This window comes from Qipengyuania aquimaris (assembly GCF_009827445.1).
Lineage (GTDB): Bacteria > Pseudomonadota > Alphaproteobacteria > Sphingomonadales > Sphingomonadaceae > Qipengyuania > Qipengyuania aquimaris.
On record NZ_WTYI01000001.1, the window covers coordinates 1 to 57,671 of the forward strand.

48 protein-coding genes and 2 riboswitches (1 of these 50 running past the window's edge) are annotated in these 57,671 nt (G+C 59.2%); of the genes, 31 read left to right on the plus strand and 17 right to left on the minus strand.

Annotated features, from left to right (window positions below; all coding sequences use genetic code 11):
• Positions 1-270: 270 nt before the first annotated feature.
• Positions 271-1,110: a hypothetical protein gene (locus GRI34_RS00005; RefSeq protein ID WP_160594179.1), complete on the plus strand. Its 840-nt coding sequence runs from the start codon at positions 271-273 to the stop codon at positions 1,108-1,110.
• Between the two features lie 42 nt (positions 1,111-1,152).
• Here GRI34_RS00005 and GRI34_RS00010 read toward each other — a convergent pair whose 3' ends face one another.
• Positions 1,153-1,584: a hypothetical protein gene (locus GRI34_RS00010; protein WP_160594180.1), complete on the minus strand. Its 432-nt coding sequence runs from the start codon at positions 1,582-1,584 to the stop codon at positions 1,153-1,155.
• 432 nt (positions 1,585-2,016) lie between these two features.
• Here GRI34_RS00010 and GRI34_RS00015 point away from each other — a divergent pair, with 432 nt between their 5' ends.
• Positions 2,017-2,730 (plus strand): hypothetical protein, encoded by a 714-nt coding sequence (locus GRI34_RS00015; protein ID WP_160594181.1) that lies wholly within the window; start codon positions 2,017-2,019, stop codon positions 2,728-2,730.
• A gap of 3 nt (positions 2,731-2,733) precedes the next feature.
• Positions 2,734-3,453: a hypothetical protein gene (locus GRI34_RS00020; RefSeq protein ID WP_160594182.1), complete on the plus strand. Its 720-nt coding sequence runs from the start codon at positions 2,734-2,736 to the stop codon at positions 3,451-3,453.
• A gap of 125 nt (positions 3,454-3,578) precedes the next feature.
• Here GRI34_RS00020 and GRI34_RS00025 read toward each other — a convergent pair whose 3' ends face one another.
• The 3 genes from GRI34_RS00025 to GRI34_RS00035 all read right to left on the minus strand — a co-directional run bounded on the left by GRI34_RS00025 (position 3,579) and on the right by GRI34_RS00035 (position 6,928).
• Positions 3,579-5,564 carry a putative bifunctional diguanylate cyclase/phosphodiesterase gene (locus tag GRI34_RS00025; RefSeq protein ID WP_160594183.1) on the minus strand — a complete coding sequence of 662 codons (1,986 nt, stop codon included), beginning with the start codon at positions 5,562-5,564 and terminating at the stop codon, positions 3,579-3,581.
• A 286-nt stretch (positions 5,565-5,850) separates the two neighbouring features.
• Positions 5,851-6,285, minus strand: coding sequence for a DUF4402 domain-containing protein (locus tag GRI34_RS00030; RefSeq protein WP_160594184.1), 435 nt, complete (start codon positions 6,283-6,285; stop codon positions 5,851-5,853).
• Between the two features lie 76 nt (positions 6,286-6,361).
• A complete protein-coding gene (locus tag GRI34_RS00035; RefSeq protein ID WP_160594185.1) occupies positions 6,362-6,928 on the minus strand; it encodes a PilZ domain-containing protein in 567 nt (188 codons plus the stop codon).
• Between the two features lie 228 nt (positions 6,929-7,156).
• On the opposite strand from GRI34_RS00035, the gene GRI34_RS00040 reads away from it, so the two are divergent.
• The 3 genes from GRI34_RS00040 (at position 7,157) to GRI34_RS00050 (ending at position 13,277) form a co-directional block, all read left to right on the plus strand.
• Complete coding sequence (locus GRI34_RS00040; protein WP_160594186.1) at positions 7,157-8,893, plus strand: hypothetical protein; 1,737 nt, start codon at positions 7,157-7,159, stop codon at positions 8,891-8,893.
• 1,271 nt (positions 8,894-10,164) lie between these two features.
• A complete protein-coding gene (locus GRI34_RS00045) occupies positions 10,165-12,591 on the plus strand; it encodes a CS1-pili formation C-terminal domain-containing protein (RefSeq protein WP_234028099.1) in 2,427 nt (808 codons plus the stop codon).
• Positions 12,591-13,277 (plus strand): fimbrial biogenesis chaperone, encoded by a 687-nt coding sequence (locus GRI34_RS00050; protein WP_160594188.1) that lies wholly within the window; start codon positions 12,591-12,593, stop codon positions 13,275-13,277. Before GRI34_RS00045 ends, GRI34_RS00050 begins: the two co-directional genes overlap by 1 nt.
• A gap of 573 nt (positions 13,278-13,850) precedes the next feature.
• On the opposite strand, the gene GRI34_RS00055 is transcribed toward GRI34_RS00050, so the two are convergent.
• On the minus strand, positions 13,851-14,138 hold the full coding sequence (locus GRI34_RS00055) for a hypothetical protein (RefSeq protein WP_160594189.1): 288 nt from the start codon (positions 14,136-14,138) through the stop codon (positions 13,851-13,853).
• Positions 14,139-14,225: 87 nt separating this feature from the next.
• Between GRI34_RS00055 and GRI34_RS00060 the strand changes: the two genes are divergently transcribed.
• From GRI34_RS00060 to GRI34_RS00115, 12 genes are all read left to right on the plus strand, one after another.
• Complete coding sequence (locus tag GRI34_RS00060) at positions 14,226-14,702, plus strand: HNH endonuclease (protein WP_160594190.1); 477 nt, start codon at positions 14,226-14,228, stop codon at positions 14,700-14,702.
• Between the two features lie 86 nt (positions 14,703-14,788).
• The gene (locus GRI34_RS00065; protein WP_160594191.1) at positions 14,789-15,481 is read left to right on the plus strand and encodes an IS6 family transposase; all 693 of its coding nucleotides are present in this window, start codon (positions 14,789-14,791) and stop codon (positions 15,479-15,481) included.
• Between the two features lie 161 nt (positions 15,482-15,642).
• Positions 15,643-16,656 carry an AraC family transcriptional regulator gene (locus tag GRI34_RS00070; protein WP_160594192.1) on the plus strand — a complete coding sequence of 338 codons (1,014 nt, stop codon included), beginning with the start codon at positions 15,643-15,645 and terminating at the stop codon, positions 16,654-16,656.
• Positions 16,657-16,748: 92 nt separating this feature from the next.
• Positions 16,749-17,594 carry an NmrA family NAD(P)-binding protein gene (locus GRI34_RS00075; RefSeq protein ID WP_160594193.1) on the plus strand — a complete coding sequence of 282 codons (846 nt, stop codon included), beginning with the start codon at positions 16,749-16,751 and terminating at the stop codon, positions 17,592-17,594.
• Positions 17,591-18,094, plus strand: a complete 504-nt coding sequence (locus GRI34_RS00080) for an anthrone oxygenase family protein (RefSeq protein ID WP_160594194.1) — start codon at positions 17,591-17,593, stop codon at positions 18,092-18,094. Before GRI34_RS00075 ends, GRI34_RS00080 begins: the two co-directional genes overlap by 4 nt.
• A 197-nt stretch (positions 18,095-18,291) precedes the next feature.
• On the plus strand, positions 18,292-18,996 hold the full coding sequence (locus tag GRI34_RS00085; protein ID WP_160594195.1) for a CPBP family intramembrane glutamic endopeptidase: 705 nt from the start codon (positions 18,292-18,294) through the stop codon (positions 18,994-18,996).
• 132 nt (positions 18,997-19,128) lie between these two features.
• Positions 19,129-20,325: an acyl-CoA dehydrogenase family protein gene (locus GRI34_RS00090; RefSeq protein WP_160594196.1), complete on the plus strand. Its 1,197-nt coding sequence runs from the start codon at positions 19,129-19,131 to the stop codon at positions 20,323-20,325.
• A gap of 28 nt (positions 20,326-20,353) precedes the next feature.
• Positions 20,354-21,484 carry an acyl-CoA dehydrogenase family protein gene (locus tag GRI34_RS00095; protein WP_160594197.1) on the plus strand — a complete coding sequence of 377 codons (1,131 nt, stop codon included), beginning with the start codon at positions 20,354-20,356 and terminating at the stop codon, positions 21,482-21,484.
• Between the two features lie 207 nt (positions 21,485-21,691).
• The gene (locus GRI34_RS00100; protein ID WP_160594198.1) at positions 21,692-23,377 is read left to right on the plus strand and encodes a BCCT family transporter; all 1,686 of its coding nucleotides are present in this window, start codon (positions 21,692-21,694) and stop codon (positions 23,375-23,377) included.
• A 359-nt stretch (positions 23,378-23,736) separates the two neighbouring features.
• The gene (locus GRI34_RS00105; protein ID WP_160594199.1) at positions 23,737-26,385 is read left to right on the plus strand and encodes a TonB-dependent receptor; all 2,649 of its coding nucleotides are present in this window, start codon (positions 23,737-23,739) and stop codon (positions 26,383-26,385) included.
• Positions 26,386-26,465: 80 nt separating this feature from the next.
• On the plus strand, positions 26,466-28,433 hold the full coding sequence (locus GRI34_RS00110) for a tetratricopeptide repeat-containing sulfotransferase family protein (RefSeq protein WP_160594200.1): 1,968 nt from the start codon (positions 26,466-26,468) through the stop codon (positions 28,431-28,433).
• A 9-nt stretch (positions 28,434-28,442) separates the two neighbouring features.
• Positions 28,443-29,309: an aldose 1-epimerase gene (locus tag GRI34_RS00115; protein WP_160594201.1), complete on the plus strand. Its 867-nt coding sequence runs from the start codon at positions 28,443-28,445 to the stop codon at positions 29,307-29,309.
• On the opposite strand, the gene galK is transcribed toward GRI34_RS00115, so the two are convergent.
• The 4 genes from galK to GRI34_RS00135 are packed head-to-tail and all read right to left on the minus strand — an operon-like array spanning position 29,306 to position 34,978.
• Complete coding sequence (gene galK, locus GRI34_RS00120) at positions 29,306-30,388, minus strand: galactokinase (protein WP_160594202.1); 1,083 nt, start codon at positions 30,386-30,388, stop codon at positions 29,306-29,308. The two genes, GRI34_RS00115 and galK, sit on opposite strands and share 4 nt — an antisense overlap.
• Positions 30,388-31,392 carry a UDP-glucose--hexose-1-phosphate uridylyltransferase gene (locus GRI34_RS00125; RefSeq protein WP_160594203.1) on the minus strand — a complete coding sequence of 335 codons (1,005 nt, stop codon included), beginning with the start codon at positions 31,390-31,392 and terminating at the stop codon, positions 30,388-30,390. Before GRI34_RS00125 ends, galK begins: the two co-directional genes overlap by 1 nt.
• Positions 31,389-33,491, minus strand: coding sequence for an alpha-galactosidase (locus GRI34_RS00130; RefSeq protein ID WP_160594204.1), 2,103 nt, complete (start codon positions 33,489-33,491; stop codon positions 31,389-31,391). The genes GRI34_RS00125 and GRI34_RS00130 overlap by 4 nt, the downstream gene beginning before the upstream one ends.
• On the minus strand, positions 33,488-34,978 hold the full coding sequence (locus tag GRI34_RS00135; RefSeq protein WP_325065161.1) for an SLC5 family protein: 1,491 nt from the start codon (positions 34,976-34,978) through the stop codon (positions 33,488-33,490). The genes GRI34_RS00130 and GRI34_RS00135 overlap by 4 nt, the downstream gene beginning before the upstream one ends.
• Positions 34,979-35,048: 70 nt before the next feature.
• Here GRI34_RS00135 and GRI34_RS00140 point away from each other — a divergent pair, with 70 nt between their 5' ends.
• Both GRI34_RS00140 and GRI34_RS00145 read left to right on the plus strand, forming a co-directional pair.
• Positions 35,049-36,905 carry a beta-galactosidase gene (locus GRI34_RS00140; protein WP_160594206.1) on the plus strand — a complete coding sequence of 619 codons (1,857 nt, stop codon included), beginning with the start codon at positions 35,049-35,051 and terminating at the stop codon, positions 36,903-36,905.
• A 75-nt stretch (positions 36,906-36,980) separates the two neighbouring features.
• The gene (locus tag GRI34_RS00145) at positions 36,981-38,405 is read left to right on the plus strand and encodes an aldehyde dehydrogenase family protein (protein WP_160594207.1); all 1,425 of its coding nucleotides are present in this window, start codon (positions 36,981-36,983) and stop codon (positions 38,403-38,405) included.
• Positions 38,406-38,447: 42 nt separating this feature from the next.
• Here GRI34_RS00145 and GRI34_RS00150 read toward each other — a convergent pair whose 3' ends face one another.
• Positions 38,448-40,478: a glycoside hydrolase family 3 C-terminal domain-containing protein gene (locus GRI34_RS00150; protein WP_160594208.1), complete on the minus strand. Its 2,031-nt coding sequence runs from the start codon at positions 40,476-40,478 to the stop codon at positions 38,448-38,450.
• A gap of 66 nt (positions 40,479-40,544) precedes the next feature.
• On the opposite strand from GRI34_RS00150, the gene GRI34_RS00155 reads away from it, so the two are divergent.
• From GRI34_RS00155 to GRI34_RS00205, 11 genes are all read left to right on the plus strand, one after another.
• Positions 40,545-40,712 (plus strand): hypothetical protein, encoded by a 168-nt coding sequence (locus GRI34_RS00155; protein WP_160594209.1) that lies wholly within the window; start codon positions 40,545-40,547, stop codon positions 40,710-40,712.
• A 23-nt stretch (positions 40,713-40,735) separates the two neighbouring features.
• Positions 40,736-41,695, plus strand: a complete 960-nt coding sequence (locus tag GRI34_RS00160; protein WP_160594210.1) for an ArsR/SmtB family transcription factor — start codon at positions 40,736-40,738, stop codon at positions 41,693-41,695.
• 17 nt (positions 41,696-41,712) lie between these two features.
• Positions 41,713-42,612, plus strand: a complete 900-nt coding sequence (gene metF / locus GRI34_RS00165) for a methylenetetrahydrofolate reductase [NAD(P)H] (RefSeq protein WP_160596324.1) — start codon at positions 41,713-41,715, stop codon at positions 42,610-42,612.
• A 2-nt stretch (positions 42,613-42,614) separates the two neighbouring features.
• On the plus strand, positions 42,615-43,655 hold the full coding sequence (locus GRI34_RS00170) for a homocysteine S-methyltransferase family protein (RefSeq protein ID WP_160594211.1): 1,041 nt from the start codon (positions 42,615-42,617) through the stop codon (positions 43,653-43,655).
• Positions 43,655-46,267, plus strand: coding sequence for a methionine synthase (metH, locus tag GRI34_RS00175; protein ID WP_160594212.1), 2,613 nt, complete (start codon positions 43,655-43,657; stop codon positions 46,265-46,267). The genes GRI34_RS00170 and metH overlap by 1 nt, the downstream gene beginning before the upstream one ends.
• Before the next feature lie 56 nt (positions 46,268-46,323).
• Positions 46,324-46,420: riboswitch (glycine riboswitch) on the plus strand.
• Positions 46,421-46,524: riboswitch (glycine riboswitch) on the plus strand.
• Positions 46,525-46,578: 54 nt separating this feature from the next.
• Positions 46,579-47,766, plus strand: a complete 1,188-nt coding sequence (gene gcvT / locus GRI34_RS00180; protein WP_234028100.1) for a glycine cleavage system aminomethyltransferase GcvT — start codon at positions 46,579-46,581, stop codon at positions 47,764-47,766.
• Positions 47,767-47,771: 5 nt separating this feature from the next.
• Positions 47,772-48,143: a glycine cleavage system protein GcvH gene (gene gcvH / locus GRI34_RS00185; RefSeq protein ID WP_090477853.1), complete on the plus strand. Its 372-nt coding sequence runs from the start codon at positions 47,772-47,774 to the stop codon at positions 48,141-48,143.
• A complete protein-coding gene (locus GRI34_RS00190) occupies positions 48,143-48,598 on the plus strand; it encodes a hypothetical protein (protein WP_160594213.1) in 456 nt (151 codons plus the stop codon). The genes gcvH and GRI34_RS00190 overlap by 1 nt, the downstream gene beginning before the upstream one ends.
• 11 nt (positions 48,599-48,609) lie before the next feature.
• Positions 48,610-49,977, plus strand: coding sequence for an aminomethyl-transferring glycine dehydrogenase subunit GcvPA (gene gcvPA / locus GRI34_RS00195; RefSeq protein WP_160594214.1), 1,368 nt, complete (start codon positions 48,610-48,612; stop codon positions 49,975-49,977).
• Positions 49,974-51,581 carry an aminomethyl-transferring glycine dehydrogenase subunit GcvPB gene (gcvPB, locus tag GRI34_RS00200; protein WP_160594215.1) on the plus strand — a complete coding sequence of 536 codons (1,608 nt, stop codon included), beginning with the start codon at positions 49,974-49,976 and terminating at the stop codon, positions 51,579-51,581. Before gcvPA ends, gcvPB begins: the two co-directional genes overlap by 4 nt.
• A gap of 16 nt (positions 51,582-51,597) precedes the next feature.
• Positions 51,598-52,332, plus strand: a complete 735-nt coding sequence (locus GRI34_RS00205; RefSeq protein ID WP_160594216.1) for an Nmad3 family putative nucleotide modification protein — start codon at positions 51,598-51,600, stop codon at positions 52,330-52,332.
• On the opposite strand, the gene mmsB is transcribed toward GRI34_RS00205, so the two are convergent.
• The 7 genes from mmsB to GRI34_RS00240 form a co-directional block, all read right to left on the minus strand.
• On the minus strand, positions 52,319-53,185 hold the full coding sequence (gene mmsB, locus GRI34_RS00210; RefSeq protein ID WP_160594217.1) for a 3-hydroxyisobutyrate dehydrogenase: 867 nt from the start codon (positions 53,183-53,185) through the stop codon (positions 52,319-52,321). The genes GRI34_RS00205 and mmsB overlap by 14 nt on opposite strands.
• Positions 53,186-53,398: 213 nt before the next feature.
• A complete protein-coding gene (locus GRI34_RS00215) occupies positions 53,399-54,181 on the minus strand; it encodes an enoyl-CoA hydratase-related protein (protein ID WP_160594218.1) in 783 nt (260 codons plus the stop codon).
• Positions 54,178-55,233 (minus strand): enoyl-CoA hydratase/isomerase family protein, encoded by a 1,056-nt coding sequence (locus GRI34_RS00220; protein WP_160594219.1) that lies wholly within the window; start codon positions 55,231-55,233, stop codon positions 54,178-54,180. Before GRI34_RS00220 ends, GRI34_RS00215 begins: the two co-directional genes overlap by 4 nt.
• A gap of 8 nt (positions 55,234-55,241) precedes the next feature.
• The gene (locus tag GRI34_RS00225) at positions 55,242-56,387 is read right to left on the minus strand and encodes an acyl-CoA dehydrogenase family protein (RefSeq protein WP_160594220.1); all 1,146 of its coding nucleotides are present in this window, start codon (positions 56,385-56,387) and stop codon (positions 55,242-55,244) included.
• Positions 56,388-56,435: 48 nt separating this feature from the next.
• The gene (locus GRI34_RS00230) at positions 56,436-56,825 is read right to left on the minus strand and encodes a RidA family protein (protein ID WP_160594221.1); all 390 of its coding nucleotides are present in this window, start codon (positions 56,823-56,825) and stop codon (positions 56,436-56,438) included.
• On the minus strand, positions 56,822-57,118 hold the full coding sequence (locus GRI34_RS00235) for an I78 family peptidase inhibitor (protein WP_267903942.1): 297 nt from the start codon (positions 57,116-57,118) through the stop codon (positions 56,822-56,824). The genes GRI34_RS00230 and GRI34_RS00235 overlap by 4 nt, the downstream gene beginning before the upstream one ends.
• Before the next feature lie 5 nt (positions 57,119-57,123).
• Positions 57,124-57,671, minus strand: the 3' end of a protein-coding gene (locus tag GRI34_RS00240) for a CoA-acylating methylmalonate-semialdehyde dehydrogenase (protein WP_160594223.1). It continues 949 nt past the right edge of the window; only the last 548 of its 1,497 coding nucleotides appear in the window; its start codon lies off the right edge, out of view — the gene reads right to left on this strand; it ends in the stop codon at positions 57,124-57,126.

Below are 57,671 nucleotides of genomic sequence, written 5' to 3' on the forward strand. Positions count from 1 at the left end.
CGGGTCGTTACCTGCCGGTCCGCTTTTGGCCCACGCCTAACTCGGCAAATCAGTCACGAACTGGGTGGGAAGCGGACCGTCCGATATCGCGGTTTCAAGCATGCTAAGAAACCGTAGAATTGCCACAACGCTGATGGTGGCCCCCCGACCCAATTACTTCCAGTCCCTGTGTGCTCAAAGCTGCCGCCCTTCGAGAGTAACTCGCTGACGAAAGCGATATCTTAACGGCAACACCTTACATCGATTGTCATGGATAATCGGAGATATGGGGTGGGACGTGCCGACGACGATCAATCGCGTCACGTGGTCAACTTTCTCTGCATCGGGGCGATACTAATTGTCATCGCCATCCTTTCTTATCCGGATGCAGATGATTTCTACTACAGATCTGCCTATCGCGCCGTGGTCCTCGGGGGCTTGGCGTTCATCTGTTTCGGTTTAGCCGCCTGGTATCAATTCAAAGGCCCGGAGCGATCAGATCGAAGCTTCGGCAAGAGACGGCGTGCAGCAGCACGCAGGTCGAACCATGATCCCCTAAATGCTGGTTCATCGAGCGCGGCTGCGATGCCGATGTCCCCGTCCATTCCCGAAGCGAAAGGTCGGCGCGGAGCAGGTCGGATAACCTATATCGAAAGGGGATCGATTACACCGAGTAGACCCACTGATCTTGGCTTCGAAATAGTGGCCCGATCTACTCTTTTCTCCAGTAAGCTGGGTGCGGTGCTTTCGCTCGGTGGGCAGGTACTTGAAAGCGACGTCGCCTACTCGCTGGATTGCCGCTTTCATCCCGCTTGGATTGGCCTGGCGAATTGCCCAAGCATATCGTCACCAGAATTCCCGGGCATCGTGAAATTCTTCATGGGAAAATTCAGCCCCGTCAGCCGCTCCACGGATAGTATCACCTATTTGCTGCATCCGATGGAAGCCCCGGCTCATATGTTTCGGGTGGATCATGATGGAGTGGTGCGGTTCTCGAACGATGAAAAATATGCCAACCTCGACATATTGACCGACACCCTACCGCTGTTGATGGCGCTTGACACGTGGCATGAATTGGCGCCTGACCCGGGGCGCCTCATATTTTTTGCCGTTCCAGGTCACCTGGCCTGAGAAACTAGCATAGCCGTCGGTTAGGATGACATGGTCTAAATATCATCCGGAAGAAAGATTCACTTCGACCGGAAGTCCGTGGCCGTACTCCTTCCAGTAGGGGTGCGAAGGTATAGCGCATAGGGCCTCTTCCAAATATCCTGGCGGCAGCTCGAGATCTTGAGTGTGGCGAGCCCAAAGTTTCCTTCGATTGTGATCGACGGAAATCAAATAGCCCGCTTCTTGTTTCGCAAAGATAGTGATCAGGGTTCTCCTACCACCCGACGAGATGATAGAATATGGCGCGGGTCCGCTGTTATGGGCTTCCCAGATTTCTCTGAGGTCATCGGGCAAGGCTTCGCGATAATTTTCGCGCGAGATATCCGGTTCAAAATCTATCCTGAAAGAAACCGGATCGTCTAGGCGTCCGTGATCGGCCGAGATTACGATCTTGTGATCGAAATCAATCAAGACGCGCGATTTGGCTTCAAACATCTTTACCTCGTAAGCATTCAGCCCCAATTCGGGTGAAGAGCGTAAGTCCCTATACTTAAACCCGTTAAGATAATTTTGGCAGCCCGGCGATAGGGCCGATGACGAATCTTCTGCGATAGTTTGGAGTGAGCGCTCGCTTCCCTCCCCGCGCGCCACATATTCAGGACACGTGGGGCAAGCGCAATCTGCGTCCGCTTTTGGGCAACAAAGTGCTTTGCGTTGATGGCTGAGAACGGGTCGCTAGCCGACAGTCCGAATTCGTCACTTCGTTAGCGCGGCGAAGGCGTCGTCAGATGGGTGGAAAGCGGTCATTGAACTGGCGTGTTATCGCAGAGGCGCGAAGCGGAGCAGTAAATAGCTGTTTGGCAAACAGAAACCTTTGTCCGTTACACAGCTGGTTTCTTGAAGATGGGTCTAGCACAGGAGCGACGCTTGGCAGGGCGGGCGAGTACGATCGGATTGTTGCTGTGCATCGCTGCGCTCACGGGATGCGGCGACCGCTTTCCCGATTACAATTACAAGATGACGGTCCACGCGGGCGGGCAACAGTTTTCGAGTGTCCGCCACGTCGAAGTGACCGAGGGCATGTCCATCATCAGCCGTAAGGTCGAAGGCGAGGCGGTAGTCATAGACCGTAACGGCCGCACATATTACGCCTTGTTGTCGCGACCAGAGAACGCCGATTACGCCGCCTTCGTGGCAGGTATGGCCCTGGGCGATCACGTCCCGCGCGACGATCCGCAACGCAGCGAAGTCCAGCAAGCGATCGATGAATGGTATGAAGAGCGCTCAACGCAGGACAGCTTTGGCGAGGCGGCAGAATTTCTGCAGGCAATGGTGAAGGTGGAAGGTGCACAAGACCTTCCGCGAACACTACCGCCGCGTCGCAATCGCGAGCCCACGCAGGCCTGGCCGATGTTTGTTACGTTCAGTAACCCTTCCGACCCTCGCACCGTGAGTGAAGTGTCGCCCGAAGCCATCGGCGTCGATCGCATCACGATCGAAATCACCGATGAAGATGTGACGACCGGGATCGAAAAGAGGCTCCCCAATTTCGGACCCGAAAGCGGCTTTCAGGCTTGGGCACGTGATCTTGAATTTGATGATCCGATACGGAGTGTGTTGGGCGGATTCCGGCAGGAATAATCAATGAGCAGAAGCATCTTTCTAGTATTGCTGTGCATCGCTGCGCTCACTGGATGCGGTGACCGCTTTCCCGATTACAGTTACAAGATGACGGTCCACGCGGGCGGGCAACAGTTTTCGAGTGTCCGTCATGTCGAAGTGACCGAGGGCATGTCCATCATCAGTCGCAAGGTCGAAGGCGAAGCCGTCGTCATCGATCGCAATGGCCGCACATATTACGCCTTGTTGTCACGTCCGGACAATGCCGATTACGCCGCCTTCGTGGCAGGCATGGCACTGCGAGACCACGTCCCACGCGACGGTGCGCAACGCAGCGAAGTCCAGCAGGCGATCGACGAATGGTACGAAGAACGCTCGACGCAGGACAGTTTCGGCGATGCTGCAGAATTTCTGCAGGCGATGGTGAAGGTCGAAGGCGCACACGACCTGCCGCGAACACTCCCCCCGCGTCGCAATCGCGAGCCGACGCAGGCCTGGCCGATGTTTGTCACGTTCAGTAACCCTTCCGACCCGCGCACCGTGCGTGAAGTGTCGCCCGAAGCCATCGGCATCGATCGCATCACCATCGAAATCACCGATGAGGACGTGACGACCGGAATCGAGGAAAGGTTGCCAGCCCCGAGATTGGGTGCATTCGGTAGGCAGGCGACAAACTATCAAGGTAAGAGTGTTGTTGTGCCACTAGGGCGTGAGATGTTTACTACTGTCGGATACTACAAATAGGCATTATACCGTGACGAACCTATAAACGGCATGTCAGCAATCGGGTCCTTAGCCGCCCGTCCACTTCTGAGAAGCTATTAACTCAGTGTCAGAGCGTAGGGCAGAATCTATTGGTTCAACTTATGCTAGCCAAGAGTATTGCCCCGCTTTGCCCCTTTGCGGACTGGCTCGGGAGAGCCTTTAGTTCTCAATCCCGAATTATTTACGTACTCAAGCGCATCAGTTAGCGATAGTGGCTCGGAGAAGAGATAGCCTTGCATACGTCTCAAGCCGATTTGTCGAGCACGCAGTGCCTGGTCCGATGTTTCAATGCCTTCGATTGTGCAACTTATTCCAAGCTGCTGGCTCAAGGCCCAGATGGAGGAAACAACCGCCTTGCTTTTTCCGCTCTCCAAGAGCGAGTTGGCAAACTCTCGATCAATCTTGATTTGATCAAGGGGTAAGCGGTTGATGTATGCTAAGCTCGAGTAACCTGTCCCAAAATCGTCAAGCGCCACATGAAAGCCGCGATGCCGAAGGTTCGCAATCACCTCGACCGCCTTGCTAAAATCTCCGATCAACGCGGTTTCAGTAAGTTCGAAAGTGATCCGTCGCCTCGGGGTTCGATGCTTGCGGGCTAGAGTCTCTATTCTGTCGAGCAGCTTGTCGTTTTGTAGGTCCCACGCCGATAGATTTATCTGGATAGAGACTGCGTCAGGGAAGTGCGGTATCGCTGCAAAGGCCTTTTGCATCACGATGTCTGAAAGCTCGCTAATGCGCCCACTCGACTCGACTAGCTCGATAAATCTGGCTGTATCGATTCTATGCGCCGGGGCCTCGCCCCATCTCGCGAGCGCCTCGAGAGCAAGCGGCTGTTTGGTATCGAAGTCTATAATCGGTTGAAACAAGACCTGCAACGTTTCCGAAAAGTTTGAATTTCGAACGTTTTCGGTAGCAATTTTCTCGGCCAAGAACTGTTCTTCACTGCGTTGAGAGAATATGACTAATCGACCGGGTTCTTTTTTCGCTTGATACAGTGCGGCATCGGCACGCTCTAGGCACTCGCCCATTGAAAGTCGTTGGGTTTTCCTCAGGCCAATCGAAGCTGTTACTTTGTAAGATCTAAGCTCAGTTCTAATCGGTTGGGAAATTGACGTTAGCAAATCTGTAAGAATTGCCACCACATACGGCTCATCGAAAGAGCCATCGAGCAGGATCACGAATTCATCCCCGCCTAGGCGACCAAAAGAAAGGTCACGCTGCCGCTCGCCTAAGCGTCGACACACTTCGACCAAAACAAGGTCGCCTTCGGTGTGCCCATAAAGGTCATTGATCCTCTTAAAGCCATCAAGATCTAGAATGGCGAGCCATGGAGATTCAGCTGTATCATCTTGCAGTAAGCTGGCCAAATCCGACAAGATGGCGCGACGGTTGGGAACGCCAGTCAGTAAGTCTACAAAAGCGTACTCCTTAAGTTCTTCTGTTAACTCGTCGAGGTTTACTGCGCGTCGCTCTAGATCAACCATAGAGTTGAAAAGTGAATGAAATTCAGCCCTCTGTATCAAGGATATCCTCAAAACTAAGATGCAAAGAACCGTGAGAGTTATCACCACCTCGATCGAGTTTGGGTGTCCTTCCGTTAGGAAAACGACTGAGGACGGAACCACACTCGATATCGCGGCGGATATTGCAGCTTTGGGAATCAAGCCAAGGGCCAGAATGGTTACCAATGTCGTCACGGCGACCGTAAAATGACTGAGGCTCTGTTGGTTGTGATCCCCAGAGGAATATGTAGTCAAACCCCAAAAGGCTGTCATCAGACCAATCACCAATCCTAGCAGCGGCATTTGTTCAAGATCAGAAGCTAACCTTCTTTCGGAGCGCGTTCGGGTCTTAGCGTCTGACCAATACGCGGCTCTCCATAGGCAAACGCTCACGACCACGGCCGGCATAATGGAATTGAAAAAGAACGGGCCAGTGCCCTGATAATGGATGGCTGAGATTGTCGTGGTTGTAATGATCACTGCATAAAGTAGCTGCAGCCTAAACCTGACTCGTTTTGTGAGCTCTCGCGCATAGAGTGGATCGCGCAGATCCGGCCCACCACCGAATTGTTGCGATACCCATTGCAAGCAAGCCAAAAAGGCTCTTCGCAAGGATGACAAGGACAAAGGCATCAATCTGCGCATCTGCCAAGTTTATGAGAAAACGGTCGATTTTCGGTTAACGGTACGAAATTACTTAGACGAATTGAAAGGATGGAAGGCGGGCGGCAAATTATTAAATCTGGACGTCTGTAAGTCAGTACCAGGCGGCGAAGACATTGCTGCATCGCAGTTTGAACCTGTCTTTGGCTGAATCTTTCCAGTTTTTTGTGTGAAAGGGGGGCTTGGGACTTTGGTGGGCGCCCGACGATATTTAATTGTATGTGACGTGAAGAGTGATTTCGGCGCGATATCGATCCGCTGGGGTATGCTCACTAGTTTGAATGGTGCCCCCAACAAAAACAGAATCTTCGCCGATTGCATCAAGGTTCCCGGTCCAGTCTGTTGCGCCGGAATTCAGGCTTTTAACGGTGATGTTATTGACCTGAAGGGCGGTGCCGCTTTGATCGCCGCGGGCCGTGACCTGTGCCTGCAGTGCGATAGAATATTTCCGATCGTTTGCTCCCCTTATGGCGAAGCGTGCTGATCGTTTGCCGGAATCTTGTACTAAATCATTCGGCAAAACGGTCACGGATCGATTGGATCCGGCTTCAAATTGACCGAAATCCAGCTGACGCTGTGCGACCACGTTGATAGGATCTACCACGGTCGTAATAGCTTGTCCGCCCGCTGTCGCTGCGTCACTCACTTGGGCGTAAGCTGGCGTACTTCCGGAAGCGAAAGTTATAGCGAGCACATACATAAGATGCCTAAAAGTCATCATATCAACGACCCGTAAGCAGTCGTGACATCTCGTGGATCGGCATGCCATTAGAGAAGGCAAATCCAATACGATCGTTTTCGCCCCATTTCGCGGTAGCGCCCTCAAAATAGCGCTTACCGATCTTGAGCGTTGCCAGTGCACCATTTCGAATTTGATCCGAGACCAGGGCGCAGACGCCCTTCTGGGAGAAATTGACCGTTTCAGCCTCGACTCTGTTTCCATCTACGAAGATTGAGGTCGGTGCAGATATGGGAACGCGTACCGAACGGTAGCGCTTGGAGAAGAGATCTTTCGGCGCCAGTACCTCATGATTGGCAACACCAAACCGACCACCGTCGACCCAGATCACCTCTGCTTTCCTGAAAGGCTCGTCCCCCCAGCGATAACGCAGTTCCTGCCCAACTTTCAGACCGGTCTCAGTCTCAAAGCCGGCGCCGGTGGTTGAGATATCGCGCATGAGGGCAACTAGCGTTTGTCCCTCGGCCTCTATGCAAACAGGCTTGAAGGTTCTTACTGCTCTGACCTTTGAGCGGCGTTCTGAACCGAGATATTGTTCCATGATCAGCATCGAATTCTCCATCTGAACCAATCCGGGCCCACGCCCGGAATAAGTGCACTGAAGTTCGCTGAACCCGGATCAAAAATTCAGTTTTTCGCGGAGAAGGTAACGTTACAACCCCAGTTTCCCCGCATTTTTCAACGAAAAGAGCTGTGGGTTACAAGCGTTACATGATTTCCTAACCAGCTATTAATATATTACTGGAACAATGTTCAGGCATATTCATAGGGGCAGACTATGGACCGAAATACGAGCTTGATGCGCGAGGTGCGGGCAGTCCTGCGATCGCCCTCCTTTCAGCGCTCGCCAAGCCTTTCCAAAATGCTCGAATACCTACTGTCGCGAGAAATTTCTGCGGACGGGAAATGCACGCAATACGACATTGCGGTTGAAGCTCTCGGTAAAGATGAGAGTTTCAACGAGCTGACGGACAGTGCCGTAAGGGTGCAGATGTCGCGCCTAAGGAAGGCGTTACGCGATTACTACCTTACCAGACAGCCAGAAGATGGATTGTATCTTCATATTAGGACTGGCGATTACCGTTTGCGTACGGCAAACTTGGAAACGGCTTATCCCAAACTCGCAACTGCGAAGTCGACACGTCAAAATAATGAGCCGACTAGCAGCAAATCACCAGATTTCGAGCGCGCCCAATCACAGCTGCACGGAGCGGACGAGATTAAAGCGATAAACAACGTGAATTTTGCCAGTCAGCCCATAAACTCTGACATCAAAAAGCGTTTTGCGAGCTCAAATTGGCTCCAGGCTCCAAAAAAGTGGCAGGCTGCACTTATCGTCGCAGCTGTGGTCGGGGCGGCTGCCCTAGGTCCTCTACGTCCCAATAACGAGGCGGCTGCCACGACAAATCTTCAGCATGGATTGGAGGTGCCGTTGGTGGCTTTAATGGTCGAGAAAGACAATTTTGGAGGCGATCCTGCCCAAAGTGGGCGCTTGCTTGCAAAAGTTCGAAATGATCTCAACAGCTTGTTGAGAAAATCCATGGTGAGTCGTGCATCCGATGATGCCGAGGGTGGCTCGGCGGATTTTACGATAAAGGTGCAAATCGAAGGTGATAGTAGCGGCCAACTGGGCGCGCATCTGGTTTTGTCCGACCGTGAAAACAGGGTAATTACTGAGCGAACCGTGCGACCCACCTCAAAATCTGCGGAGCTTGTAGAGAGTCTTTTCGACGAGGTTACAAGTATCGTCTCTCCAGCGGGCCATATAACCAGAGCTCTGGCTCGTGGAGTCGTTGACGCACCAAAGAATGATTTTGAATGCTTCATTTCGGTCGAAGGTGCACGAGCATCTGGATCGGTGACGCCCGTTATTCTCGATAAGTGTGTTACTAAGTTCCCTGATGGAGAATTTACGCCGTACCTTAAAATACGGCAGGCTTTCTCCTTGGCTCAGCAGACATCAATTGCCGGAAAAGATTTTTCCTCATCTAGCGCGGCATGGAGAATGACCTCTGATGTTCTAGCATCGCATCCCGAAAATCCTTATGCGAACACGCTTGCTGCAAAGCTTCTGGTAGCACGTAAGAATTGTGAAGATGCGATTCTTTTCGGGCGTGAAGGTTTCTCTCGAGGTCGGACGTATCCAGCGTTGGAGTTGGCGGTAATCCTCGATGCTTTCGAGTGCCCTGCGACATTGAAGTATCGGCAATTATGGACCGATAGAATAGCGCGTATTACCCAAGCTAACCCGGAGCCTCACACTCTTTTAGAAAGCTATATATTGATCGGTTTGCTCATAAGTGGGCAAGAAGAGCTTATTGATTATCAGAGGACCCCGGCATTCGAACTTGATATTGACCATTCGCTTGCCGAACTCAACAGGGCTTTGAGATCTGCAGTCCATGGTGAGGCCACTGAGGATGACGTTCAATTGATACGATCCATGCTGCCGGCGCTGCTTTTTTCGGACTCGGCTCAGAGGGTGGTTCTCAAGAGGATTAACCTTCGAAATTAGGTATTCGGTCTAGCCATTCCGTAATGTGCAACCACTAGGGATGGGGCAGAAACTTCCCACTGTGCTAACGGTTTTTTAGGCAAAATAACTTAGTGCTCCTGAGGCAACTTTTGGAGCAAATTATGTCCTCGCAACGTTTTATCTCGCTGCGCAGCCTCGGTGCTGCAATATGCGCGGCTTCCGCAGCCTGCATTCCGACCTCAGCATTTGCAGCTACGCAAGGGTCGCTAGGTACTACCTCAACAGGTTCGGTCTCGATCAATGCCTCTGTCCCAAACAGGGTGCGCATTTCGGGTCTAAATGATGTCAACCTTTTGAACCTTGACCCGACGGTAGATGCTTTCGATGCCCAAGATGTTTGCGTTTGGTCGAATACCGCAACTAGCGGATATTCGATCACGGCTAGCGGCAGTGGCGCAGGTAGCGCATTCACGTTGGCCTCAGGAGCAAGCACGGTACCCTATTCAGTGGAGTGGGCTGGGAGTGCCGGACAAACCTCGGGAACTGCACTCGCGCCAGCAACTCAGGAAACTGGATTTATTTCTGCCGCGACGAATCAACTTTGCAACAGCGGGCCCAGCGCTAGCGCCAGTCTAATCGTAAAGCTTTCGAGCGCAGATCTTTCAACGATGCAGGCAGGCCAAACCTACAACGGGACATTGACGCTTCTCGTCCAACCGGAATGAGGTCCGGCCCGCAGCTCATAAATAGAGTTGCGGGCCTTACTTTTTGTTAACCATAATCTTGCATATTGGTGCAATGGTTAGGGTGACGAACAGACTACTTATCTGCCTCATTCTGGGATCATTGTCACCGCCGGTGACAACCGCAGCGCTCGCGCAAGGCAATGGGTCGGGGAAAGTAAGGATATCCGGGCTAGCCGATGTGCAGCTGGGATCCTTGTCACTGAGTGGTGATTCCGCGCTGAGCCAGTCCATATGTGTCTTTAGCTCTACTTCATCTTCAACGTATTCGATAACCGCTTTCGGGGATGGCAATGGCGGGAGTTTCAGCCTCACGTCGCAACGCGATGACGTTCCTATTGAAGTTTGGTGGTCGGACGATCCAACGCAATCGGGAGGAGTGCTGTTAGCTCCCGCACGAGAAGCCGGCCCGTTCTTCTCTTCCGCTCGCCAGCAACGCTGCAATAGTGGCTCTAGCAATTCAGCCTCGCTTACGATCATGGTGAGAGAGGCGGCGAAGTCTGACGCCTCGGCCGGGGCTTATACCGGCCAGCTCACGTTGATCGTGGCCCCGAATTGAGGTGGTAGATGTCGGGCCTCAATCATCTTTGTCGCTGTCTTGTGACGGTTTCAGCTGCCCTAATGCTGATGATGGGCGAGGACATTTGCGCAAAATCACTTACTCTATCCGCTGATGCGCCGCCTGGTTTTGAAGATTTGGGCGCGCCCACCAAGCAAGTAGTCGACGTGATTTTCGAGGGTGATGAAGTTGGAGTTTTTACCGTCATCTCTTCCCCTGAAAGCATCACCTTCGAGGAGGTTGAAAAGCTTCTACAGAACCTTCCAGTAGATTTGCGAACGGATGAGGTACGGGAGGCCCTTTCTCAGCCGCTTTCGCGAAATCAGAGCAAGGTTTGTCCACGCAATACGGTGGCAAAGGATTGTGGTGTTCTCTATCCAGAAACCATCGGGATCATTCACGATGCTGACCGATTTCAGGTTTCAATTTTCGTCAATCCTTTGCTCAGGGCAGCCAAACCTGACATTGAGTATCTACCGAAACCGGAGCTGCATCTAGATCTTGCGTCCCAGCTTTCATTCTTGGCAAGCGGCGGTAATCTCGACAATGACGATAGCTACTCGATCGATCTGGATAACCTAGTTTCGCTTGGAACAGCGAGATTCAGTGCTGATCTGTCGGTTTCGGACAGCGCTGGTCTATTCGTTCGCGAGGCGGCTGCCGAGATAGATCTACAGGATTCCCGGGCGTACGCTGGACTATTTTGGTCTAAAGCACAGAACGGAAGTGGTCGAAGGCGGATTTTGGGTCTCGGATTCGGTACGCAACTCGATACTAGATTGAATCGGGACCAGATCACCGGAACGCCCGTCCTTGTTTATCTCCAGTCTAGGGGAAGGGTCGAGATATTTCTGGATGAGCGCCTTCTCCTCGCTGAAGCGGTACCTCCAGGCAGCACCCTGCTGGATACCTCAGCATTCCCGCAAGGCAGCTACGAAATTACGGTTCGAATTTCCGAACGCGGGCGGCCATCCCGTATCGAGAAAGTCTTTTTCAGCAAGAATGCCAGCATCCCTCCTCTTGGCATACCCTTTTACTATGCGGAGATAGGCTTCGACCAAAGTGCTTACAGGTCACTAAACAACGGTGGGCAAAGGCCTCTCATCGCGAGAGCGGGAAGGGCAGTCAGGATCGCGCCGAACTGGGCTTCAGGAATTGCTGCGGAAGTTGAAGGGGCTGAGTTGAAAGGTCGGATATCGCTCGATTTTTTCGACGACAATGTAGCAGCGAAAGCAGGGCTGGAACTGAATAGCAGCGGAGGGAAGGAAGCATCCCTTCGTTTGTTTTCGACCGGTTTTGGCAGATTAAATTACAATTTCGACTTGAGATATGTCGACCAATCAAGAGAGAGCGGTGAAAACCTCTTTGGAATTCGCTACCGAAATTTCACTCAAGCGACTGGCGCGATGTCGTGGAGTTCAAATTGGCTCCGCCTAGGAGTTCAAGGCAATCTGCGGGATCAAGATGGAGACATTGACCATTCGCTTACTGCGAGTGCGATGTGGGACTTCGTGCGCCATGGTGACGCTATGTTGAGCTTTGTAGGGGAGGTCACCGATTCTACCTTCGGGGACTCAGTCTTTGTCGGCCTAAATTTGCGGCTTTTGCGAGGCAACATCGCCATCGCGAACTCTGTAGGGCACCGCGATTTCGACCGATCGCGAGAACCTAGCGGGATTTACAGCACGCACTCGCTTGATGTTACGAAAGATTTCGCACGGAATTCTAGCGCTTCAATTTCCACCAATCTCGAAACAGGCCCAAGTATCGAAAATATCTCCACGAGTTTGGAGCTTGCGACATCAAACTTTGTGGCCAACGCAGATTTCTTGAAACTGCAATTCGGCAACCAACTACAAACGCAATACTCGATAGGCGCGGCGACGACGCTTCTCCTTTCAGATGAGCGAGTGGATGCCACGCGGCGTGGCGCAGCAGAAGCGTCCGTAGTTCTCCAGCTTACCGGCGCCAGGCCTTTGGATGAGTTCGAGGTTCTGGTCGATGGCCAGCTAAGAATGTTGTTGCGCGGCAATGGTCGAGAGGTGCTTTCGTTGCCCAGCTATCGCGCATACCGAATCCGTCTGCGCCCGAAATCGAGTGATCCGCTTCGCATACATCAGCCTGAACGAGAGCTAGTTCTCTATCCCGGAAATGTTCGGGAGTTGGATTGGTCAATTTCGCAGATGACAGCGATTATTGCGAGACTAGTCGACGAAGATGGCGAGCCGCTTGCTGGAGCAAGTGTCCGCTCGAGCGGAGAGGCAGCTTTGACGGACGATCGGGGATATTTTCAGATTGAGACCACACCTCGTGCTGTATTCGAAATTCTAACGAGAAGTGGTGAAGAGTTGGCGTCAGAGGGGATCGAATTTGATGACGCCGCAGCTTTTACGCGAATTGGCGATCTGGTCGCGAGAAGTAAGGAGCCTTACTAATGAGTTGGTTGCGAAAGATGATTCTGTTCATGGTGATGATCGGGACATGGGCTACCCCATTGTCCGCTAACTTAGTGCTAGATAAAGTCATTATTGACTTTCGCTCGGGCGATACCACGCGGGGTGATATCGAGCTCCTGAACGACGGCGGTGAGAGACTGTACGTTGCGATAGAACCGTTTGAAATACTGCATTCAGGCACCGACCGAGAGGAGAGAGTTGCCCTAGACCTTTCCGAAGACGCAGATCTTTTCGTTTCTCCGCGACGCCTCATACTTGAGCCCGGTGAGCGGCGGCAGTTGCGAATAGCTTTGTTGGGACAAAGACCTGCAGTAGAGCGCGTTTTCCGCGTGAGGGTGCGACCGGTGGTTGGGCAGGTTACATCCGAAGAAGATGGGCTCAAGCTTCTTGTCGGTTACGATACGCTTGTGCTGGTCAGGCCAGAGCGCACATCGGGGAGCGTAGAGATAGTTAAGGACGAAAGTTCAATCACTCTGGTGAATCGGTCGAACAGTTCTTTCGAATACTTCAAGGGCAGGGCTTGCCAAATCAACACCGAGAATTGTGATGATCTTCCGCCTAACCGTCTGCATCCTGGAGAAAGATGGACCATCAACAACGTTGATGGAAAATCGATTGAATACACGAGGTCTGCAAGCGGCCGCCTCGAAACGCTTACATTCTGAGGTCCTCAACCTTAATTTTTATTAACAATTTCTCGCACGAAAGGCCGCGAGTGATCCAAAAACTTTGAGATATATAGGTTTTTTCGGGTAAGTAACGTTACATAAGCTGCGTCATACTACTTTTTTCTCGTTTGAGAATGCAATTTCAATCCTATCGACATTTGATTGGAATTGTTCATGATAGTCCGCCTGATCGTAAAGGCCGCAGCGCTGATTGTGTTTTGTTTTTCGACCTCGCTAGAGGTGTCGGCAGCGGGGCCTCTCGTGTCCGATAGATCCGCGGCAGGCAAGATCTTAATAAGCGTGTCCGTGCGTCCGAAAGTCGCCAATGATGCTCAGCGGGCAGCTTACAAATTATCGGAAGTTTCCCAAAAAGCTTGGCAAATGTGCGCTTCGACGCCGGTAGAGGGCCACAGAGCCCACCCGCAAGGCTTGGATGTGGCGAAGGGCATTGAGTGTGCGCTTGGTTTCGATAGTCACTCTATTAGCGTAGAGAGCGGGGAGGGGGACCGGGAAGTTTTTATCAAGCCTATCTAAACAAGCTGACTAACGCATATGTTTGGTGGGCACACATTAGCGGCGTACGGCTAGGAGTTCAGATAGTAGACGAAAAAGGGAAAAAGGTTTCGCGCCTTTCATATCTTGCCACGTTTTTCGGCCGTCTGACGCTGTCAAAATCGATGGCCTCCATTCCGGCTTTGAAGCGGAATCCAATACCACATATTCATCTCCAATTCGCCGCTGTATTGCGCGCTGCGCTTCTTCGACTTCGGCGTCGGTCGCACACTCACTCATCTTCCATTTTGCGATAATGGTGGATGTCTCGGGCTCTACCGCAAAAAGAAAACGTTCGGACTGCATGGTAGGGTATCTAGATCAAAGGTACCCTAGCGTCGATAGACGACCATGCCTATCACCCGACATCCTCTTTATCGCGAGTGAATACCTATGGAAGGCGAAGAGTGGCACGTAATCGGTCGGTTCTGGGAGTATGAAGTCAGCAACTTAGGCCGCGTAAGACGGATCGATAGTGGCCATGTGAAAGACCCTACCATTCGCAAGGACGGAAGATTAACCGTCCACCTCACCTCTGGAAAAAAATCTTCTGTATGTCAGGTTCACTCACTCGTAGCTGAAGCCTTCATTGGACCGCGTCCGCGTAATCAGATTGTCCGGTTCAAGGACGGCGATACGCAAAATTGTCGGGCAGCAAACCTATACTACGTCCGTCGTTCTGAAGTGACGCCGCTCTTTCCTCCACCGACACAAAAACTTTCCTCTGTTGATGTCTCCCGGATAAGACACCTTCTTGGCGAGGGTGTGAAGGCGAATGTCATAGCAGCGGCATTCGGTATCAGTGAGAGCCATCTCAGTAATATTCGGAACTCAAAAAAGTGGGTTGCGCAACCCGGAGAAAAGGACTGACGAAACCAGTCGGGAAGGATGCATTGGGTCCTGTCAGAACAAATGCACCGATTAGCGAACTGCGAGTGATCGGGTAGGGCAGAGCGATGCCCAGACCTAAGAAGTCAGCCAGTTCGTTTCGGTATTTCAACTTGTCGCCGGAAGTGATCCGCCTGGTCGTGATGATGTACGTCAGGTTCCCACTGAGTTTGCGCAATGTCGAGGATTTGCTGGCAGAGCGCGGGATCGACATCTGCCACGAGACGGTACGCCACTGGTGGAACAGGTTCGGCCCGCTGTTCGCAGCCGATGTGCGGCGACAAGGGGGCAGCCGGATGCGGGCCTTCAGGCAATGGAAGTGGCATCTCGATGAGGTCTGCGTGAAGATCAATGGCGAGATGCATTACCTGTGGCGCGCGGTCGATCAGGAGGGCGAGGTCCTTGAGAGCTATGTGACCAAGGTCCGCGACAAGAAAGCGCTGCGCCGCCACGGCTCACATGAGATGATTACCACCGACGGCCTGCGCTCTCACAGGGCCGCGATGCAGGACCTCGGAAACACAGAGAAGCAGGAGGTGGGGCGCTGGGCCAACAACCTGGTGGAGAACAGCCACCTGCCGCTTCGACGACGAGAACGAGCCATGCTGCGGTTCCGACAGATGAAGAGCCTACAAAAGTTCGCTTCGGTCCACGCCAACGTCCACAACCACTTCAATCAAGAACGCCACCTGATCGACAGAGATACCTACAAAACCCGCCGCTCGGCCGCACTGGCCGAGTGGCAAAACCTTATGGCCTGAGCTGCACTTGGTAAGGGGATAGCTGTGCCCATCGGAGACAAGTTGCGATTAGACTGACAGCACCGCCAGTCACCCCCAGATATTTCGGTTCCGGAACCTTCTGCGCTCGCAGGGGAATAGGGCTGAGTGTCAAAAACGCCGCCAAGTGCTAGGGTGGCTGTATGCCGCAATCCTCCTCCATCTATTCTTTGAAGGCTATTGCGCAGGCTCCCGACCATCTCGACCGGGAAGAACTCTACGCCCTTTGCAAACTTGACCCGGATTCGCCGCCCGACCTCGCCACAATGGTAAGCGAGGAGGATTACCTCGCCCTGTTGGCGCGGATCGCCGAGGCCGAAAACGGACTTCCCAAGGCGCACATCAAGCTGGGCACTTCCCTGCGCTGCGAGGATCTTGGCGCGGTTGGTCTCGCCTGGAAGAGTTCCCCGACCTTGGGCCACGGGTGGGACCGTGCACTGCGCTATGTGAGCGTTGTCGCGGGAGTGCGGGCGCTGGAGATTACACGAGGGAAGGAAACGACCGAGATACGCTTCCTGCGACTTACCGACGAGAGCCCCAAGGGGGCCAGGCTTTCGAACGAAGCCACCTTCGCTTCTTTCACTGCTATCAGCAGGGAAGCATCGGGAAGGGCATTCACCCCGGTGCAGGCAATCTGCGGCCACGAGTTCATCGGCGACAAGGCGTTTCTCGAGGACTATCTTGGTTGCCCGGTGGAAGATCGTGCTGGCGTCAACGCGATGATCGTTTCGAACGCCGAAATGGCGCTACCCAATGCAGTCGGGGATGACGCGATATCGCGCTTCTTCGATCAGCGGGTCGAGGAAATGATGGCCGAGGCCCGGTCCGAATTGCCGCTGTCGCTCAAGGTGAAATCCGAAATCGGCAAGAAGCTCAGCGGAGGCGTTCCGAAGTTGTCGGACATCGCTCTCACTCTGGGCATGAGCGGTCGCACACTCCATCGCAAGCTGGGAGAGCAGGACGCCGTGTTCCAGGATCTGGTCGACCAGGCGCGGCGCGAACTGTCCGAACGCCTGCTGCGCACGACCGATTACCCGCTCGTGGAAATCGCGTTCCTGACAGGCTTCGCAGAGCAGAGCGGCTTTACGCGTGCCTTCAAGCGCTGGGCAGGCGAGACCCCGCGGTCCTATCGGCTGGGAGCGGTGGAGGGCCGGTGACGCCATCTGCATAAAGGCTGTCGCGCTGAGGCAAGAAGCCGCTGCCCGGATTACCTAACCCATGCTCGTCTCCAACAAGAGGGAACGAGCATATGACATATCAATCCAACGCTGAGCAATTGACGCTGGTGATCGGCGGAACCGGGAAGACCGGCGCCCGCGTTGCCGAGCGCCTAACCGCCATGGGACGCAAGGTGAGGATCGGCTCCCGGTCCTCGGCATCTGCTTTCGACTGGGATCGCGAGGCCACCTGGGAAGCGGCGCTAGAAGGCGCTTCGAGCATCTACATAACCTATTCGCCGGACCTCGCGATGCCCGGGGCCACCGACGCGATCAAGGCGCTGGTGTGGCGCGCAAGGCTTCAGGGCGTGACCCGACTTGTCTTGTTGTCGGGGCGCGGCGAAAGGGAGGCGCAGGCCTGCGAGGAAGTGGTTCAGGAAAGTGGCCTCGAATGGACCATCGTGCGTGCCAGCTGGTTCAACCAGAACTTTTCCGAAGGGGCATTCATCGAAATGGTCCGCAACGGCACAATCACCCTGCCGGCGGGCGATACTCCCGAACCTTTCATCGACACGGATGACATAGCGGATGTGGCGGTGGCGGCGCTGACCGAGGATCGCCATATCGGTGAGGTTTACGAGGTGACGGGCCCCCGGCTCATGACCCTTGCCGAGGTGGCGGCCGATCTTTCGGCGGCGACGGGGCGTAACATCGACTTCGTGGACGTACCCCACAAGGCCTTCGTCGACAGCTTGGCCGGTTCCGGCGCTCCGGACGATGTGGTGTGGATGCTCGACTACCTCTTCTCGACCGTCCTCGATGGCCGCAACGCCTATCTCACGGACGGGGTCGAACGGGCGCTCGGACGCAAGCCCCGGGACTTTGCCGACTACGCCCGCCAAGTAGCGGCGACCGGCGCATGGAGGGCAGCGGCATGACCTATGATTGGACTCTCTACGCCTGCCTCTTCCTGGCGCTTTGGAGCGCGATGGTCGCAGGTGTCTTCTCCGCTTTTTCCGAATTCATCATGTCGGCTTTGAGCAAAGCTGAACCGGCGAGCGGGATCGAAGCGATGCAGCACATAAATCGCGACGTGATCCGGACCAGCTTTGTCGCCGGTATCCTGGCGATACCGTTTCTCTCAGTCGCTTTGGCGATCTATGCCGTCACGGCTTACGAGGGAATTGGACGGGCGATCTTTGTTCTGGCAGCCGCAACATATGTGGTTTCGGTTTTGGGCACGACCATTTTTGGCAATGTTCCGATGAATAACCGGCTCGATGCACTCGACGGCAAAAGGGTCGAGGCACGCGACTATTGGTCTGAATACGGCCGCAAGTGGACGCGCTTCAACCATGTCCGTGCGCTTGGCAGCGTGCTGACTGCCGGTCTCTATCTGGCCGCCGCGATCACGCTCGTCTCGAGTAGGCAAGTGTAGCGGTAGCGAAGGTAGAATGCCTTTCGTCCGGTGCGCGATCGAGAACCAAACCGTGGCGCCCGCGCGTACCGGCTCTTGGTTCTCAGCAGCGATATTGCAGGCGCGGATCGAGCCAATGCGGCCATTCGTCGGTCCACGCTTCAGCACTTGAGCCGGCTCCGCCAAGGACCAAGGAACTGGTTAGGAGTAACAGGGCAATGACTGCCGAAGAAGAGAAAGCGCCTTCATCGCCAAAGACAAGATGGTCCGCACTTCGGGATCTCCTGCTGGTGGTCGCAACACTTGTAATCGTGAAGCAGTCGCTGCTGCCAATGACGCAGCTCTATGCCGGTCCCGCCTCGACTTTCAGCGCGATGATCGTTGCCACCGTCCTGCTGAGGCGCAGGTCAATGGGGTGGCGAGATCTGGGGCTGCACTGGCCGGACGACTGGCCCAAGACATTTGGCCTGACCGTGTTGACGATGGTCTTCTTTCTCGTCTGCACTCAACTGATGGTGCCAGTGGCGGACCATTTCTTCGAGGACATCGGCACAAGCGACCGGTTCTCTCATGTCGAAGGAAATTGGGCCGCTTATCTGGTGATGCTGCTGCTCGTCTGGACCCATGCATCCTTCTTCGAGGAACTCTTGTTCCGGGCCTTTATCATCCATCACACGAGCCGCGCGTTCGGAGGCGGGATGAAAGCCGATATTCTCGCCTTGCTGCTGTCATCCGCATTCTTCGGTTACCGCCATGCCTATTATCAGGGCGGGCACGGCGCTCTCGTCACCGGGGCAGGCGGTTTTGCGTTCGGCGTATTTTACCTGTGGTTCGGAAGGCGAAACATCATGCCGCTGATCCTGGCGCATGGTGCTTTGAATACTTTGGGCCAGACGTTCCGCTTCCTCGGGATCAAGGACTAGGCGGCCGTTCGCGGTCATCTGCAAGCTCAGCTTTGCCATGCCCGCGCGGATTTTTGCGCTGGGGGCTTTCGGCCAGGCGCTGCGCGTGGCAGGTAGCCATGCCTGTAATGACCCCGCGTGGAGACTGGTCCGATGAATCTTGAGTTCACCGCCGAAGAACTGGCGTTTCGTGATGAGGTGCGATCCTTCATCGAGGAAAACTATCCGAAGCATCTGGGCGATGCCGGGATGCGCGAGGACATGTCGCCTGAAGACATGGTCGCGTGGCACAAGATCTTGGGCGAGAAGGGCTGGTCGGTTCCGTCCTGGCCCGAACAGTATGGCGGCACCGGCTGGACGCCGACGCAGCGTTACATCTGGCTCGAAGAAAACGCGCGCGTGAATGCTTTCATGCCTCTTCCCTTCGGTGTCTCCATGGTCGGTCCGGTCATCTACACTTTCGGCAGCGAGGAACAGAAGGAACGCCACCTGCCCGGCATTCGCAGCGGGGATGTGTGGTGGTGCCAGGGTTACAGCGAACCGGGCGCGGGTTCCGACCTCGCCTCGCTCAAGACCACGGCCGTGCGTGACGGCGATCACTACGTCATCAACGGGCAGAAGACCTGGACCACGCTGGCGCAATATGCGGACTGGGGCTTCTTCCTCTGCCGCACCGATCCCGACGCCGCAAAGCCGCAGGAAGGCATCAGCTTCATCCTGATCGACATGAAGACGCCCGGCGTCGAAGTCCGTCCGATCAAGCTCATCGACGGCGGATACGAGGTCAACGAAACCTGGCTGACGGATGTCCGCGTCCCGGTCGAAAACCTGGTCGGCGAAGAGAACAAGGGCTGGACCTATGCCAAGTTCCTGCTCGCCCACGAACGCAGCGGCATTGCTGGCGTGGCGCGCTCCAAGCGGGCTGTAGAAAAGCTTCGCGAAATCGCCGGCAAGGAACTGCTGGACGGCGAGCCGCTGATCGAAGACCTGGATTTCGCGCGCAAGGTCAGCCAGCTCGAAATCGACCTTGCCGCTCTCGAAATCACCGAATTACGCACCCTTGCGGGCGAGCAGGCGGGCAAGGGTCCGGGACCGGAAAGCTCGATCCTCAAGATCAAGGGGACCGAGATCCAGCAGCGCCTGACCGAACTGACGCTGGAAGCGGTCGGCAATTACGGCGCCCCGATGTACGGCCAGATCGAGGATGCAGGTTCTAACCAGTACCCCATCGGCCCGGACTACGCGCAGCATTCTGCCGCGACCTATTTCAACATGCGCAAGACCTCGATCTATGGCGGATCGAACGAAATCCAGCGCAACATCATCACGAAAATGATCCTCGGCCTGTAGGGCTGGCGGCGTCACGCGGAGAGACACAGTGGACTTCAATTTCACCGAAGAACAAGAAATGGTGCGCGACGGCCTGTCGAGGCTGGTGCGCGAGCAATACGATTGGGAAACACGGCGCGGCGCGGTCGAAAGCGACGCTGGCTGGCGTCCCGAGATTTGGGCTCAGCTGGCCGAGCTGGGCATTCTGGGAATGCCATTTTCCGAAGAAGACGGCGGCTTTGGTGGCGGGGCCGTCGATGCGATGATCGTGATGGAAGAATTCGGCAAAGGCCTGGTGGTCGAGCCGTTCCTGCCGACGGTCGTGTGTGCAGGCGGTTTCCTCAAGCATGCAGGCACCGATGCACAGAAGGAAGAGCATATCGGCGGCATCGTCGACGGCAGCCGCGTCTACGCATTCGCCTATGCCGAACCTCGTGGCCGCTATGATCTTGCCGATCTGCAAACCACCGCGAAGAAGGACGGAGACGGCTACGTCCTGAACGGTCACAAGGCAGTCGTGGTCGGGGCCCCCTGGGCTTCCCATCTGGTGGTCACAGCACGCACATCCGGCGGACAGCGTGACCGCGACGGTGTTTCGGTGTTCGTCGTAGCCAATGATGCGAAAGGCGTGGTCAGGCGCGATTATCCCACGGTCGATGGCCGCCGCGCATCGGAAGTCTATTTCGAAAACGTATCGGTCCCTACGGACGCACTCATCGGGGAAGAGGGAGGCGCGCTGCCGCTTGTCGAACAGGTCGCCGACGAAGCTGTTGCAGCCCTTTGCGCGGAAGCTTGCGGCGCGATGAAAGTCGCCCATGCCATGACCGTCGATTATTCGCGTCAGCGCAAGCAGTTCGGCGTTCCGATCGGCAAGTTCCAGGTGCTGCAGCACCGCATGGTCGACATGTTCACCGAGTATGAGCAGTCGGTATCCATGACCTATCTGGCGACGCTCAAGCTCGACGCGCCGGAGAAAGAGCGTAAGCGCACGGCCTCTGCAGCGAAAGTTCGCATCGGCCAGGCAGCGCGCTTCGTCGGGCAGGAAGCGATCCAGATCCACGGCGGCATGGGCATGACCGACGAACTGGCTATCGGCAGCTATTTCAAGCGGTTGACGATCCTGAATTCCGAATTCGGCGACGTCGATCACCACATGAAGCGGCACATCAAGCTCGCCTGACAAAGGCCAGAGTGATTTCGATGCGGCGGCGGCACTTACCTGTGTCGCCGCCGCTTATCGTTTGAGCCACTCGCGGCGCTGGGTCTTGCGGAAATTTGCATTGTGGCGCTGGCTTCCTATGCTGCCGCCGGAATTGAGACGGCCCCGTTCGGGGTGAACAGACAGCAAAAGCGCCCAGCGCCAGTCAAGCGAGCCACTCCCAGGATCATGGATCAAACAAGCGACGCACCTATCGCGCCCCCTATTGTCGAACTGCCTATCAGGACTGCCGAAAGAGGATTTTACGACGGTTTCAGCCGTGCTGTGACCATTCCCTCCAAGATCATCGTGTCACTGCTGATCATGTGGGCGATCTTCTTTCCGGTCAGCGCCAGTGAGACGCTGACGGCGGCGAATTCCACGATTATTGCGTCCTTTGCAGGATGGTATGTCTATCTGGTCGCGGCCCTGATCGCGGTGTGTTTCGTGGTGGCGATTATACCGCAATCGGGCCGGTTGCGTATCGGGGCCGCGGACGAGCAGCCGGAGTTTGGCAGGTTCTCCTGGTTCGCCATGCTCTTCGGCGCTGGGATCGGGATCGGCATGCTCACCTATTCCACCGGCGAGCCGATGGCGCATTTCTCTAACAATCCGGAAATCATCCGCGGAGCCGTGGTGGGAGAGACGGCCGAAGCGGTGCGTTCGGCTTACCTTTATACCTTCCTCCATTGGGGCTTTGCCGCGTGGGGCTGCTATGCACTCGTTGGGCTTGCCATCGCCTATGTCTCCTATCGCCGGGGTCTGCCGCTGACGATACGCTCTGCACTGGTCCCGCTTTTCGGGCGCGTCCTGTCCGGGCCGGCGGGACACCTGGTGGATATCGTGGCCGTGGTCGCGACCATCCTCGGCGTCGCCGTCACAATGGGGCTGGGCGTGGAGCAATTCGTCGCCGGCCTGGCGCGGCTGGGGCTGGGCGACTGGTTGCTAGATGCGGATGGCTCCTCGTCCGCGTCAGCCGTCATCGTGGCTTTGCTGGTGCTTGTCGGTGCGTCGACGATCAGTGCCCTTTCCGGCGTTGGCAGGGGCATCAAATGGCTGTCGAACCTCAACATGGCGCTCTCGTTCATGCTGCTGGCGCTCTTCGTCATCGTGGGATCGGGCCTGTTCGGCCTGGAGCTGCTCGGTGTCGGGATTTACGATTACCTGCGCACACTCATTCCTGCATCGCTCACTCTTTATCCGGGTGGCGAGACCGAAGTTGGTCAAGCCCTGGTGCAGTGGCAACTCGACTGGTCCGTTTTCTATTGGGCGTGGTGGATAGCCTTCGCGCCCTTCGTCGGCATGTTTATCGCCCGCATCTCAAGAGGGCGAACGGTTCGGGAATATGTATTCGGCGTGGTGCTGGTGCCTTCCCTCATGTGCTTTGTCTGGATGACACTTGTCGGCGGCACGGCGATCGACCTCGAATTGAGCGGGGAAGCAGGCGGCCGCATCTTGGAGACCGGCATGTCCGACCAGCTGTACGCAACGCTGGCAGTGCTGCTTGGACCGGCTGTCGCTGCCATCGTCTCGGGCCTCGTGGTCATCCTCCTGATGACCTATCTGGTGACTTCCGCAGATAGCGCGATCCTCATCGTCAATACGATCAACGGCGCGGGCGAAACCGAGGGTGAGCGACGTCACCACATCATTTTCTGGGGCGCGGCACTGGCTTTCGTCGTGGGCAGCATGCTGATCCTTGGCGGCATCGATGCCATTCGAATAACCATGATTATCGGTGCGCTACCGTTTTCATTCGTTGTCGCCTTGATGGCGATCGCCATTCTCAAGGCGATCCTCTTCGATCTGATCCGCAAGCGACACGGAGTGCCGACAACAAGTGAAGGCTGTGCCGCTCTTTCGTCAGATGAATAGATGGAAGTAGTGGGCGAGAGATTTGGAGTCGGTTCCCAGTCGAAAAATGAGTATATTTACTCGTTCTTGTCGAATACCAATATCAGGCAAGTGTAGAATAGAAGTCTATTTGCGGTGAAGATATCTACTTGCCGTAGATTTATTGAGTATTTGAAGCCGCTTGGTGTGTGTGGGTTAATTGCAACACCTGCCTTTTCAATAGGGTAGGACTCCCCGTTGCCGGTGGCCGCACTCATTTTCGGTTGCTAACCGCAATCCATTGCGCGGTTGATTTTTTGACTGCGCGAGAATTTCAGGGCGATCAGAATTTTCAATTGATCGTACTCCGGTTCGCATTGAAACTAAGGGGCAATTCCGACATGAAGAAACTTGCTAGCGGCGTATCTGCCGGTGCGATGGCGATTGCCATGGCCACGCCGGCGGTGGCGCAGGACGCGCAGCCGGCCGCCCAGGAGCGTACGGGCGGTGTCGATGTAATCATCGTGACGGCCCAGAAGCGCAGTGAAGATTTGCAGGACGTGCCTGTATCCGTTTCGGCCATTGGCGCCGAAGCGCTCGATGAACTGAACATCGACACGTTCGAAGACTATCTGGAACAGCTTCCGACTGTCACGGCAGGTGGCAGCGGCCCTGGCCAGAACACGATCTATATCCGCGGTCTCGCGTCGACCACGCCGAACCTGACAACGGCCGGCGTCGCTGGTCTCGCTCCCAACGTGGCGCTGTACCTCGACGAGCAACCGCTGGCCCAGCCCGGTCGTAACCTCGATGTCTATGCCGCCGACCTCGAGCGCATCGAAGTGCTTTCCGGTCCACAGGGTTCGCTCTTCGGCGCAAGCTCGCAGGCAGGCGTCGTGCGCCTCATCACCGCCAAGCCCGAACTTTCAGGTTTCTCAGCGCGTGCGGCTGGTGGCCTCTCGTTCACCAAGGGCGGCGAGATGAGCTACAAGGGCGAAGTCATGGTCAATTTGCCCGTGACGGAAACTATCGCGCTGCGCGGCGTGGCGTTCTGGGACGACCAGGGTGGTTACATCGACAACGTACTTGGTACCCGCGACCTGCGTGAGAGCGCTCGCTTTCGCGAAGCAGGAACAGTGCGTTCGAATGGAGTCCCGGTCAGCAACCTGCGCGAAGGTTTCCAGGCAGATGCAAACCTGGAAGATGTGACATTCCTCGAAGCGGAAAATGCCGCGCTGGTCGAAGAGAACTTCAACGACACTCGCTATGCCGGTTTTCGTGCAACAGCGCTGTGGGAAGTCACGCCAGATTGGAAGCTGACGCTCGCTCACTCGCGACAAGACCTCGACAGTGACGGTGTGTTTTTCGCAGATCCGGAACTCGACGGGCTCGACGATCTCGAAATCCAGCGCTTTGAAGAAGACCGTCTGGAAGACAACTTCTCGAACACCAGCTGGACTATCGAAGGCCGTCTTGCGACGCTCGATCTCGTCTACACCGGTGCGTACACGGACCGCTCGACCGACCAGCGCGTAGACTACACCGACTATCTTTTCGTCGGTCAGTACCTGCCATACTATATCTGCGATGGCGCGGTGACTTATCCGGGCGACAATGATCCGAGCGGCGTTTGCCAGGCTCCGAATCTCTATGTGAATTCGGTCAGCAACACCAAGGTGTTCACCAACGAATTCCGCTTCAGCACCGATCCCGATGTGCCAGTACGCACTACCGGCGGCCTGTTTTTCTCGGACCTCGAGCTGGAAGAGCGCAACGACTTTTCCTATCCGGGCAATACGATCGCCGACCCCTTCGGTGAGTTCAAACCGAACTTCCCTTTCCCCGGTTTCAATACCGATCCAGGCCCGTTCCCTGCCGACACTATTTTCCGCAACGACATCCGTCGCACGGACAAGCAGTTTGGCATCTTCGGTGAAACGACGGTCGACATCGTACCGGACCTAGTCTCGGTCACCGGCGGTATTCGTTATTATAATGTCCGGGTCGACTTCGAAGGCAGTGCGAATAGCTCGTTCTGCAACAGCTTTAGCGCCGAGGACCAAGATGCCTTTGGCACCAACATTTCCGATCTATACGACGGCGATGGCAGCTTCACTTTCATCGGCTCGTGCAACCCGGATCTGCGCCAGACTTTCACGCTGAGTGACAGCTTGGCCGATATCCAAGCTGCAGGTCTGACTGCCACGCAGGCGCAGCAGGTGTTCAACGCAGTTCGCGCACCCGATGAAGCGAAAGCGGAAGGGGTCATCTACAAGGGCACCGTCAACGTCACGCCGACGGAAGACCTGCTCTTCTATGCGACCTACTCCGAAGGTTTCCGCCCCGGCCTGCTCAACCGCCCCGGCGGTGCAACGAATGGCGCCGGGTTCACCGTACCGTTCGAACTGCAGACCGACGAAGTCGCCAACTACGAGCTCGGCTGGAAGATGGACCTGTTGGACGGTGCGCTGCGCTTCAACGGCAGTGCGTTCTACGTCGACATCAGCAACCTCCAGACGACCATCTTCGATCCTTCGATCACCAATCTGTTCTTCTCGGCCAATGCGGCCAATGCGGAGATCCGGGGTGTCGAAGCAGATTTCACCCTGGCGCCTTACAGCGTCCCGGGCCTGACGGTTGCCGGTGCCTTCTCGATCCTCGACACGGAGATCACCGAAGTCTTGATCCCGACGAATGACGTGGTCGTGGGTTCGGATCTCGCTTTCGCGCCGTCGTTCCAGGGCAATCTGCGCGTCCGCTACGAGTGGGATCTGAACGATAATCTCGAAGCTTATGTACAGCCTCAGATCTCGCATTCGGCGAACAAGTTCACCGACGTGATCGAAATCAACAAGCTGGAACTCGACAGCTACACGATTGTCGACCTTGCGGCGGGTGTACGCACCCAAAGCGGCTGGAATTTCGAGGTCTTCGCAGACAATCTCAATGACGAGCGTGCCCAGATTTCGGGCAACTACGTCAATGATCGTCCGCGCATCTCGACCAACCGTCCGCGTACGATCGGTTTGCGAGTGTCCTTCGACTACTGATCCCGACAGGATCTGAGTGAATTGACGGCGGGGGCGAGCTTGGGTTCGCCTCCGCCGTCTTACTTTGTTAGGGGAGCGGCATGAGCTCTCGCGATGAAAATCTGGCCCAGGCCCAGAAGGCCATGCAGGCAGGAAACTTCACCAAGGGACTTGAGCTGGCAGAGGCCTCTTTGGCGGTAAAACCCGATGACGGTGATGCCCTTTACTTGGCAGCGGTCGCATCGCGATACCTCGACCGCAAGGCCGATGCTGCCGACTATCTCCTACGCCTGCATGATGCGACGCCCGAATACGGACGGGCATGGCAGGAAGCGGGGCATCTGGCTCGCATAGGCGGCAATCTTGACCAGGCGGTGTCAGCCTATCGCAAGGCGACGCGATACAATCCCGCGCTCCAAGCCAGCTGGCGCGCCCTGGCCGAATTACTGGCCGCAGAAGGCAACCCCCAGGAAGCGCAGTCCGCCATCATGCAGGCGCAGAGGATTTCGGACCTGCCGAAGGAATTGGTGGCCGTTAGCCACCACCTCCACGAAGGCCGACTACTTCGTGCCGAGGAAATCTGCCGTCATTACTTGAAGCGCAACCCGCGCGATGTCGAAGGCATGCGGCTACTCGCCAAGATCGGGATCAAGCTGGGCGTGCTGGATGATGCGGAATTCCTGCTGGAAAGCGCAGTGGCGTTCGATCCCGACAGCGTACAGCTTCGCATGGATCACATCGATGCGCTTCGCCGTCGCCAGAAGTTCGACCGGGCCCGCGAAGAAGCTGAGGCGCTTTACAAGCGCGATCCGGAAAACCCGCTTTTCCAGTCACACCTCGCCATCGAGAGCATGCAGACCGGCGACTATGACCGCGCATTCGAACTCTTCGAAGAAGTCTTGTCGAAACTGCCCCACGATGTCGCGACACTGACCAGTCGCGGGCATGCCCTCAAGACAACCGGCGCCCAGGATGAGGCGGTGGCAAGCTATCGCAAGGCAATCGCTGTGAAACCCGACCATGGGGACGCATGGTACGCGCTCGCCAATCTGAAGACTTATCGTTTCACCGATGAAGAGATCGAAACGATGAGGTCGCTTGTGCAACAGGCCGACCTGTCCTTCATGGACCGTGTGCATCTGTGCTTCTCGCTCGGAAAGGCGCTCGAGGACCGAAAGGACTACCAAGGCTCCTTCGCCTTTTACGAGCAAGGCAACGACCTCAAGCGCGCCCAGACCCGCTACAGCGCCGCGGCGATGAGCGAAGAACTCGCCAGGCAGCGCGAATTCTGCACTGCCGAACTGTTCGCCAAGCACGAAGGGTCTGGCTATCCCGCTCCCGATCCGATCTTCATCCTCGGCCTGCCGCGCGCAGGATCGACCTTGCTCGAGCAAATTCTGGCGAGCCATTCCCAAATCGATGGCACGCTGGAGTTGCCGAATGTCCTGTCGCTCGCCCATCGCTTGAGAGGACGCAAAGCCGGCCAGTCGCTCTATCCGGCCGTCCTGCATGACCTCAGTGCCGAACAATTGAGCGATTTCGGCGAAGCGTTCATTGAGGATACGCGGGTTCACCGGCAGGGTGCGCCCTTCTTCATCGACAAGATGCCGAACAACTTCCGCCACATCGGGCTCATCCACCTGATGCTGCCGAATGCGAAGATAATCGATGCGCGCCGGGCACCCATGGATTGCTGTTTTTCCGGCTTCAAGCAGCTGTTCGCGGAAGGTCAGGAGTTCACTTACGGCCTTACCGAAATTGGCCGCTACTACACCGACTACGTCGAACTGATGGAGCATTGGGACAAGGTCCTGCCGGGCAAGGTACTGAAAGTTCAGCACGAGGATGTGCTGGATGATCTGGAAGGCCAGGTTCGCCGGATGCTGGAGTATCTCGGCCTGCCATTCGAAGAGGCCTGCCTCACCTTCCACAAGACCGACAGGGCCGTACGCACCGCAAGCAGCGAGCAGGTGCGCCGACCCATCAACCGCAGCGGTCAGAACGCCTGGAAACCATTCGAGCCGTGGCTTGGGGATCTCAAGAGCGCGCTCGGGCCACTCGCCGGATAGTCGTACGCCGTGTCCTCGACAATTCTCGAAGCGGACGATTACGCGCTCGCCATCAATCCCGAAATCGGAGGCAGCCTCTCGGCGTTTCGTTGGCGAGGGCACGATATCATGCGATCCGCTGTGGGCAGCGGGGTCCTCGATAGCTCGTGTTTCCCGCTCGTGCCCTTCAGTAACCGCATAGCGGGCTCGCGCTTCGAGGTCGGGGGGCGGACAGTAGAGCTGGTCCCGAACCATCCGACAGCTCCGCAAGAGCCGGTCTTGCATGGCTTTGGCTGGACCTCGCGGTGGGATGTGGTCGAGAAATCCGACCGGCATGCGATCATAGGTCTGGAATATCGGGAAGGCCCTTGGCCGTGGCCGTTCAGCGCGCGCGCAGGATATGCCCTCGATGCATCCGGCCTGCGCGCTTCCTTGTCGATCAGAAGCCTTGCGGACACTCCCATGCCGGCAGGCCTCGGTTTCCACCCCTATTTCCCGCGCACTTCGCAAACCGTCTATCGCGGGTTTCATCATGGCGAATGGCAGGTCGACGAAGCGTGCCTTCCTCTCGGTTTGAGGAGCCATAGCCAACCGCGCGACTGGTGGGGCGGGCAGCCGGTCGACACACGGATCGTCGATACCGTGTATGCGGGCCGTGAAGGACACTTGGATATCATCTGGCCCGAGCGGGAAGTGATCGCGCGCATTTCGCCCAGCGACGACCTCGATTGCACCGTCGTGTACGTGCCGCAGGGTGAAGACTACTTCTGCGTAGAGCCGGTGAGCCACGCGACCGATGCAATCAATTGGATGCCGGACGAGGGTGGGATGCGCACGCTTGCCCCCGGAGAGGAATGGACGGTTTCGATGTCGATTGAGGTGCGCGGACTTTCCTAAAATACCGGCCTTACCGGACGATCCAAGTCTCGCTCCAGATTCGGCAGCGCCGCGCGCTCCGCGATAACAACGACCGAGCCTCCGAAGCCCGCGCCGGTCATCCTGGCCGCGCCACGCCCTTGAAGCACATTTTCGATGCGTTCGAAGAGTTGGTCGACCGCCGGAATGCTCACTTCGAACAGATCACGCAGGGAGGCGTGCCCCTCTCGCAAGATCGACGCCATCGCCGAGAGGTCCGCTGCCATGATGGCTTGCGTAGCTTTTTCGACGCGGTCGATCTCTTTGACGACATGGAGGGCTCGCTTGAACTCCAGGTCATTCAATTCCGCGCTCTCCAACATGGCCCTATCCGCATCCCGAAGGCTCGCAACTCCAATTTTCCGCGCAGCGGCTTCGCACTGTTGGCGCCGCAAGTTGTATTCCCCGTCGACAAGCCCGCGCGTCACTCCGCTGTCGACAATCGCGACGGCCCAATCTGACGGCAGCTCAAACTGCTCGTAATCGAGGGTGCGGCAGTCGAGGAGCAGCGCTTTGCCCGCTTCCCCTGCTGCTACTGCCATCTGGTCCATGATGCCGCAGGCAACGCCTGCCCAGTCGTGTTCGGTGCTTTGGGCAGCTTTCGCAAGCGTGCGTGCGTCAAGGTCGAGACCCAAAGCAGCGCTAACCGCACGCCCAAGCGCGACACAGAACGATGCGGATGACGAAAGACCCGACCCACGGGGCAGGTCGCCGCGGACCAATAGGTCCAGGCCCGTGCCAGGCGGGAGATCGAGATGAGCGACCATCCCTCGCGCATAAGATCGCCAATCGGTTTCTGTCAGCCGGGACGGTTCGAATGCAGCAAACCGGTCGCTCTCATCCAGATTGGCAGCGCGAACGGCAATCTCGCCATGGTCGGCAGGCGCCCATGCCACCGCGGTCCCTTCGCGGACGGGCATCGGCAGGACCAGGCCATCGTTGTAATCGACATGCTCCCCGATGAGATTCACGCGCCCTGGCACAAAGGCTACGCCTTGCGCGGAACGGCCAAACACCGCTACGAAGTCATCCTCCGTGCGCTCGATGAGGTTTGCGTTCATCACAGTTCAGCCCTGATCCGCTCGGCCGCCGCTTCGGGGGTGAGGTCGCGCTGTGCTTCTCCCATCAGCTCGAAGCCTACCATGTGCTTGCGAATGTCCGCCGACCGCAAGAGCGGCGGGTAGAAATGAGCATGGAGACGCCAGTGCCCGGTATCGTCCCCCAGTTGATGCGGGGCTCCATGCCACCCCATCGAATAGGGAAAATCGGTATCGAACAGCCGGTCATAGGCGGGAAGCAATTCGCCGAGAATGTCGACAAGCGCCGCTCGACCCTGTTCGTCTAGATCTTCAAGCCGGCGGTCATCGGACCGCGCGATAAGCAGGGTCTCGAATGGCCAGGCGGCCCAATGCGGCACGATGGCGAGCCAGCGTTCATTCTGGGTGACGATGCGCTGCTGCGCCTCGGCCTCTCCTTTCGCCACTTCGGCCAGCAGGTTCGTCCCGGATCTCTCGGAATATTCGCGTTGCCGGTCATCTTCGCGCCGGACTTGTGTAGGCACGAAATCGCTGGCCCAGAGCTGTCCATGGGGGTGGGGCGATGAAGCGCCCATCATCGCGCCCTTGTTCTCGAAGATCTGGACATGGGCCCATCGGGATCCGACCTCGGCGGAAAGGGAGCACCAGGTGTCGACGACAGAGCGCCTGTTCGTGGCAGACATGCGGGCGAGGGTCGCCGAATGGTCCGGGGAATAGCAGATAACCCGCGCTTCGCCGCGCGCCGGTTCTTCGATGAAGAGGTCGGCATCCGCGCGCTTTTCGCTTTCCTCCAGAAGAGCGGGAAAGTCGTTCGGAAAGACGTAGGTGCCTTCGTAGCCGGGGTTGGTGATACCGCCGCTTCGTTCGTTACCCGGACACAGATAGCAGGTGGGATCATGCCTGGTCCGCTTTTCATCCTGCGCCTTCTTTCGTTCTCCCTGCCAGGGCCTTGCCATGCGTTGGGGGGAAACGAGCACGTAGTCCCCCGTGAGGAGGTTCTTGCGGCGATGGGGCGCGGTTTCGCTCATGCTGCCTCCAGGTGGAATATGGCCACACCTTCTGCGTTCAAGGCGGGAAGCGGAAGGCCCGCATGCGCCAGCCAGGACCCGCTGAAGGTGAGCGGTGTTTCTCTCATTGCGTCAATTGCCTTGCCGCTGCGCGCCGCCAGGACGTGGTCACCTCCGACCAGGTCCAGCAGGCGCACGTGCCAGTCCTGCCCTGCCGCGAAGGGAAGCGGGAGCTGCGCATCGCGCCGCTGGTGGGATACTCCTGTGCGCGTGATCCAGACAATGTATTCACGTCCGTTACCTTGCGCCTGCCACGTCAGCCCATTGGGGCCCTCGCCAAGCAGGGTTTCCCCGCCATGCGCAAGACCGCGCCAGCGTTTGTAGAACGATACCCATTGATCCAGGTCATCGCGTTCAGACGGATCGAGTTCAGCCGGGTCTAGTTCGATGCCGAAGTGACCCTGGCAGGCAACTGCCGCGCGGAAGCCGAGCGATTGTGACCGGCCGGTCGCGTGGCTTGGCGATGCCCCGACATGGGCGCCCATCATTTCCGGCGGGAAGAACGCGAGGAAGCCGCGCTGCATCGGAATGCGGGCGATCGCGTCGATATTGTCGCTCGTCCAGAAGCGGTGGACATGCCGGGCAATGCCCGCATCGATCCGTCCCCCGCCGGCCGCGCAGCTTTCGATCTCGACATCGGGATGCGCCTCGCGAATGCGTGCAAGCAGCGCGTAGGTGCCGCGAACCTTTGCCGATCCGCCCGAGGGGGCGTGCGCGCGGTTGTGGTCCCACTTCAGGTAAGAGATCGGCGCCGAGGAAAGCAGGCTGTCGAGTTCTTCGAAGAGATAGTCGCGAACGGCGGATTGCCGCATGTCGAGGACCAGCTGGGAGCGTGCGGTTGGTCCGGGAGTGTCGCGGTTGGCGAGTGCCCAGTCCGGGTGAGCCCGGAAAAGATCGCTGTCCGGATTGACCATTTCCGGCTCTACCCAAAGGCCGAATTCCATGCCCAGGCTCCGCACGTGCTCGGCTATCGGTGCCAATCCCGCCGGGTATTTTCTTGGATCGGGTTTCCAGTCGCCCAGACCGGCCCGGTCGTTATCGCGGCCCTTGAACCAGCCATCGTCCAGAACGAACCGCTCGACCCCGATTACGGCGGCAGCGCTCGCGAGCGCTCTTATGCGCGCCTCGTCATGCGCGAAGTAGCACGCTTCCCAGCTGTTGAGATGGACCGGACGCGGTCGCATCTCACCTGCCGGATACTCTGCGATCGCACGAACCATCGAATGTTGCTGCGCTGCGACGCCATTGCGCCCCGCTCCGGAAATGGCGACCAGCAGCATTGGAGAATGGTAGCTTCCTCCAGGCTCCAGCCGGACCTCTCCATCGGAAATGCTTGCTTCGGCGGTCAGCAACCACATTCCTTCGTCATGCTTTTCGATTGCCAGGCGGCTGTCGCCTGACCACGCAAGCTGCGCAGAGAACGCAAGCCCCGAATGCCAACCGCATTCACCGGCCAAGATCTGACAAGCGGCTGGGCCGCCGTGGCCCGTCAGCCCCTCGCGGGTTGTGCGATGCCATCCATTCGCAGGCAGGTTGTCGACACATTCCTCAAACTCGGCAGCATGACGGCCACGCCAGGAAATGATCCGGTCGGCACTTGCGAAGACGGGAAGAAAGGCGCTGGCGAGGCTGGAAACGACGACCTGCTCGCGCCCCTCGTTGCGGATTGCGGTTTCAACCGTCAGGCCGGATGCCAATTTGGAGAACCGAAGCGAGCAGGACAGCTTTTCGCGGTCGTCGCTACAGCGGAGTTCGATACGATCGCCGGATGCCGTGGCCTCGAAACTGGTGAATTCCAGATCGAGCGCACGCGCATCTTTCGCGAGCAGTGAGAGGATTGAGGGGCCAAACCAGCCGGAACCGTGCAGCGGGAAAACCGGTAGCGGTTGCGGATCGTCTATCGAGAAGGTCGTTGCACCAAGCAGGTCTCTTGCTGCGGGCAGACTTCCAGGCTCGACCCTTTCCCCGAGGTGACGCCAGGCAAATCCACACTCGGGCAGGCGTTCGATGACGAGGCTCCACTCTTCACCGTGAAGTTCAAGAAGGTCTGCCTCGCTCATGCCTGCGCGGAAACTTCGCCCTTGCCGCGGAACAGGGAAAGGCCAAGCCATTCCGCCCGCCGTCCCAGAACGAACCTGTTGAAACCGAGCGCGGCCAGAACCGACGAGAACAGGGTGACCACCATGAAGTCGATGTAGTGGATGCCGACCGCCTCGGAGAAGCCGGCATTGAACGTGAACAGGCCGTAAAGCGAGATACCCCAGACCACACCTGCGATAGCCGAGCGGGCTGCAACGTTGCGGAACAGCAGCCCGACGATAAAGGCCGACAGGATCGGCATTGAGGACAGGCCATTCAGCTGCTGGAGCAGGTTGATGATGCTCTCTGCGTTCTGGAACAGCGGCACCATGATCATGGCGAGGAGGGTCGCCACACCGCTCATTGCTGCGCCCAGCTTCCAGTGGTTCTTAACTTCGCCGATGAAACGTTCGTGGAAATCGACCGAGTATAGCGCGACTGTGGAATTGAGCACCGCGCTGAAGGTCGTGATTACTGCAGCAGCGACCATGGCCGCGAAAGCGCCGGAGAGCCAGCTCGGCAGAACCTCGGCGACAAGGCGGCCGTAAGCGGCATCGCCGACGTCCCCAAACAGCTTGAAGGCGACGACGCCCGGGATCACCACGATCGGCGGGACCACGAGGATACGCACGGCGGCCGCTGCGAAGACACCCTTCTGCGCTTCCTTGACGGTGGGCGCGGCCATCGCCTTTTGCGTGATGTTCTGGTTGGTCGACCAGTAGAAGATCTGGATGAACGCCATGCCGGTGAAAAGCGTGTGGAACGGGATCGGACTGTCGGCACTGCCCACCATGCTCAGTCTTTCCGGCGGCACGCCCGTGACGATATCGAAATCCACCGCCGCCAGCGCGAGGAATACGATAACGAGGGCAAGGAAGAGGATCCCGATGCCGGAAAACGTGTCCATCACGGCCACGGCTCTCAACCCGCCGAAAATCGTATAGGCCGCGCCAATCAGGGCCAGGCCGAGAGAAAAGGCCAGCAATGGCACATTCGCGCCGAACAGCGATTGCAGGAACAATCCTCCCGAATAAAGCGCCGCGGGCAGGTAGATCAGCAAGTTACCGAGTATGAAGATCGCCGAGATCAGCGTGCGGATCGAGCGTCCATCATAGCGCCTCTCCAGCAATTCCGTGACCGTGGTGCAGTTATACCGATAGTAAAGCGGCACGAAAACGAAGGCGAGCGTCATCAGACCGACGAAGCCCGCAATCTCCCACCATGCCAGCAGCAACATCTGGTTGCCGTTCATCCCGACCAGCTGATCGGTGGACAGGTTGGTGAGCGTAATCGCGCCGGCCACGAAGACCCAACTCAGGCCCTTGCCAGCGAGGAAAACGTCCTTTTGAGATCCGTCGTGCTTGGCGCTTTTGACCTTCCACCAGGTCAGCAGCGCCACGAGCGCCGTCAACCCGACAAAGACCGCAAGCTGCCCCGCATTCGCGAAATCCGCTGTATCGCCGAACACCATTCCCTCCCGAATACGCTGGCATCCATCGCATATTCGGCGATAGACGCAAGCACATGGAGAGACAGTGATGCACCTCGGCGTTTGCTATTATCCCGAACACTGGCCCGAGGAACGCTGGGCCGAGGATGCGCGCCAGATGCGCGAGATCGGGCTCACCCGCGTCCGGATCGGCGAATTCGCGTGGAGCCGCATCGAGCCCGAGCCCGGACAATACGATTGGGACTGGCTCGACCGAGCGGTCGAGATTCTGCACTCGGCGGGGCTGGGCATCATCATGGGCACGCCGACCGCGACGCCGCCGAAGTGGCTCGTCGACAGCATGCCGGACATGCTGGCAATCGACCGCGAGGGACAGCCGCGGGGGTTCGGCTCGAGGCGGCATTACTGTTTCAGCCACGAAGGTTATGGCGAAGAAGCGCGCCGGATCACGCGTGTCGTGGCTCAGCGATACGGACAGCATCCGGGTGTGGTCGGCTGGCAGACCGATAACGAGTTCGGCTGCCATGACACGGTGCAGAGCTTCTCGCCTGCCGCACGCGACGCCTTCCGCCGCTGGCTTGCCGAACTTTATGGCTCTGTCGCGACGCTCAATGAAGCGTGGGGCAATGTGTTCTGGTCGATGGAATACCGTTCCTTCGACGAAATCGAGCTACCCAACCAGACAGTGACGGAAGCTAATCCGGCACACTGGCTGGCTTTCCGTAGGTTTTCTTCGGACAAGGTTATCCGCTTCAACAGGGCGCAGGTCGAGATCCTGCGCGAGGCATCACCCGGTCGCGACATCATGCACAACGCGATGGGTTTCTACACCGGTTACGACCATCACGACCTTGCGCAGGACCTCGATGTTTTGGGCTGGGACAGCTACCCGCTCGGCTTCCTCGAGATGTTCCGCTTCACCGAGGAGGAAAAGCGTGACTTCGCGCGTCAGGGTCATCCCGACATCGCCGCATTCCACCACGACCTTTATCGCGGGTGCGCGAAGGACGGGCGCTGGAATGTGCTCGAACAGCAGCCGGGGCCGGTCAATTGGGCGCGCTACAATCCCGCACCTCTACCCGGAATGGTCCGGCTCTGGACCTTGGAAGCTTTCGCGCATGGGGCGGAAATGGTCAGCTATTTTCGCTGGCGGCAGTTTCCAAAGGCGCAGGAACAGATGCACGCAGGCCTGCTGAGGCCGGACGGGGAGCCTGTACCCGCTTATGCCGAGGCAGCGTCGGCTGGACGAGAAATCGCAGACCTCGGCGCGGTCGGCGAAGCACCCAAGCATGTCGCGCTCATCTTCTCCTACGACAGTGAATGGATCACCCAGATCCAGCCGCAGGGGGAAGGGCGCTCTGCCCTGTGGGCTGCATTCTCCGCCTACTCCTCGCTGCGGCGATTGGGCCTCAACGTCGATATCGTCCCTCCCGAAACCGAACTAGACGGGTATTCGCTGGTCGTGGTCCCCTGCCTGCCGGTGATGACAGAGGGTCTCGCCGACGCCTTGAAGAGATTCGATGGCCAGATCCTCGTCGGCCCGAGGACAGCCACACGCGATACGGATTTCGCAATTCCCGGCGGCTTGGTCGATCAGGATTTCGCTGATCTGATCGGCGGTAAGATCGTCAGGAGCGAGAGCCTGTCGGACCGGTTGCAGATGACCGGAGATGGATGGACTGCGAAGGGGTGGCTCGACCACTATGAAGGCGAGGCGGAACCGGAATTCGTAGCGGGATCGGGAGAGGCTTGCAGCTATCGCCATCGCAACCTCCGGCTTTGCTGCACATGGCCGGAAGGAAGCATGTTCGAACGATTGGTCGAAAGGGCAGCAAGCGATGCGGGTTTGCCCCACGAAGCTTTACCGAAGGGGATAAGGTACCGCACTTGCGGGAGCACCCGATTCACCTTCGACTATCTGACCGCGCAGATATCCTTCGATTGAGTCGGATTGTCGGTTGGGCGTTCGACCTATAGGGTCTCGATAAGCAACCGATTCTTGCGTTTGAGGAGAGAGACGATGACCAAAGCCTATGCCAACCTGATCGACGGAGAGATGATCACCACCTCCGAGACGATCGAAGTCGTCAATCCCGCCAACGAACAGGTTATCGGGGTTGTGCCGTCGTGCACGAAGGACGAACTCGACCGGGCCGTCGATGCAGCCCGCAGCGCCTTCAAGAGCTGGAAGAAAACGAGCGCGGATGAACGTCAGAAGGTGGTCCAGGGCATTGCGGCCGCGATCAAGGACAATGCGGAAGAACTTTATCGCCTCCTCACCAGCGAGCAGGGCAAGCCCCATGCGCAGGCTCAGCAGGAAATCTACGGTGCAGCAGGACTTGCCGCAGCGCAGTCGACCCTGACCCTCGACGATGTGATCAACCAGGACGACGACACGCGCCTGTCGCGCACGCGACGCGTACCGGTCGGCGTGGTCGGCGGTATCGTGCCGTGGAATTTCCCGATCATGATGGCGATCCAGAAGATCGTGCCCGCTCTCGTGGCAGGGTGCACGATCGTGCTCAAGCCGTCGCCGTTCACCCCGCTTACGACGCTGCGCATTGCGGAACTGATCAAGGACGTTGTGCCTGCCGGTACGGTCAACATCATCACCGGCCCCGACGAACTAGGACCGATGATCACCGAGCACCCCGGTATCGACAAGATCACTTTCACCGGCTCCACCGCCACCGGCAAGAAGATCATGGAAGGCGCATCGCGCGACCTGAAGCGCATCACGCTGGAACTTGGCGGCAACGACGCCTCCATCGTCCTGCCCGATGCCGATGTCGAAAAGGTGGCCGAGCAGCTGTTCTGGTCGAGCTTCTCCAACGCCGGCCAGGTCTGCATCGCGGCCAAGCGGATTTACATCCACGAAGACATCTATGACGATCTCAGCAAGGCGATTGCCGAATATGCGAAGGGTGTCGTCGTCGGCGACGGTTCGCAGCAGGGCACCGGGGTCGGGCCGATCCAGAACAAGAAGCAGTTCGAGCGCGTTTGCGAGCTGATCCAGGATGCGAAGGACAATGGCTACCAGTTCCTGACTGGCGGAGATACCGATCCTTCGGGCACCGGATATTACGTTCCGATCACCATCCTCGACAATCCGCCGGAAGATGCGCGCATCGTGGCGGAAGAGCAGTTCGGGCCGGTCATGCCGTTGATGAAATTCTCGACGGTCGAAGAAGCGATCGAGCGCGCGAACAATTCCGAATACGGTCTCGCCGGCGCGGTCTGGACGAAGGATACGGAAAAGGGCGTCGAGATTGCAGAGCAGCTCGAAACCGGCACTGTCTGGGTCAATGAATTCATGCAGCTTTCGCCCTTCACGCCATTCGGCGGACACAAGCAATCGGGCATCGGTGCCGAATACGGTCTCGATGGTCTGAAGGAATTCACCAACCCGCAGGTCATCACGGTAAAGCGCGACGCTGCGGTTTGATCAGGTATCGAGCCGAGGTGTCGCGACCTGCGGCATCTCGGCTCACGCTCTGCGCTGACCGATCTGGGGCGCGTATCCCGATCCGGCGAAAGGGTTGTTCATAGCTTTGGCGATGGCGTCCGGCAGTTCGATTTCACCGCCGAGCACGCGCTTGGACGATAGGCCGATGCGCACGTCGTAGCGACCACCCTCGGTGAAATAACGCCCGTCCTCACGATGTTGGCCGATCTGGTCGCGACCGATTTCGAACGTCACCGTCCTGCGTTCGCCAGGGGCCAGCTTGACCCGCTCGAACCCGCGCAGGTTCAGGCGGCTGGGGAGGTGGTTTCCGCGATAGCGGCGCAGGTAAAGCTGGACTGTCTCGATCCCGCCCACATCCGCTAGGTTCCGAACCTGGACGCTAGCCACCAAGCGGTCGGCGGCCAGATCGAGGGTGAAATCGGTCAATGCAAAGTCTGCATAGTGCAAGCCATGCCCGAAGGGCAGGCCACGGTTCCCGTTGCCCTCTTTGATGGCGACCGGAAGCTTCCCGGACGGGGACGTTTCTCCAGTTAGGACCTCTGCGATCGCATGGCCGCTCATTGTGCCGAGCTGTCCGGCGTGGAGGACGCAGGCAAGCGGATCATTTCCGATGATGGGATCGAGTGCCGCAGCGCCGAGTGTTACCAGTACAATGCGATCGGTTACCGTGCGCAGGGAGGCAAGAAGCTGTCGTTCGGCTTCCGCAAGAGCATTGCCTTCCCGTCCGCCGAGCACGACGATGGCCGTGCGTGCCCGCTTTGCTGCTTCGCAAGCCATTCCGATCGCCATGCTGTCCGCTTCGATCATCCGGCCGATGTTCCCTGCATCGTGACGAAGGGCGAGCCCCGGCGCGAATTTGTGCGGGATACCAAGCTGTTCGAGACCGTCGATCAAGCTTGCGGCAAGCCCCTTGCGCCCGGCAAGGGGGGCATTCCGGTCTGTTGCCGCGGCGCCGATTACGAGTATATCGCCGGAGTCGAAGCCCAACGGCAACATGGCCGGTTCGTTGCGCAGCAACACGATCGAGCGCTTGGCAAGATTGAGGGCAGTTTCCCGGTTCTGTATCGGCGTCGGCAAGCTGCCCCTGCTGCGGACGGCCTCTTTGCCGAGTGGCAAGGTGAACAGGCCCAACGCATATTTCGCGCGCAACACCCGCGATACTGCGTCGTCGAGGCGAGCGAGCGGCAGTTTGCCCTTCTCGATAGCCGCCACGAGTGCGTCGACAGGCATGGAGTCACCGCTTTCGATGGGTTCGCTGTCACGCGCAGCAGCAGCGAGAGATTTCCATTCCGACAGAATAATGCCGTCGAAAGCGCCGGCCTCCTTGAGGAAGGAGAATGCCTTGCGAGCGGCACGGCGTCGTTGCACATTGCCGCCTCCTACGGAAATCGAGCCCAGATAGCCTTGCTTCACAACGCTAGCGGCGATGCGCATGGCTTCGGCAATGTCCTTGTCCTGGGCGCTTCCCGATGCAGCCCGTCCGACTATTGCTGCGAGGTCAAGGCAAGCAAGCACACCCTCGCGGCCGGGCTCTCCATTGGCTTGCAATCCTCGCACCCGCGCAGCCGCGATCGCGGCGACGAGATCGACCTGATCGTCGCGAGAATTGTCGGCCTCGGACGAGGAAGGCAAGTATCCAGCATCGGGTGACAACGCCCAGTTGCAACCCAGCGTATGGGCTTCCTCTGCAATGACGGCTTCGGCACCGGCAATCGCTTCCATGTCCCAGCTTGCGGCTGCAGCCAGCGGGGTAGGAAAGATCGTTTCGATCCCGGTCCCGGTTTCCATCGGGAACAGGAGGGGAATGCCAAGCCGGGATTCCTCTATCGCGATCTGCTGGAAAGCTTCCGCCTGGATTTTCGAGGAGATACCTTCCACCGCTGTCACGCGGCCACTGCGCACGGCTTGCGTGAAGCGTTCGACCTCTGCGCGGTCCTGATGATCCGGAGCGGCCACCACGGCAAGCTGACCGGCCTTCTCTTCGGTCGTCATGTAAGCGAGGAGGTCAGCGACCACCCGTTCGCCATCTGGATCGGGAAATCCGTGAATCATGAGCCCGCACCTTCGATCCAGCCCGCGTCGAGCTGTCGCACCGGCCTTGGCCAGGGCTGAAAATGCTTGGGCATCGATCCTCCCGAAGATGCGACCGCCGACATCGGCAAGGCGCAGGAAATTCAGGGAGGAACTGTGCCAATCAGTGGTAAATTAACGGTTATCGCCGGTGGCGGTTCGACCGCGAAAATCGCTCGTTTCGTCAAATTCCGGACTGGCGATTTACAGATATAAAAATATCTTTATATCTTCGCGAAATGCGGACCGAAGCAATCTTCCGTGCCCTTTCCGATCCGACCCGGATGCGCATCGTGCGCCTTTTGGGGTCGATGGAACTCGCGGTGGGGGAAATTGCGCAGGTGCTCGGGCAGAGCCAGCCGCGTGTGTCCCGCCACATCGGGATCCTGTGCGACGCCGGACTGGCCGAGCGTCGTCGTGAAGGTAGCTGGATATTCCTTCGTGCGCGCAGCGATACGCCATTATGCGGTGATGTCCTTGACCTTCTCTGCCAGGCGGAAGAGGTGGACGCGGATTTCGGAACCCTGTGCGAAGGCGATCGACGCAAACTTTCCGAAATCCGTTCTGCAAGAGAGCATCAGGCAGAGCAGTATTTCGCGGATCATGCCCACGATTGGGACGAACTGCGCCGCCTCCATTCCTCCGACGACGAAGTGGAAAGCGCCTTGCGATCCGCCTTGGGAGAAGGAGGGCTCGGACGCCTGCTCGACATCGGCACGGGAACGGGCCGGATGGCGGAGCTGTTCGCCGAAAAAGCGGATCACATCGTCGCGCTGGACAAGAGCCTTGCCATGTTGCGCGTGGCCCGTGCCAAGCTACAGCATCTGCCTACCGACCGTGTGGAGCTGATGCAGGGGGACTTCGCCTCTCTCCCGTTCCCGCAAGACAGCTTCGATACTGTCCTGTTTCACCAAGTGCTGCATTTCGCAACCGATCCGAGCCCCGTATTGGCGGAAGCCGCACGTGTGACGCAGGAGGGCGGCAGGATCGCTATTGTGGACTTTGCTGCCCACCACCGCGAGGACTTGCGCGAGCGCCATGCCCATGCACGGTTGGGTTTTGCCGATGACCACATGGCGGGGCTGCTCTCCGAGGCGGGATACGAGCCATCCAACCCGATTTCGCTCGAGGATGGCGAACTGGCAGTCAAAATATGGGTCGCGCGCCGCGATGCGGCCCGAGCAAGGAAAGTAATGTGAGCCCGACACTCAACCAGATGCGTGAAGCGCAGCGCGCCCTCGAGACGCCGCTATTCTCCGGACTTGCCGGCGACATTGAGGTCAGCTTCGAATTTTTCCCGCCCAAGAGCGACAAGATGGCGCAGACCCTTTGGGATAGCGTCGAAACGCTTGCCCCGCTCTCGCCGCGCTTCGTTTCGGTCACCTATGGCGCGGGTGGATCCACACGCGAGCGAACCCATGCGGCGGTCCGCCGGATCGTGACCGAAACCTCGATGCCTGCTGCGGCTCACCTGACCTGCGTCAATGCGACGCGCGAGGAAGTCGACGCCGTGGCCCGCGAATATTGGGAAGAGGGCGTGCGGCATATCGTCGCGCTGCGCGGCGACCCCCCCGAGGGCGGCACCGCCTATAAGCCGCACCCCGGTGGTTATGCCAATGCGGTCGAACTCATTGCGGGCCTGAAGCGCGTGGCCGATTTCGAAATTTCGGTCGCCGCCTATCCCGAGGTCCACCCGGATTCTCCCGATCGCCAGGCCGACCTCGACAATCTGAAACGCAAGTTCGATGCCGGCGCGACCCGCGCGATCACCCAGTTTTTCTTCGAGCCGGAATGTTTCTTCGACTTCCGCGACAAGGCCGTCGCCGCCGGGATCGAGGGCGAGATCGTGCCTGGGATCATGCCGGTGCTGAGTTTCGGAGCGGTCCAGCGCATGAGCGGACTGTGCGGAACCGGCATCCCCGACTGGATGGAAGGGCTGTTTGCAGGGCTCGACGAGAAGCCCGATGCCCGGCAATTGGTTTCAGCTACGATCGCCGCCGAAATGTGCCGCCGCCTGTATGCCGGCGGCGTTCGCCAGTTCCATTTCTACACTCTCAACCGCGCCGAGCTGAGCTACGCAATTTGCCATATGCTCGGCCTGCGACCGAAGGCCTGACAATGTCCAAGAGAGACGACTTCATCGCCGCTGCAGCGCAGCGCATCCTGATCAAGGACGGGCCCTATGGCACCGAGATCCAACGCGCCAATCTTGCGCCCGAGGACTATGCGGCGGGCACAGACCTGACGCAGGACCAGAAGGGCAATAACGACCTGGTCAACCTCACCCAGCCGCAAGTGATCCGCAAGATTTGCGACAGCTACATCGATGCAGGTGCGCATATCCTTGCGACCAATACCTTCAACGCCAACCGGATCAGCCAGGCGGATTACGGTGCCGAGGGACTTGTGCGCGAGATCAACGTTTCCGCCGCCCGCATCATCCGTGAGGCAATTGATGCACGCGAGGACGGGGTCCAGCGTTTCGTGGCAGGGGCGGTGGGGCCGACCAACAAGACCCTGTCCCTTTCGCCGGATGTCGAAGACCCCGGATACCGTGAGGTGAGCTTCGACGAGATCGTCTACGTCTACCGCGAACAATGCGCAGCGCTGATCGAGGGCGGGGCCGATTTCATCCTGGTGGAAACGGTCTTCGATACGCTCAATTGCAAGGCAGCGATCATGGCTGTGAAGCAGTTGGAGCGTGAGCTCGGGCAGGACATCCCCCTGATGATCTCGCTCACCCTGACCGACCTTTCGGGGCGCAACCTGTCCGGCCACACGGTGGAGGCGTTCTGGCATACGGTGCGACACGCCAAGCCTTTGACGATCGGCCTCAATTGCAGCTTCGGGGCGGAGCAATTGCGGCCCCACGTCCAGATCCTGTCTGACATCGCCGACACCTACCTCATGGCCTATCCCAATGCGGGCCTGCCGAACGATCTCGGTGAATATGACGAGGTGCCTGAGACGACCGCCGCGCTGACCCGCGTGTGGGCGGAAAATGGGCGCATCAATGCGCTGGGCGGATGCTGCGGGTCCACGCCGGATCATATCGCCGCGATGGCCCGCGCCGTCGAAGGGCTGACGCCGCGCAGTGTCCCGGACAGCGAGGCTGAAATGCGCCTCGCCGGACTTGAACCTTTCACGATTGCTGCCTGATGAGTGACCTTACCACTGCCCGCTTCGTCAATATCGGCGAACGCACCAATGTGACCGGCTCGGCCCGGTTCAAGAAACTCATCATGGCCGACGATTACGACACCGCCGTCGAAGTCGCGCGCCAGCAGGTTGAGAACGGCGCGCAGATAATCGACGTCAACATGGACGAAGGCCTGCTCGACGCCGAGAAGGCGATGAAAACCTTCCTCAAGCTGATCGCCGCCGAACCCGACATCGCTCGCGTCCCGGTAATGATCGACAGTTCGAAATTCGAAGTGATCGAGGCGGGGCTCAAATGCGTTTCGGGCAAGCCGATCGTCAATTCGATCAGCATGAAGGAAGGCGAAGAGGCTTTCCTCGAACACGCACGCATTTGCATGGATTACGGCGCGGCCGTGGTCGTGATGGCTTTCGACGAAACCGGGCAGGCCGATACGAAAGAGCGCAAGGTCGAAATCTGTGCGCGCGCTTACGACCTGCTGACCGGGATCGATTTTCCCGCCGAAGACATCATCTTCGATCCGAACATTTTTGCCGTGGCAACCGGGATCGAAGAGCATGACCGCTACGGGCTCGATTTCATCGAGGCGGTGCGCGAGATCAAGCAGCGTTGTCCGCATGCCAAGACCAGTGGCGGACTGTCCAACCTCTCCTTCAGCTTTCGCGGCAACGAAACCGTGCGCCGCGCGATGCACTCGGTCTTCCTCTATCACGCGATCCCCGCCGGGCTCGATATGGCAATCGTCAATGCGGGCCAGCTCGACGTCTATGACCAGATCGACCCCGAACTGCGCGAAGCGTGCGAGGACGTCATCCTCATGCGCCGCGAGGACGCCACAGAGCGGCTGATCGACCTTGCCGAAAGCTACAAGGGCAAGACCGCCGCTGACGAAAAGGCCGCCGAGGAATGGCGCAGCTGGGATGTTGCGCGCCGGCTCGAGCATGCGCTCGTCAAGGGTATCGATGCGCATGTAGTCAGCGATACCGAAGAGGCGCGCCAGCAGTTCGACCGTCCGATCGAGGTGATCGAAGGCCCGCTGATGGACGGCATGAACGTCGTCGGCGACCTGTTCGGCAGCGGCAAGATGTTCCTGCCCCAGGTGGTGAAATCCGCACGCGTCATGAAGAAGGCGGTCGCCCACCTCATCCCCTTTATCGAAGCCGAAAAGGAAGCGTCCGGCCTTGCTGACCAGTCCAAGGGCAAGATCGTGATGGCCACCGTAAAGGGTGACGTCCACGATATCGGCAAGAATATCGTCGGCGTGGTTCTGCAATGTAACGGCTACGAGGTCATCGATCTCGGCGTCATGGTGCCTTGGTCCACGATCCTCCAGACTGCCCGGGACGAGAAGGCCGACATGATCGGACTGTCGGGTCTCATCACGCCTTCGCTGGACGAGATGGTCACCGTGGCGGAGGAAATGCAGCGCGAGGAGATGACGATGCCGCTGCTGATCGGCGGCGCGACCACCAGCAAGGTCCACACGGCGCTACGCATCGATCCCGCTTATGACGGGCCCGTGATCCACGTGCTCGACGCGAGCCGCGCGGTTGGCGTTGCCAGCCGCCTGCTATCCGACACCCAGCGTGACGAATTCGTCGATACGACAGCCGCCGACTACCAGAAGGTACGCGATGCGCGGGCTGGCAAGGGTCAGAGTGTCCTGCTCCCGATCGAAGAGGCACGCGCGAATTTTTACGACGCCTTCCTGTCCGACAAGGCGGCCCCGCCACTAAGGCCGGGAATCCATCCCTTCGATGATTGGGACCTGGCGGACCTGCGCGAATATATCGATTGGACGCCGTTCTTCCGGGCGTGGGAATTGCACGGGAACTATCCGGCAATCCTGACTGATGATGTGGTCGGCGAAACTGCCCAGCAGCTGTTCGATGATGCCAACGCCATGCTCGACCGGATCGTCGAGGAAAAGTGGCTAACCGCCAAAGGCGTGGCCGGCTTCTGGCCCTGCGCGCGGGACGGGGACGATGTCACCATCCACCGCGTCAATCGCGAAGAGCACGTGGTCCTGCCGTTCCTGCGCCAGCAGGTGAAGAAGTCGCGCGACCGCGCTAATATGTGCCTGGCCGATTTCATCGACCCGGCGGGCGACTGGATCGGCGGGTTCGCCGTCGGCATCCACGGGATAGAGCCGCATTCCAAGCGCTTCCTCGAGGATAAGGACGACTACTCCGACATCCTGCTCAAGGCACTGGCCGACCGTTTCGCGGAAGCCTTCGCAGAGCGTCTACACCAGTTCACGCGCACCGACCTGTGGGGCTACGCGCCGCAGGAACAGCTAACCAATAAGGCGCTGATCAAGGAAGAGTACCGCGGCATCCGTCCTGCGCCAGGCTATCCTGCGTGCCCCGACCACAGCCTCAAGCCCATCCTCTTCGACCTGCTCGACGCGGAAAAGTACACCGGCCTGGCCCTGACGGAAAACTTCGCCATGTATCCCACGGCAGCGGTCAGCGGTTTCTATTTCGGACACCCGGAATCCCAGTATTTCGGCGTCGCCCGGATCGGTCGCGACCAGCTGGAAGATTACGCCGCGCGCCGCGGTGTGGATATTGCGACCGCGGAGCGCTGGTTGAGGCCCAATCTGGATTGACCGCAGCGCCGTGATCGCGCAGGGCTGAACCGTCGGCCGCAGGAGCGATTCTGCGGCAGGCGCGCATGGGAGAGCCTGTGCGGGGGACACCCGCCCGGCGCCGAAGGAGCAACCGCCCCGGAAACTCTCAGGCCAAGGGACCGTGCGCTGCCATCGACACTCTGGAAAGCGTTTGTCGCAGCCGCGGCGGACCACCGAAGGGGTACGCGTGCTCATTTGCGCGCCAGTCTCTCAGGTTTCCCGACAGAGGGGGCATGGGTTGTTTCAGCGCCGTTCGCGGCGCTTCCATGCTTGCCACCAAGGGATGCGTCTTGAGCGATAATACCGACACACCGCAGGAAATCGAACAGCTGCCGCTGGATGCCTGGCATCGCCGCAAGGGCGCCCGCATGGTGCCGTTCGCGGGCTATGAAATGCCGATCCAGTATTCGGCGGAATCGGGCGGCGGGATCGTTGCCGAGCATGAATGGACGCGCAGCCAGGCGGGCCTGTTCGATGTCAGCCACATGGGCCAGCTGATGCTGACCGGCGAAAACGTCGCAGCGGAGCTGGAAAAGCTGCTGCCCGGCGCGATCACCACGCTGAAGCCCGGCAAGGTGCGCTATTCGCTCCTTATCGACGAGGACGGCGGAATCCTCGATGACCTCATGGTCACCAATGCCACACCGTGGATCGAGGCCGACGAGGAAGCTGGCACCGAGGGGCATTGGGGCGACCCGGCCTACTACCTCGTCGTCAACGGCGCGATGAAATGGGACGATATCGCCCACCTTCGCGAGCACCTGCCCGACGAAGTCACGTTGACCCACATGGACGAGCACGCGCTGGTAGCCCTGCAAGGCCCCAACGCTGCCACCGCGCTCAACCGCGTCATGCGTAACACCATCGAAGATATGATCTTCATGGAGAGCGTGATTCACGATTTCGGCGAATGGCCGCTGCGCATCACGCGCGCGGGCTATACCGGCGAAGACGGTTTCGAAATCTCGGTGCCTGCCGAATTTGCCGAGAGCCTGTGCGATCGCCTTTGTGCTGAAATCGAGGTTCGCCCCTGCGGCCTCGGCGCGCGAGACAGCCTGCGCCTCGAAGCCGGCCTGCCGCTTTATGGCCACGACATCACGACCGAAACCGATCCCGTCTCGGCCGATCTCGGCTTTGCGCTGACCAAGCGCCGCCGCGAGGAAGGCGGCTGGATGGGCCATGAAAAAGTGATGGATGTCTTCAACTCCGGCCCCGCACGCAAGCGCGTTGGCCTGACCTTCGAAGGACGCCTGCCTGCCCGCGAAGGGGCCAAGGTTTTCGACGACGATGCCGAAATCGGCCGCATCACCAGCGGCGGCTTCTCGCCATCACTCGGGCACCCGATCGCGATGGGCTATCTTGAAAAAAGCCACATCGAACCGGGAACCGAGGTCGAGGTCGAGGTTCGTAACAAGAGACTGCCCGCGAAGGTCACGACCATGCCCTTCGTCCCCCACCGCTATCACAGAGGGAAGTGAGACTGATGGCCCGTTATTTCACCGAAGAACATGAATGGATCGACCTGGAAGGCGACACTGCCACGGTCGGTATCACCGATTACGCGCAGGGTCAGCTTGGCGATATCGTGTTCGTCGAACTGCCTGAAAGCGGCACCATGCTGGAAAAGGGCAAGGACGCTGCCGTGGTCGAAAGCGTCAAGGCCGCGAGCGACGTCTACGCGCCCATCAGCGGTGAAGTGACGGAAGCCAATTCCGCGCTCGAAGACGATCCGGCGCTGGTCAACACCTCGCCCGAGGAAGACGGTTGGTTCTTCCGCATGACCGTTTCCGACAAGTCCCAGCTTGAAGGGCTGATGGACGACAAGGCCTACAAGAGCTTCTGCGACGAGCTTTGATGCGTAGCGCGCTGGCAACTTCTTGCTTTGCGCTAATGCTGGGGGGCTGTGCCTTTTCGGCGCCCGCCGATGCGTACACCGTCGCCGAGGTTCTTGAAGATATCTCCTCGGAAGACAGTAAGCTTGACGGCAAGGTGATCGAGATCATTGGCTGGCTGGGCCAGTGTGGCGGCAACAACTGTGCAATATTCAGTTCGCTGGAGGATGCGAGAAAGGTTGCGGCTTACGACGAGCTTCCTGACGAGGAGTGGATGCCAGCATTCGATCGTGGTCTGGGAATCGGTGGCAATGACGCTTTCGATGACCGCGCCCGTCTGATGCAATTCAGCGAGGTGGTCATTCGCGGGGAAATCAATGCCACGTGGAAGGTGCCGCCTGACGAGAGCGGAACGAGCTTTGGGTGTTTCGACCGCTGCGACGATATCCGACCCCATTCGATAAAACTGGTTCTTTGACGAGAGTTTTGATGCGCTACCTACCCCTGACCGAAGCCGATCGTTCGGCAATGCTTGAGACGATCGGTGCGCCCGATGTGGACGCGCTGTTTTCCGACGTGCCCGAAGAGGCGCGGCTGACCGGCCCGATCGAGGGCTTGCCCATGCATGCCAGCGAAATGGCGGTCGAAAAGCACATGCGGCGGCTGTCGAAGAAGAATCTTGCAGCGTCCGATGCAGCGTTTTTCCTTGGGGCAGGGGCGTACAAGCACCACGTCCCGGCCAGCGTCGATCACATCATCCAGCGCGGCGAATTCCTTACCGCCTACACGCCCTACCAACCGGAAATCGCGCAGGGCACGCTGCAGATGCTGTTCGAGTTCCAGACGCAGGTCGCGCGGCTCTATGGCTGTCATGTGGCCAATGCCTCGATGTACGATGGCTCGACTGCCTGCTGGGAGGCGGTGGCCATGGCCAGCCGGATCGCGCGCGGCAAGAAGCGCAAGGTCGTGCTCTCGGGCGCCTTGCATCCCCATTACGCCGAGGTCGTGAAGACCATGGCGAAGTTCACCGAAGACGAGATCGCGCATGCGAGTCCCGCCTTGCAGGCACAGCCCGACAATGACGGGCTGATCGCACGGATCGACGACGACACCAGCTGCGTGGTCGTCCAGTATCCTGACATCCTCGGCCGCGTGACCGACCTCCAACCCATCGCCGATGCGGCGCACGAGAAGGGCGCGCTGCTGATCGTCGTCAATACGGAGCCCGTGGCTCTGGGCGCAATCAAGTCGCCCGGAGAAATGGGTGCGGATATCGTGGTGGGTGAAGGGCAGTCGCTGGGCGTCGGCCTCCAGTTCGGGGGACCGTATCTCGGCCTGTTCGCGGTCACCAGCCAGAAGCACGTTCGCCAGATGCCGGGCCGCCTGTGCGGGGAGACCGTGGACGCAGAAGGCAAGCGCGGCTTCGTCCTGACGCTGTCGACGCGCGAACAGCATATTCGCCGCGAGAAGGCGACGTCGAACATCTGCACCAACTCCGGGCTCTGTGCACTGGCATTCAGCGTGCACATGACGCTGCTTGGCGAAAAGGGCCTCCGGCGTCTGGCGCTGGAGAACCACCGCCTTGCCTGCCACGCGGTAGAGCGCCTCTCGAAGGTGCCAGGCGTCACCGTCCTGAACGACAGCTTCTTCAACGAATTCACGATCCGGCTCGGCACAGATGCGCGCAAGGTAGTACGCACGCTTGCCGAGCGTGACATCCTGGCCGGCGTATCGCTCGGACGGCTGTTCCCGGACAATGCCGACCTGGCCGACGGCCTGCTGGTCGCCGTTACCGAAACCACCACCGAGGAGGACATCGAGACCCTTGCCTCCGCTCTCGAGGAGGTGCTGTCATGAGCGCTCCGAACCAGTCCGGCTGGAAGCCCGGCACTCCGGTCGAAGATCACAATGCGATGAGCGGCCCCGACACCGTCACCGGCAACCGCGCGCTGATGCTCGAAGAGCCGCTGCTGTTCGAGGTCGGCCACGTCGAGACGACCGGCGTCGACCTGCCCGAACCTTCGAGCGCTGCAACGCGTCTCGGAGGCATGGACCGCGCGGAGGCCATCGGCCTGCCCGGCCTCTCCGAACCTGAAGCGGTGCGCCATTACACGCGCCTGTCACGCCAGAACTACGGCATCGACCTCGGCTTCTTCCCGCTGGGCAGTTGCACAATGAAGCACAACCCTCGTCTCAACGAAAAGGTCGCGCGCATGCCCGGCTTTGCCGATGTCCACCCGCTGCAGCCGGTCCAGACCGTGCCCGGCGCGCTGGAAGTCATCAACGAGCTCGCAAACTGGTTGATCGATCTCACCGGCATGCACGGTGTCGCGATGAGCCCGAAGGCGGGTGCGCATGGCGAGCTATGCGGCATTCTGTGCATTCGCGCCGCGCTTGAAGCGCGCGGCGATGCGCGCAAGGTCGTGCTGGTCCCCGAAAGTGCCCATGGCACCAACCCGGCAACCGCTGCCTTCGCAGGGTACGAGGTTGAGGATATTCCCGCGACCGCCGAAGGCCGTGTCGATCTCGAAGCGCTCAAGGCGCGCCTCGGCCCCGATGTGGCTGCGGTGATGATCACCAACCCCAACACCTGCGGCCTGTTCGAGCGCGACATGAAGGCGATCTCGGACGCGGTGCACGCAGTCGGTGGTTTCGTCTATTGCGACGGCGCGAACTTCAACGCCATCGTCGGCAAGGTCCGCCCCGGCGACCTCGGCGTCGATGCGATGCACATCAATCTGCACAAGACCTTTTCAACCCCGCATGGCGGCGGCGGCCCGGGTTCCGGCCCGGTCGTGCTGTCCGAAGCGCTCGCCCCGTTCGGACCGCTGCCCTACGTGGTGCGCGACGAGGATGGCGAGGTACACCTCGTCGAGGAAGAGAACGCAGATCAGTACGGCCATACGCAGGCATTCGGCCGCATGACCGCTTTCCACGGCCAGATGGGCATGTTCACCCGCGCCCTGACCTATATGCTCAGCCACGGTGCCGACGGGCTGAAGCAGGTAGCGGAAGACGCGGTGCTCAACGCCAATTACGTGCTGCGCAGCCTCGACGACGTGCTTGATGCGCCTTTCGGGCCGAGCGGGCCGTGTATGCACGAAGCGCTGTTCTCCGACGACGGTTTTGCAGAGGATATCTCGACGCTCGATCTCGCCAAGGGGCTGATCGACGAGGGCTATCACCCGATGACCATGTACTTCCCGCTGGTGGTGCATGGCGCGATGCTGATCGAGCCGACCGAGACCGAGAGCAAGGCCGCGCTCGATCAGTTCATCGCCGCGCTGCGCAGTGTGGCGGGACGGGCCAAGGCCGGCGATGCGACACTGAAGACCGCGCCGCATTACGCACCGCGTCGTCGCCTCGACGAAACGCTGGCGGCGCGCAAGCCGGTGCTGGCGTATGAGGAACCGGTGGCGCCCTCGGGCCAGCCGACGATGAGCGAGCAGGGCGGACGTTGATCGCCAGGCGGCGGTCATGAAGATCGTCTTCAGCCGCAAGGGATTCGACAGCGCGGCAGGCGGCGGTGCCTCGCCGATCGTGGACGGTGTGCCCTTGAGCCTGCCGATTCCCGCCGGCGCGGCTTCGAACACGAGCTATGGTGCGCTGGGTCTTGGCGGACACGCGCAGGCTGCCAGCCGGGGCAAGCTTGGTGAGGAAGACCTCTGCCACCATGACCCGATGTTCACGGGCGACGGCACCTGCATCTTCGGACAGGTCGGCGCGGCGCAGACGCATCTCGCCAATCAGGGCGTCGGCGAGGGCGATGTCTTCCTCTTTTTCGGCCTGTTCCGCGAAGAGGACAGCGGCGAGCCCCATCACCGCATCTTCGGCTGGATGGAGGTGGAGCGCATTGTTCATCTTGCAAGCTGCGGTGACGAAGAACGCAAAGAATTCCAAGCACACCACCACCCGCACGCGCTGGCCATGCACGGCAGCAACGACTGCCTTTATGTCGGGCCGGGTGGCACGGCCAACCGCGCCTTACCCGCATTGCGGCTCACGGTCGAGGAAGGGCCGCCATCGCTGTGGAACCGGCCCTCTTGGCTAAAGCGCGGCGGGCTAACCTATCACGACCGCGCGGATCGCTGGCTTCGCGGACGCAGGCTGAAGAGCGTCGCGCGCGGCCAGGAATTCGTGGCCGACATCGGTCGGCGCAAGGCTCCGCGCGAATGGCTCGCGGCGGTACTGGAAGACCTCAGAGCGTCTTGATCACCGAGGAGAAATCGAGGCCGCCGTGTTCCTTGGCGAGTTCCTCGTAGATCTCCGCCGCTTTCGCGCCGAGCACGGTGGTCGCATCGACGTCCTTTGCCGCATCCATCGCGAGGCGCAGGTCCTTCAGCATCAGCGCCGTCGCAAAGCCACCCTTGTAGTCATTGTCCGCCGGGCTTTCGACGCCCACGCCGGGCATCGGCGTATATGCGTTGAGCGACCAGCAATAGCCGGAGGACTGCGAGCTGATCTCGTAGAACTTCTGCGGATCGAGGCCGAGCTTTTCGGCCATCTTCATCGCTTCGGCGGTGCCGATCATCGAGATGGCAAGCAGCATGTTGTTACAGATCTTGGCCGTCTGGCCCGCGCCCGCATCGCCTGCGTGGATGACCGCCTTGCCCATCGCCTGAAGCACTTCCTCGGCACGCGCGAAGGCCTTCTCGGTCCCGCCGACCATGAAGGTGAGCGTGCCGCCATTGGCCGCCGCGATCCCGCCTGAAACGGGGGCGTCGACCATGTCGCATCCGGCGGCTTCGGCTGTGGCGATAACTTCCTTGGCTGTGGCGACATCGATGGTCGAGCAGTCGAGCAGCACCGCGCCTGCGGGGGCCTTGCCGATGACGCTGCCTTCATAGACCGACTTCACGATCCCGCCATTGGGAAGCATGGTCACCACGGCTTCGGCATCTTCGACAGCCCACTCAGGCTCGCTGAAGGTCGTGCACCCGGCATCGTCGGCCTTCTGCCGCGCTTCCTCGTCGAGATCGAAGGCAAGCACGTTGTGCCCCGCCTTCACGAGGTTCGCGGCCATCCCGCCGCCCATGTTGCCGAGGCCGATGAAGGCGATTTTCATGATCTCTCTCCGTATACCCGGTCTTCGTCGGGCTTCGATTGGGTGACAAAGGCGACAGTGTGTCGCCCTTGCGATTAGATTCCATGCACCTGATTTTTAACAGTTATTCATCGGAATCCGAAGTTTACACTGTGCGCCCGCTTTTCTGAGGCGACGAACTTTCGTTGAAAGCGCACCTATCGCCAGCGCAGTCTTGTAGGAAAGGGCGTTGGCTTAACGCCCCTTCCACTTGCCTTCGCGCTTTTCGACGAAGGCGGCCATGCCTTCCTTCTTGTCCTCGCTCGCGGTGAGGATCTGGAAGATGCGGCGCTCGATGATCAGGCCCTGGTCGAGGCTGGTCTCGAAAGCGGCATTGACCATTTCCTTGTTCGCGATTGCGGCCATCGGCGGCATCGAGGCGATCTGCGCGGCGGTCTTCATCGCATCGTCGAGCAATTCGTCATGCGGAACCACGCGCGCGACGAGGTTGCTGCGTTCGGCTTCCTCGGCGCCCATCATGCGGCCTGTCAGGCACATTTCCATCGCCTTCGACTTGCCGATGGCCTTGGTCAGGCGCTGCGAGCCGCCCATCCCGGGGGCAACGCCCAGCTTGATTTCGGGCTGGCCGAACTTGGCGTTCTCGCTGGCGATGATGAAGTCCGCCATCATGGCAAGCTCGCACCCGCCGCCGAGCGCAAAGCCGTTCACCGCGGCGATCCACGGCTTGCGGGTCTTCTTCACGATCTCGCTGGTCCAGGGCGAGAAGAAGTCTTCGAGATAGAAGTCGGCAGCCGCCTTCTCGCTCATTTCCTTGATGTCGGCACCAGCGGCAAAGGCCTTGTCGCCCGAACCGGTGAGAACGGCACAAAGCTGGTTGCTGTCGGCCTGGTAGGCGGCAAACGCTTCGGTCAGCTCTTCCAGAACCTGGCTGTTCAGCGCATTCAGCGCCTTGGGTCGATTGAGCGTGATCAGCGTGACCGCATCGCGCTGTTCGACGGTGATGGTCTCGTAACTCATAGGGGTTTCCATTCCTCGTCTGCGGGAAGCGGGGCGAAGATGCTGTCGAGCAGTTCCTCGCTCACGCCCTCGGGCGTTGCCGGATCCCATTTGGGGTCGTTGGTCTTGTCCACGATCACTGCACGCACGCCCTCGGCAAAGTCGGGGCGGGTCAGCACGCGGCTGGCGATGCGGTATTCCATCGCCATGTTGTCGGCGAAACTGTCGAGCTCGCGGCTGGTTGCCAGCTGGCGCAGCGCGACTTTGCAGGTCTGCGGGCTCTTGGTGCCCAGCGTGTCGCGTTCCTTGGCCGCCCATTCGTCACCATCATCGGCCGCCTTTTCGAGGCTTGCGAGAATGCCTTCATAGCGGTCGGAGGCGAAGTGCTTCGCGATCTTGTCGGCATTGCCCTCGATCCGTGCCTTGGGCGGGGTGCCTACGGGTTCGGAGAGGATGCCGCGGATACGGTCGGGCTTGTCGATGATGCGTGCCTTGACCTCGGGTATCATTTCGCTCGGCACGTAATGGGTGGCGATACCGGCCCAGAGGCATTCCGCCCCGTCGAGCCGCGCGCCGGTCAGCGCAAGGAATTCGCCCAGCCGCCCGCCAAGGCGCGAGAGGTGCCAGCCGCCGCCCACGTCCGGGAACAGGCCGATGCCGGTTTCGGGCATGGCGAAACGGGTGTTCTCGGTCGCGACGCGATAGGTGCAGGGCAGGGCGATGCCCACGCCGCCGCCCATGGTGATGCCGTCCATGAAGGCCACGATGGGCTTTCCATAGGTCATCATCTGGTGGTTGAGCTGGTACTCGTCATGGAAGAACTTGCGGCCGCTTTCCCCACCGTCATTTAGGGCGGAATGGCGCAGCAGGTTGATATCGCCGCCCGCGCAGAAACCGCGCCCTTCGGAATGGTCGAGGATGACCGCTTCGATGGCGTCGTCATTCGCCCACTCGGTAAGCGCCGCGCTCATCGCGTGGCACATGTCGAGCGTCAGCGCATGCAGCGCCTTCGGGCGGTTGAGGCTGATATGGCCGACGCGGCCATGGGTATGGATGAGGATGTCGTCAGTCATGTCGGTGCTCACTGGCGCAGGAGGTCGCGGCCCACGATCATGCGCATGACCTGGTTCGTGCCTTCGAGGATCGAGTGGACGCGCAGGTCGCGCCAGAACCGCTCGATCGGGTATTCCTTCAAGTAGCCATAACCGCCGAACAGCTGCAGCGCGTCGTTGACGATCTTGCTGCCATTGTCGGTCGCAAGGCGCTTGGCCATGGCGGAAAAGCGCGACTTGTCGGGCGCGTTGTCGGTCACCTTGGCGGCCGCGAGATAGAGCAGCGCGCGCGAGGCTTCGAGGTCGGTCGCCATGTCGGCCAGCATGAACTGCGTGTTCTGGAAGTCCGCGATCGGCGTGTCGAACTGCTTGCGGTCCTTGGTGTAGGCCACGGCCTCGTCGAGGCAGCGCTGCGCACCGCCGAGAGAGCACGCCCCGATGTTGAGGCGTCCGCCGTCGAGGCCCATCATGGCAAAGCGGAACCCTTCGCCCTCGTCACCGACGCGGTTTGCGACCGGCACGCGCGCATCTTCGAAGATCACCTGCGCGGTGGGCGAGGCATTCCAGCCGAGCTTCTTTTCCGGCTTGCCGAAGGATACGCCGGGCGTGTCCTTGTCGATCACCAGGCAGGTGATGCCTTTGGTCTTGTGTTCGGAGGTGCGGACCATGGTGACGTAGACGTCGTTGACGCCGCCGCCCGAGATGAACTGCTTGGTGCCGTTCAGCACGTAATGGTCGCCATCCAGCACGGCGCTGGTCTTCAGGCCCGCCGCGTCGGAGCCACTGCCGGGTTCGGTAAGGCAATAGCTGGCGATCTTTTCCATGCTGACGAGGTCGGGAAGGTAGCGGTCCTTCACGTCCTGCGACCCGAACTGGTCGATCATCCAGCTCGCCATGTTGTGGATCGAGATGAAGGCGCTGGTCGTCGGGCAGCCATAGGCCATGGCTTCCATGATCAGCGCGGCTTCGAGGCGTCCAAGGCCGATGCCGCCACTCTCTTCGGAGACATAGATCGCGCCGAAACCGAGTTCGGCGGTGCTCTTGATCACATCGCGCGGGAAGTGGCTCTTTTCGTCCCATTCGCCGGCGAAGGGCGTGATGTTGTCGGCGGTGAAGCGCTGCGCCATTTCCTGGATCGCGAGCTGCTCTTCGGTAAGCTGGAATTGTCCTGTCATGGGGGCGCTCTAAACCTCTCGCGGGGGCAAGGGAAGGGGTGGGCGGCCTCAGCCTTTAACGATTGCTTCCGCCTCGATTTCGACTTTCCATTCCTTGCGGCAAAGCCATGCGCAGCCGACCATCGTTGCGGCCGGTTTGGCATCGCCGAAAAAGCGCGCGTGGACTTCGCCGACGGCGGCCTGGTCGTCGAAATCGGTGAGGAACATGCGGGTGCGCACGACATCCGCAGCCGAGCCGCCGAGTTGCTCGATTGCCCGGACGATCAGTGTGCAGCAGCGCGCGGCCTGTGCGACGGCATCGCCTGCGGTGCTCGACCCGTCATCCTCAATCGGGCCGGTGCCGGCGACCACGATGCGATTGCCGTCCCTTACCGCGCGGCAGAAACCGAATTGATCCTCGAACGGCGAACCCGAGGACGCCCGTTGCCGCTCGCTCATCCGCAGGTGACCGCGGTGATCTTCATGTCGCGATCGTACCGCACGTTCAACCGGTCTTCGCGGTAATCCATCGTCCATGCGGAGTCCGGCGGGCCCCAGCGCAGGGTCCGCGCGCCGCTTTCTGCGAGGATTGCCGCGCCCATGTCCGAAGTCGCCTCGTGCCCGAGGTGGGACTGGACGGCATCTGCGTCACACGATCCCGGATCGCGAGGTGGCGGCAATTCGTCCTGCACCGAAACGGTCGCGCATGCTCCGAGGGCGAGGGGGGTGAATACGAAGAAGGGAACACGCATCGCCATTATCCCATCGTCGGGATAACGAAGGCGTTGGAGCCGTCACCGCCGCCGTCGGGCCAGCGCTGCGTGACCTTCTTGGCCTTGGTCCAGAATTTCAGGCCTTCCATGCCGTACTGGTCGATGTCGCCGAAGCCCGAGCGCTTCCAGCCGCCGAAGCTGTGGTAGCTGACCGGCACCGGGATAGGCACGTTGATGCCGACCATGCCGACATTCACACGGTTGGCGAATTCGCGCGCGGCGTGGCCGTTGCGGGTGAAGATGGCGACGCCGTTGCCGTACTGGTGCTCGCTCGGCAGGCGGACCGCGTCCTCGAAATCCTTGGCGCGCACGATCTGGAGGACCGGGCCGAAGATTTCTTCCTTGTAGCTTTCCATGCCGGGCGTGACGCGGTCGAGCAGCGTCGGGCCGACGAAGAAGCCGTCCTCGTGACCCTGCAGGCTGAAGCCGCGGCCGTCGATCACGACTTCCGCGCCTTCCTTTTCGGCCGTATCGATCCAGCTTTCGACGCGTGCCTTATGCTCCGGCGTGACGACGGGGCCGTAATGCGCTT

Coding starts and splice junctions, on each gene's coding strand:
- GRI34_RS00050 (WP_160594188.1), top strand. CDS start 12,591: ATGAGTTGGTTGCGAAAGATGATTCTGTTCATGGTGATGATCGGGACA.
- GRI34_RS00235 (WP_267903942.1), bottom strand. CDS start 57,118: ATGCGTGTTCCCTTCTTCGTATTCACCCCCCTCGCCCTCGGAGCATGC.
- GRI34_RS00075 (WP_160594193.1), top strand. CDS start 16,749: ATGACATATCAATCCAACGCTGAGCAATTGACGCTGGTGATCGGCGGA.
- GRI34_RS00040 (WP_160594186.1), top strand. CDS start 7,157: ATGGACCGAAATACGAGCTTGATGCGCGAGGTGCGGGCAGTCCTGCGA.
- GRI34_RS00160 (WP_160594210.1), top strand. CDS start 40,736: ATGCGGACCGAAGCAATCTTCCGTGCCCTTTCCGATCCGACCCGGATG.
- gcvPB (WP_160594215.1), top strand. CDS start 49,974: ATGAGCGCTCCGAACCAGTCCGGCTGGAAGCCCGGCACTCCGGTCGAA.
- GRI34_RS00055 (WP_160594189.1), bottom strand. CDS start 14,138: ATGCAGTCCGAACGTTTTCTTTTTGCGGTAGAGCCCGAGACATCCACC.
- GRI34_RS00010 (WP_160594180.1), bottom strand. CDS start 1,584: ATGTTTGAAGCCAAATCGCGCGTCTTGATTGATTTCGATCACAAGATC.
- GRI34_RS00220 (WP_160594219.1), bottom strand. CDS start 55,233: ATGACTGACGACATCCTCATCCATACCCATGGCCGCGTCGGCCATATC.
- GRI34_RS00080 (WP_160594194.1), top strand. CDS start 17,591: ATGACCTATGATTGGACTCTCTACGCCTGCCTCTTCCTGGCGCTTTGG.
- GRI34_RS00060 (WP_160594190.1), top strand. CDS start 14,226: ATGGAAGGCGAAGAGTGGCACGTAATCGGTCGGTTCTGGGAGTATGAA.
- GRI34_RS00090 (WP_160594196.1), top strand. CDS start 19,129: ATGAATCTTGAGTTCACCGCCGAAGAACTGGCGTTTCGTGATGAGGTG.
- GRI34_RS00070 (WP_160594192.1), top strand. CDS start 15,643: ATGCCGCAATCCTCCTCCATCTATTCTTTGAAGGCTATTGCGCAGGCT.
- galK (WP_160594202.1), bottom strand. CDS start 30,388: ATGAACGCAAACCTCATCGAGCGCACGGAGGATGACTTCGTAGCGGTG.
- GRI34_RS00020 (WP_160594182.1), top strand. CDS start 2,734: ATGAGCAGAAGCATCTTTCTAGTATTGCTGTGCATCGCTGCGCTCACT.
- GRI34_RS00130 (WP_160594204.1), bottom strand. CDS start 33,491: ATGAGCGAGGCAGACCTTCTTGAACTTCACGGTGAAGAGTGGAGCCTC.
- GRI34_RS00085 (WP_160594195.1), top strand. CDS start 18,292: ATGACTGCCGAAGAAGAGAAAGCGCCTTCATCGCCAAAGACAAGATGG.
- GRI34_RS00145 (WP_160594207.1), top strand. CDS start 36,981: ATGACCAAAGCCTATGCCAACCTGATCGACGGAGAGATGATCACCACC.
- GRI34_RS00035 (WP_160594185.1), bottom strand. CDS start 6,928: ATGCTGATCATGGAACAATATCTCGGTTCAGAACGCCGCTCAAAGGTC.
- GRI34_RS00045 (WP_234028099.1), top strand. CDS start 10,165: ATGTCGGGCCTCAATCATCTTTGTCGCTGTCTTGTGACGGTTTCAGCT.
- GRI34_RS00065 (WP_160594191.1), top strand. CDS start 14,789: ATGCCCAGACCTAAGAAGTCAGCCAGTTCGTTTCGGTATTTCAACTTG.
- metH (WP_160594212.1), top strand. CDS start 43,655: ATGAGTGACCTTACCACTGCCCGCTTCGTCAATATCGGCGAACGCACC.
- GRI34_RS00170 (WP_160594211.1), top strand. CDS start 42,615: ATGTCCAAGAGAGACGACTTCATCGCCGCTGCAGCGCAGCGCATCCTG.
- gcvH (WP_090477853.1), top strand. CDS start 47,772: ATGGCCCGTTATTTCACCGAAGAACATGAATGGATCGACCTGGAAGGC.
- GRI34_RS00150 (WP_160594208.1), bottom strand. CDS start 40,478: ATGATTCACGGATTTCCCGATCCAGATGGCGAACGGGTGGTCGCTGAC.
- GRI34_RS00190 (WP_160594213.1), top strand. CDS start 48,143: ATGCGTAGCGCGCTGGCAACTTCTTGCTTTGCGCTAATGCTGGGGGGC.
- GRI34_RS00225 (WP_160594220.1), bottom strand. CDS start 56,387: ATGACAGGACAATTCCAGCTTACCGAAGAGCAGCTCGCGATCCAGGAA.
- GRI34_RS00205 (WP_160594216.1), top strand. CDS start 51,598: ATGAAGATCGTCTTCAGCCGCAAGGGATTCGACAGCGCGGCAGGCGGC.
- GRI34_RS00230 (WP_160594221.1), bottom strand. CDS start 56,825: ATGAGCGAGCGGCAACGGGCGTCCTCGGGTTCGCCGTTCGAGGATCAA.
- mmsB (WP_160594217.1), bottom strand. CDS start 53,185: ATGAAAATCGCCTTCATCGGCCTCGGCAACATGGGCGGCGGGATGGCC.
- GRI34_RS00140 (WP_160594206.1), top strand. CDS start 35,049: ATGCACCTCGGCGTTTGCTATTATCCCGAACACTGGCCCGAGGAACGC.
- GRI34_RS00100 (WP_160594198.1), top strand. CDS start 21,692: ATGGATCAAACAAGCGACGCACCTATCGCGCCCCCTATTGTCGAACTG.
- gcvPA (WP_160594214.1), top strand. CDS start 48,610: ATGCGCTACCTACCCCTGACCGAAGCCGATCGTTCGGCAATGCTTGAG.
- metF (WP_160596324.1), top strand. CDS start 41,713: ATGCGTGAAGCGCAGCGCGCCCTCGAGACGCCGCTATTCTCCGGACTT.
- GRI34_RS00215 (WP_160594218.1), bottom strand. CDS start 54,181: ATGAGTTACGAGACCATCACCGTCGAACAGCGCGATGCGGTCACGCTG.
- GRI34_RS00125 (WP_160594203.1), bottom strand. CDS start 31,392: ATGAGCGAAACCGCGCCCCATCGCCGCAAGAACCTCCTCACGGGGGAC.
- GRI34_RS00105 (WP_160594199.1), top strand. CDS start 23,737: ATGAAGAAACTTGCTAGCGGCGTATCTGCCGGTGCGATGGCGATTGCC.
- GRI34_RS00110 (WP_160594200.1), top strand. CDS start 26,466: ATGAGCTCTCGCGATGAAAATCTGGCCCAGGCCCAGAAGGCCATGCAG.